55 protein-coding genes, 2 tRNA genes, 1 other RNA gene, 1 pseudogene and 1 other annotated feature (1 of these 60 running past the window's edge) are annotated in these 57,671 nt (G+C 50.4%); of the genes and pseudogenes, 28 read left to right on the top strand and 31 right to left on the bottom strand.

What is annotated here, in order from left to right:
- The 4 genes from pdeR to osmB all read left to right on the top strand — a co-directional run.
- Window positions 1-912: the end of a cyclic di-GMP phosphodiesterase gene (gene pdeR, locus M2374_RS12680; protein ID WP_181689048.1), read on the top strand. It extends 1,080 nt beyond the left edge of the window; 912 of the gene's 1,992 nt are visible here — the last part of the coding sequence; the start codon falls outside the window, past its left edge; the stop codon is at window positions 910-912.
- A gap of 183 nt (window positions 913-1,095) precedes the next feature.
- On the top strand, window positions 1,096-1,278 hold the full coding sequence (locus M2374_RS12675; RefSeq protein WP_117342884.1) for a hypothetical protein: 183 nt from the start codon (window positions 1,096-1,098) through the stop codon (window positions 1,276-1,278).
- 96 nt (window positions 1,279-1,374) lie between these two features.
- Window positions 1,375-2,127, top strand: a complete 753-nt coding sequence (locus M2374_RS12670) for a DNA-binding transcriptional regulator YciT (RefSeq protein WP_135911921.1) — start codon at window positions 1,375-1,377, stop codon at window positions 2,125-2,127.
- A 267-nt stretch (window positions 2,128-2,394) separates the two neighbouring features.
- On the top strand, window positions 2,395-2,613 hold the full coding sequence (gene osmB, locus M2374_RS12665) for an osmotically-inducible lipoprotein OsmB (RefSeq protein WP_096756834.1): 219 nt from the start codon (window positions 2,395-2,397) through the stop codon (window positions 2,611-2,613).
- A gap of 103 nt (window positions 2,614-2,716) precedes the next feature.
- On the opposite strand, the gene yciH is transcribed toward osmB, so the two are convergent.
- From yciH to pgpB, 5 genes are all read right to left on the bottom strand, one after another.
- Window positions 2,717-3,043, bottom strand: a complete 327-nt coding sequence (gene yciH / locus M2374_RS12660) for a stress response translation initiation inhibitor YciH (RefSeq protein WP_115258327.1) — start codon at window positions 3,041-3,043, stop codon at window positions 2,717-2,719.
- A complete protein-coding gene (pyrF, locus tag M2374_RS12655) occupies window positions 3,044-3,781 on the bottom strand; it encodes an orotidine-5'-phosphate decarboxylase (RefSeq protein ID WP_115258326.1) in 738 nt (245 codons plus the stop codon). It lies immediately after the preceding gene.
- A 186-nt stretch (window positions 3,782-3,967) separates the two neighbouring features.
- Entirely contained in the window at window positions 3,968-5,137 is a 1,170-nt protein-coding gene (lapB, locus tag M2374_RS12650; protein WP_181689047.1) for a lipopolysaccharide assembly protein LapB, read from the bottom strand.
- Window positions 5,138-5,143: 6 nt separating this feature from the next.
- Entirely contained in the window at window positions 5,144-5,452 is a 309-nt protein-coding gene (locus M2374_RS12645; RefSeq protein ID WP_096756830.1) for a LapA family protein, read from the bottom strand.
- Window positions 5,453-5,601: 149 nt separating this feature from the next.
- Window positions 5,602-6,366 (bottom strand): phosphatidylglycerophosphatase B, encoded by a 765-nt coding sequence (gene pgpB, locus M2374_RS12640; RefSeq protein WP_181689046.1) that lies wholly within the window; start codon window positions 6,364-6,366, stop codon window positions 5,602-5,604.
- Window positions 6,367-6,563: 197 nt separating this feature from the next.
- On the opposite strand from pgpB, the gene ribA reads away from it, so the two are divergent.
- Window positions 6,564-7,154, top strand: a complete 591-nt coding sequence (ribA, locus tag M2374_RS12635; RefSeq protein ID WP_096756827.1) for a GTP cyclohydrolase II — start codon at window positions 6,564-6,566, stop codon at window positions 7,152-7,154.
- 64 nt (window positions 7,155-7,218) lie between these two features.
- On the opposite strand, the gene acnA is transcribed toward ribA, so the two are convergent.
- The 5 genes from acnA to topA form a co-directional block, all read right to left on the bottom strand.
- Window positions 7,219-9,894 (bottom strand): aconitate hydratase AcnA, encoded by a 2,676-nt coding sequence (gene acnA, locus M2374_RS12630; protein WP_115258323.1) that lies wholly within the window; start codon window positions 9,892-9,894, stop codon window positions 7,219-7,221.
- 343 nt (window positions 9,895-10,237) lie between these two features.
- Window positions 10,238-10,408 carry a hypothetical protein gene (locus M2374_RS12625; RefSeq protein ID WP_170974142.1) on the bottom strand — a complete coding sequence of 57 codons (171 nt, stop codon included), beginning with the start codon at window positions 10,406-10,408 and terminating at the stop codon, window positions 10,238-10,240.
- Between the two features lie 2 nt (window positions 10,409-10,410).
- On the bottom strand, window positions 10,411-10,551 hold the full coding sequence (locus tag M2374_RS12620) for a YmiA family putative membrane protein (RefSeq protein ID WP_213083822.1): 141 nt from the start codon (window positions 10,549-10,551) through the stop codon (window positions 10,411-10,413).
- Between the two features lie 296 nt (window positions 10,552-10,847).
- Window positions 10,848-11,822 carry an HTH-type transcriptional regulator CysB gene (cysB, locus tag M2374_RS12615; protein ID WP_115258322.1) on the bottom strand — a complete coding sequence of 325 codons (975 nt, stop codon included), beginning with the start codon at window positions 11,820-11,822 and terminating at the stop codon, window positions 10,848-10,850.
- Between the two features lie 195 nt (window positions 11,823-12,017).
- Entirely contained in the window at window positions 12,018-14,615 is a 2,598-nt protein-coding gene (gene topA, locus M2374_RS12610; RefSeq protein ID WP_117342889.1) for a type I DNA topoisomerase, read from the bottom strand.
- 399 nt (window positions 14,616-15,014) lie between these two features.
- On the opposite strand from topA, the gene M2374_RS12605 reads away from it, so the two are divergent.
- Complete coding sequence (locus tag M2374_RS12605) at window positions 15,015-15,266, top strand: YciN family protein (protein WP_003020616.1); 252 nt, start codon at window positions 15,015-15,017, stop codon at window positions 15,264-15,266.
- Window positions 15,267-15,374: 108 nt separating this feature from the next.
- On the opposite strand, the gene sohB is transcribed toward M2374_RS12605, so the two are convergent.
- Entirely contained in the window at window positions 15,375-16,421 is a 1,047-nt protein-coding gene (sohB, locus tag M2374_RS12600; protein WP_181689044.1) for a protease SohB, read from the bottom strand.
- Between the two features lie 221 nt (window positions 16,422-16,642).
- Here sohB and M2374_RS12595 point away from each other — a divergent pair, with 221 nt between their 5' ends.
- Both M2374_RS12595 and cobO read left to right on the top strand, forming a co-directional pair.
- On the top strand, window positions 16,643-17,404 hold the full coding sequence (locus M2374_RS12595; protein WP_117342892.1) for a YciK family oxidoreductase: 762 nt from the start codon (window positions 16,643-16,645) through the stop codon (window positions 17,402-17,404).
- On the top strand, window positions 17,401-17,991 hold the full coding sequence (cobO, locus tag M2374_RS12590) for a cob(I)yrinic acid a,c-diamide adenosyltransferase (RefSeq protein ID WP_181689043.1): 591 nt from the start codon (window positions 17,401-17,403) through the stop codon (window positions 17,989-17,991). The genes M2374_RS12595 and cobO overlap by 4 nt, the downstream gene beginning before the upstream one ends.
- 83 nt (window positions 17,992-18,074) lie before the next feature.
- Here cobO and rluB read toward each other — a convergent pair whose 3' ends face one another.
- The 3 genes from rluB to rnm all read right to left on the bottom strand — a co-directional run bounded on the left by rluB (window position 18,075) and on the right by rnm (window position 20,546).
- Window positions 18,075-18,950, bottom strand: coding sequence for a 23S rRNA pseudouridine(2605) synthase RluB (gene rluB / locus M2374_RS12585; protein ID WP_096756818.1), 876 nt, complete (start codon window positions 18,948-18,950; stop codon window positions 18,075-18,077).
- Window positions 18,951-19,050: 100 nt separating this feature from the next.
- A complete protein-coding gene (locus tag M2374_RS12580; RefSeq protein WP_181689042.1) occupies window positions 19,051-19,671 on the bottom strand; it encodes an L-threonylcarbamoyladenylate synthase in 621 nt (206 codons plus the stop codon).
- A complete protein-coding gene (rnm, locus tag M2374_RS12575) occupies window positions 19,668-20,546 on the bottom strand; it encodes an RNase RNM (RefSeq protein WP_115258317.1) in 879 nt (292 codons plus the stop codon). Before rnm ends, M2374_RS12580 begins: the two co-directional genes overlap by 4 nt.
- 160 nt (window positions 20,547-20,706) lie before the next feature.
- Window positions 20,707-20,801, top strand: a sequence feature (Trp leader region).
- 23 nt (window positions 20,802-20,824) lie between these two features.
- On the opposite strand from rnm, the gene M2374_RS12570 reads away from it, so the two are divergent.
- From M2374_RS12570 to trpA, 5 genes are read left to right on the top strand one after another with little or no spacing between them, the layout of a single operon-like run.
- Window positions 20,825-22,387, top strand: coding sequence for an anthranilate synthase component 1 (locus M2374_RS12570; protein WP_181689041.1), 1,563 nt, complete (start codon window positions 20,825-20,827; stop codon window positions 22,385-22,387).
- Window positions 22,387-23,982, top strand: a complete 1,596-nt coding sequence (gene trpD, locus M2374_RS12565) for a bifunctional anthranilate synthase glutamate amidotransferase component TrpG/anthranilate phosphoribosyltransferase TrpD (protein WP_096756814.1) — start codon at window positions 22,387-22,389, stop codon at window positions 23,980-23,982. The genes M2374_RS12570 and trpD overlap by 1 nt, the downstream gene beginning before the upstream one ends.
- Window positions 23,983-25,344, top strand: a complete 1,362-nt coding sequence (trpCF, locus tag M2374_RS12560) for a bifunctional indole-3-glycerol-phosphate synthase TrpC/phosphoribosylanthranilate isomerase TrpF (RefSeq protein WP_223240225.1) — start codon at window positions 23,983-23,985, stop codon at window positions 25,342-25,344.
- A 10-nt stretch (window positions 25,345-25,354) separates the two neighbouring features.
- On the top strand, window positions 25,355-26,548 hold the full coding sequence (gene trpB, locus M2374_RS12555; RefSeq protein WP_096756813.1) for a tryptophan synthase subunit beta: 1,194 nt from the start codon (window positions 25,355-25,357) through the stop codon (window positions 26,546-26,548).
- Complete coding sequence (gene trpA / locus M2374_RS12550) at window positions 26,548-27,354, top strand: tryptophan synthase subunit alpha (protein WP_181689040.1); 807 nt, start codon at window positions 26,548-26,550, stop codon at window positions 27,352-27,354. The genes trpB and trpA overlap by 1 nt, the downstream gene beginning before the upstream one ends.
- A 33-nt stretch (window positions 27,355-27,387) precedes the next feature.
- On the opposite strand, the gene M2374_RS12545 is transcribed toward trpA, so the two are convergent.
- Both M2374_RS12545 and M2374_RS12540 read right to left on the bottom strand, forming a co-directional pair.
- Window positions 27,388-28,866, bottom strand: coding sequence for a GGDEF domain-containing protein (locus M2374_RS12545; protein ID WP_181491337.1), 1,479 nt, complete (start codon window positions 28,864-28,866; stop codon window positions 27,388-27,390).
- 101 nt (window positions 28,867-28,967) lie between these two features.
- Window positions 28,968-29,243 carry a hypothetical protein gene (locus M2374_RS12540; protein ID WP_153880441.1) on the bottom strand — a complete coding sequence of 92 codons (276 nt, stop codon included), beginning with the start codon at window positions 29,241-29,243 and terminating at the stop codon, window positions 28,968-28,970.
- 438 nt (window positions 29,244-29,681) lie between these two features.
- On the opposite strand from M2374_RS12540, the gene M2374_RS12535 reads away from it, so the two are divergent.
- Entirely contained in the window at window positions 29,682-31,883 is a 2,202-nt protein-coding gene (locus M2374_RS12535; protein WP_181689039.1) for an autotransporter outer membrane beta-barrel domain-containing protein, read from the top strand.
- Window positions 31,884-31,973: 90 nt separating this feature from the next.
- Here the strand turns inward: M2374_RS12535 and ompW are convergent, their stop codons facing one another.
- The gene (gene ompW, locus M2374_RS12530; protein ID WP_181689038.1) at window positions 31,974-32,612 is read right to left on the bottom strand and encodes an outer membrane protein OmpW; all 639 of its coding nucleotides are present in this window, start codon (window positions 32,610-32,612) and stop codon (window positions 31,974-31,976) included.
- A 280-nt stretch (window positions 32,613-32,892) separates the two neighbouring features.
- On the opposite strand from ompW, the pseudogene M2374_RS12525 reads away from it, so the two are divergent.
- From M2374_RS12525 to yciA, 4 genes and pseudogenes are all read left to right on the top strand, one after another.
- A pseudogene (locus M2374_RS12525) lies at window positions 32,893-32,979 on the top strand (YkgJ family cysteine cluster protein); the annotation flags it as partial.
- 28 nt (window positions 32,980-33,007) lie between these two features.
- Window positions 33,008-33,751, top strand: a complete 744-nt coding sequence (locus tag M2374_RS12520; protein WP_096756808.1) for a YciC family protein — start codon at window positions 33,008-33,010, stop codon at window positions 33,749-33,751.
- A gap of 55 nt (window positions 33,752-33,806) precedes the next feature.
- Complete coding sequence (locus M2374_RS12515; RefSeq protein WP_115258309.1) at window positions 33,807-34,346, top strand: septation protein A; 540 nt, start codon at window positions 33,807-33,809, stop codon at window positions 34,344-34,346.
- Between the two features lie 155 nt (window positions 34,347-34,501).
- On the top strand, window positions 34,502-34,903 hold the full coding sequence (gene yciA / locus M2374_RS12510; RefSeq protein WP_259155037.1) for an acyl-CoA thioester hydrolase YciA: 402 nt from the start codon (window positions 34,502-34,504) through the stop codon (window positions 34,901-34,903).
- Window positions 34,904-34,983: 80 nt separating this feature from the next.
- Here yciA and tonB read toward each other — a convergent pair whose 3' ends face one another.
- Window positions 34,984-35,709, bottom strand: a complete 726-nt coding sequence (tonB, locus tag M2374_RS12505) for a TonB system transport protein TonB (RefSeq protein ID WP_197970845.1) — start codon at window positions 35,707-35,709, stop codon at window positions 34,984-34,986.
- 215 nt (window positions 35,710-35,924) lie between these two features.
- Between tonB and M2374_RS12500 the strand changes: the two genes are divergently transcribed.
- Window positions 35,925-36,221, top strand: coding sequence for a YciI family protein (locus M2374_RS12500; protein WP_003020675.1), 297 nt, complete (start codon window positions 35,925-35,927; stop codon window positions 36,219-36,221).
- Between the two features lie 445 nt (window positions 36,222-36,666).
- Here the strand turns inward: M2374_RS12500 and M2374_RS12495 are convergent, their stop codons facing one another.
- Together M2374_RS12495 and M2374_RS12490 are read right to left on the bottom strand one after the other, a co-directional pair.
- Window positions 36,667-36,828: a hypothetical protein gene (locus M2374_RS12495; protein WP_164496617.1), complete on the bottom strand. Its 162-nt coding sequence runs from the start codon at window positions 36,826-36,828 to the stop codon at window positions 36,667-36,669.
- A gap of 205 nt (window positions 36,829-37,033) precedes the next feature.
- Window positions 37,034-37,207, bottom strand: coding sequence for a YciY family protein (locus M2374_RS12490; RefSeq protein ID WP_096756805.1), 174 nt, complete (start codon window positions 37,205-37,207; stop codon window positions 37,034-37,036).
- 142 nt (window positions 37,208-37,349) lie between these two features.
- Here M2374_RS12490 and cls point away from each other — a divergent pair, with 142 nt between their 5' ends.
- Together cls and M2374_RS12480 are read left to right on the top strand one after the other, a co-directional pair.
- Window positions 37,350-38,810, top strand: coding sequence for a cardiolipin synthase (gene cls, locus M2374_RS12485; protein ID WP_096756804.1), 1,461 nt, complete (start codon window positions 37,350-37,352; stop codon window positions 38,808-38,810).
- A gap of 34 nt (window positions 38,811-38,844) precedes the next feature.
- The gene (locus tag M2374_RS12480) at window positions 38,845-39,174 is read left to right on the top strand and encodes an HI1450 family dsDNA-mimic protein (RefSeq protein ID WP_096756803.1); all 330 of its coding nucleotides are present in this window, start codon (window positions 38,845-38,847) and stop codon (window positions 39,172-39,174) included.
- Between the two features lie 35 nt (window positions 39,175-39,209).
- Here M2374_RS12480 and M2374_RS12475 read toward each other — a convergent pair whose 3' ends face one another.
- The 7 genes from M2374_RS12475 to M2374_RS12445 form a co-directional block, all read right to left on the bottom strand.
- Window positions 39,210-40,046, bottom strand: coding sequence for an ion transporter (locus tag M2374_RS12475; protein ID WP_181689037.1), 837 nt, complete (start codon window positions 40,044-40,046; stop codon window positions 39,210-39,212).
- Between the two features lie 46 nt (window positions 40,047-40,092).
- Window positions 40,093-41,097, bottom strand: coding sequence for a murein tripeptide/oligopeptide ABC transporter ATP-binding protein OppF (oppF, locus tag M2374_RS12470; RefSeq protein ID WP_096756801.1), 1,005 nt, complete (start codon window positions 41,095-41,097; stop codon window positions 40,093-40,095).
- Entirely contained in the window at window positions 41,094-42,107 is a 1,014-nt protein-coding gene (oppD, locus tag M2374_RS12465) for a murein tripeptide/oligopeptide ABC transporter ATP-binding protein OppD (protein ID WP_096756800.1), read from the bottom strand. Before oppD ends, oppF begins: the two co-directional genes overlap by 4 nt.
- 11 nt (window positions 42,108-42,118) lie before the next feature.
- Entirely contained in the window at window positions 42,119-43,027 is a 909-nt protein-coding gene (oppC, locus tag M2374_RS12460) for an oligopeptide ABC transporter permease OppC (protein ID WP_096756799.1), read from the bottom strand.
- 18 nt (window positions 43,028-43,045) lie between these two features.
- Window positions 43,046-43,966, bottom strand: coding sequence for an oligopeptide ABC transporter permease OppB (gene oppB / locus M2374_RS12455; protein WP_096756798.1), 921 nt, complete (start codon window positions 43,964-43,966; stop codon window positions 43,046-43,048).
- A gap of 121 nt (window positions 43,967-44,087) precedes the next feature.
- A complete protein-coding gene (oppA, locus tag M2374_RS12450; RefSeq protein ID WP_115258306.1) occupies window positions 44,088-45,719 on the bottom strand; it encodes an oligopeptide ABC transporter substrate-binding protein OppA in 1,632 nt (543 codons plus the stop codon).
- Between the two features lie 773 nt (window positions 45,720-46,492).
- Window positions 46,493-47,140, bottom strand: a complete 648-nt coding sequence (locus M2374_RS12445; protein WP_137361811.1) for a YchE family NAAT transporter — start codon at window positions 47,138-47,140, stop codon at window positions 46,493-46,495.
- A 486-nt stretch (window positions 47,141-47,626) separates the two neighbouring features.
- On the opposite strand from M2374_RS12445, the gene adhE reads away from it, so the two are divergent.
- Entirely contained in the window at window positions 47,627-50,305 is a 2,679-nt protein-coding gene (gene adhE, locus M2374_RS12440; protein ID WP_096756796.1) for a bifunctional acetaldehyde-CoA/alcohol dehydrogenase, read from the top strand.
- Between the two features lie 243 nt (window positions 50,306-50,548).
- Here the strand turns inward: adhE and tdk are convergent, their stop codons facing one another.
- A complete protein-coding gene (gene tdk, locus M2374_RS12435) occupies window positions 50,549-51,166 on the bottom strand; it encodes a thymidine kinase (protein WP_115258305.1) in 618 nt (205 codons plus the stop codon).
- A 648-nt stretch (window positions 51,167-51,814) separates the two neighbouring features.
- Between tdk and hns the strand changes: the two genes are divergently transcribed.
- Window positions 51,815-52,228 carry a histone-like nucleoid-structuring protein H-NS gene (gene hns / locus M2374_RS12430; protein WP_096756794.1) on the top strand — a complete coding sequence of 138 codons (414 nt, stop codon included), beginning with the start codon at window positions 51,815-51,817 and terminating at the stop codon, window positions 52,226-52,228.
- A gap of 139 nt (window positions 52,229-52,367) precedes the next feature.
- Here hns and galU read toward each other — a convergent pair whose 3' ends face one another.
- The 3 genes from galU to rssA form a co-directional block, all read right to left on the bottom strand.
- The gene (galU, locus tag M2374_RS12425; RefSeq protein ID WP_096756793.1) at window positions 52,368-53,276 is read right to left on the bottom strand and encodes a UTP--glucose-1-phosphate uridylyltransferase GalU; all 909 of its coding nucleotides are present in this window, start codon (window positions 53,274-53,276) and stop codon (window positions 52,368-52,370) included.
- Window positions 53,277-53,479: 203 nt separating this feature from the next.
- Window positions 53,480-54,493, bottom strand: a complete 1,014-nt coding sequence (gene rssB / locus M2374_RS12420; protein ID WP_096756792.1) for a two-component system response regulator RssB — start codon at window positions 54,491-54,493, stop codon at window positions 53,480-53,482.
- Window positions 54,494-54,583: 90 nt separating this feature from the next.
- The gene (rssA, locus tag M2374_RS12415) at window positions 54,584-55,489 is read right to left on the bottom strand and encodes a patatin-like phospholipase RssA (RefSeq protein WP_115258304.1); all 906 of its coding nucleotides are present in this window, start codon (window positions 55,487-55,489) and stop codon (window positions 54,584-54,586) included.
- Window positions 55,490-55,600: 111 nt separating this feature from the next.
- Here rssA and M2374_RS12410 point away from each other — a divergent pair, with 111 nt between their 5' ends.
- The 5 genes from M2374_RS12410 (at window position 55,601) to M2374_RS12390 (ending at window position 57,594) form a co-directional block, all read left to right on the top strand.
- On the top strand, window positions 55,601-56,056 hold the full coding sequence (locus tag M2374_RS12410) for a YchJ family protein (RefSeq protein WP_115258303.1): 456 nt from the start codon (window positions 55,601-55,603) through the stop codon (window positions 56,054-56,056).
- A 54-nt stretch (window positions 56,057-56,110) separates the two neighbouring features.
- A complete protein-coding gene (gene purU, locus M2374_RS12405) occupies window positions 56,111-56,953 on the top strand; it encodes a formyltetrahydrofolate deformylase (protein WP_096756789.1) in 843 nt (280 codons plus the stop codon).
- Window positions 56,954-57,108: 155 nt separating this feature from the next.
- A tRNA-Tyr gene (locus M2374_RS12400) sits at window positions 57,109-57,193 on the top strand.
- A gap of 140 nt (window positions 57,194-57,333) precedes the next feature.
- Window positions 57,334-57,418 (top strand) — tRNA-Tyr (locus M2374_RS12395).
- 45 nt (window positions 57,419-57,463) lie between these two features.
- Window positions 57,464-57,594: non-coding RNA, RtT sRNA (locus M2374_RS12390), on the top strand.
- The last annotated feature ends 77 nt before the right edge of the window (window positions 57,595-57,671 follow it).

The raw sequence follows: 57,671 nt of genomic DNA, 5'->3' as shown, positions 1-57,671 counted from the left end.
TCCCTGGCACCCCAGCATGGTAATGACAGCGAAAACGTCATTCGCAACGCGGATACCGCCATGTATACCGCCAAAGAAGGCGGACGTGGGCAGTTTTGCGTGTTCTCCCCTGAAATGAATCAGCGGGTGTTCGAGTATCTGTGGCTGGATACCAACCTGCGTAAGGCGCTGGAAAACGATCAGTTGCTGATCCACTACCAGCCCAAAATAACCTGGCGGGGTGAAGTCCGCAGCCTGGAGGCGCTGGTCCGCTGGCAGTCGCCAGAGCGTGGGTTAATTCCGCCGCTGGAATTTATTTCTTACGCCGAAGAATCAGGGCTTATCGTCCCGCTGGGGCGCTGGGTGATTCTGGATGTTGTGCGCCAGGTGGCGAAGTGGCGCGATAAGGGAATCAATCTGCGCGTGGCGGTAAACGTTTCGGCACGTCAACTGGCGGATCAAACGCTGTTCACCGACTTGAAGCAGGTTCTGCACGATCTGAATTTTGAGTATTGCCCCATTGACGTCGAGTTAACGGAAAGCAGTTTAATTGAGAATGAACAGCTGGCACTGTCCGTTATTCAGCAGTTTAGTCAGCTTGGCGCCCAGATCCATTTGGATGATTTTGGCACAGGATACTCTTCACTTTCCCAGCTTGCCCGCTTCCCGCTCGATGCGATTAAACTGGACCAGACCTTCGTCAGGGATATCCACAAACAATCAATTTCACAGTCGCTGGTACGCGCCATTGTTGCGGTGGCGCAAGCGCTAAATCTACAGGTGATTGCTGAAGGCGTGGAAAGTGCGAAAGAGGATGCCTTTCTGACCAAGAATGGTGTCAATGAGCGTCAGGGATTTTTGTTCGCTAAGCCAATGCCAGCTGCCGCGTTTGAACGTTGGTATAAGCGACATCTGAATAAAAAAATGCGCTAACCATGCAGGAATACTCGTCGAGAAATAGCGAAGAATGTACATTCCGTGACTATCGTATCTGTCTGTAATCACGGAATATATAATATTCTCCGATCATGTCGGTTAATACTATTTTTCCCTTCTCTTTTGTGATGATTTTCTGCATCATGAAATTCTAAATTTTTTGACACCAGGATGATGACCATGTCTGATATCGACGCAAAACGACTGGCCGAACGCATTGATACCGTACTGGATATCCTTGTTGCAGGTGACTCTCATTCAGCCATCCACAATCTCGAAATCCTCAAGGCTGAACTGTTAAGCACGGTCAACGAAGAAACAGCGCCAGTGTCAAAAAAACACAAAGCCCCGTGGGAGATCTGACGGCTTTGTACTTGTTATGTGGTTGCTGATATCAGACTGCTGATAACGTAACCTCCGTTTAATGTCCGATACGATACCGCTATAAAAATTAATACTATGAATTCCCGACAACAATCTATTTTGCAGATGGTGACCGATAAAGGCCAGATGAGCGTATCTGAGCTTGCCAAAATCACCGGTGTCTCTGAAGTGACGATTCGACAGGATCTGAACACGCTGGAAAAACAGAGTTATTTACGCCGTGCGCATGGTTTCGCAGTGTCACTGAATAGCGACGATGTTGAAACGCGTATGATGACCAACTTCACCCTGAAACGTGAACTGGCTGAGTTTGCCGCCTCACTGGTCAATCCTGGTGAATCCGTATTTATTGAAAACGGTAGCAGTAATGCACTGCTGGCCAGAACGCTGGCGGAACAAAAAGACGTCACTATCATTACGGTCAGCAGCTATATCGCTCACCTGCTGAAAGAAACACCCTGCGAAGTAATCCTCCTCGGCGGGATCTATCAGAAAAAAAGCGAAAGCATGGTTGGACCATTAACGCGTCAGTTTATCCAGCAGGTTCACTTTAGTAAGGCTTTTATTGGAATCGATGGCTGGCAGCCTGAAACCGGCTTCACCGGCCGTGACATGATGCGTTCAGACGTGGTCAATGCAGTGCTGGAAAAAGGCGCAGAGGTGATTGTGCTCACCGACAGCTCGAAGTTTGACGCCATTCATCCGTACACACTCGGTCCGTTGGAGCGATTCAATCGTGTCGTCACTGATGCAAAACTCAGCGCCAGCGTGCAAATGCAACTAGAGCATTCAGGATTAATCGTTAACATCATCGATACCCGCGCATAATACATCACCAGATGATTTGCCTGTCGGCAAATCATCTTCTCTCTGAGACTTATCCGACCGTCCAATTAAGACTTTTTACCTGTTGTTAACAGGGTAATGTCGTAAAATTAATGTTAGCGATATAACAGGAACACACTCTCATCAACAGATGATTGATGGTCATGCCCTGCGCTAAACGGTTTCACGGAAATACCTTTAATGACCTTAATTTCACGCTATCATTAAAGAGACTGGATTCCGTGAATCAATCATTCAGGAGAAAGTATTATGTTAGTAACGAGCAAAAAAATGACCGCTGCCATTCTGGCGATTACTCTGGCTATGTCTTTGAGTGCCTGCTCTAACTGGTCTAAACAAGACCGCAACACCGCCATTGGTGCGGGTGCAGGTGCCATTGGTGGTGCAGTCCTGACGGACGGCAGTACGCTGGGTACGCTGGGTGGTGCTGCAGTAGGTGGTATTATCGGCCACCAGGTGGGTAAATAATCTACGGTTGACCGGCTCGATATAATAATACGTTTACTTTTTCGCGACCGTACTATTTACATTACTAATAATAAAGCCACGAATATTTTCGTGGCTTTTTTTATTAGCCGCCAGCCAGTTTAACTTTCAAGCCTTTGGCTTCCAGCAAGGATTTAATCAGGTCGCGTTTATCGCCTTGTATTTCAATGACGCCCTCTTTCACGGCCCCACCACAGCCACATTTTTTCTTTAACTCGGCTGCTAATTTGGTTAGCTCTAAGTCGTCCAGATCAATACCGGTAATCAGGCAAACGCCCTTTCCTTTTCGACCGCTGGTCTGGCGTTGAATTCGCACAATACCATCGCCTTTTGGACGTTCTGTCACCGCTTTAGGTTCGTCAATTCGTCCAGACTCAGTCGAGTAGACCAGACGAGAGTTAGCGTCGCTCATTTACGCTCCTCGTTTCAGTGAGGTGTTGATCGCCTTCAGCGTCTGGGCCGGATCCGCCGACTGCGTGACCGGACGACCAATCACCATATAATCCACACCCGCTGACAGTGCCTGCTGTGGCGTCATAATGCGGCGCTGATCGCCCGCTTCACTGCCTTCAGGACGAATACCAGGCGTTACCAGCTTAAACGCCTGACCAAACTCTTGTTTGAATCGTACCGCTTCCTGTGCAGAACAGACAACGCCGTCCAGCCCGCAGTTTTGCGTTAACCGTGCCAGTCTTTCTGCATGCTCCGCAGGTGACAACGTCACTCCCAGATCGGCAAGGTCGCTGGCTTCCATGCTGGTCAGCACCGTCACGGCAATTAACAACGGCGCATCGTTACCAAATGGTACCAAGGCTTCACGAGCCGCCGTCATCATCCGTGCCCCACCCGAGGCATGAACGTTAACCATCCACACGCCAAGGTCTGCCGCAGCCGCTACGGCATGTGCCGTGGTATTGGGGATGTCGTGGAATTTCAGGTCCAGAAATACGTCAAATCCACGCTGTTGCAGGTCGCGCACCAATTGAGGTCCAAAAAGCGTGAACATCTCTTTGCCCACTTTCAAACGGCAATCACGGGGATCAATTCTGTCGACAAATGCCAATGCTTTATCGCGATTATTGTAGTCCAGAGCGACAACGACAGGAGAATCAGTAACAGCACGGGGAGAAGATGAAGCAGTAAACGTCATAACCAGACCTTCCTGAAGATGGGCACCTTTCGGCACAAAATGGGTAAACGGCGTGCATTCTACCTGTGGTCATAGGAAATTAACAGATTCGATTACATCGCTGCCTGGCGATGTGGCACGGAGGCTAAATGTGCAGGATGTTATTAAACAATAAGGATGTTGTAACTAAAGTCGGTATTTTTTTAATTACAAACCGTCAAGACCGCGAATTGGCTTAATGGTTGACCATGAACGGCACGATGGGCAATGCCAGTACAGCGTGTAGGCGGTAAATCCGCATTTCTGGCAGCGGTAGCGCGGCTTACTGCGAACCTGTTCGCCGACCATATCCCGTAACACCATCAGACTCTCTTTAGCACGCCCTTCCTCGGCCTCATTGAGGTGATAGTCCATTAGTTTGTGGAAGACGCGCATCGTCGGATGACGCTGCAACTGACGGGTGATATAAACCTGCGCGGTATCGCTGCCCTCACGCGCTTCGAGGATATCCGCCAACATCAGCTCAGCGGCGGCACCGGTATTCTCCTCTACGGCGCGGCGTAAGAACTCCGCCCATTCATCGTTCTTACCAAGTTGCTGGTAGCAACTCTGTAGCATGTCCAGCGTTTCGCTGACCAGCTCTTTGTCCTGGGAAATTACGCGCTGCAGGCTTTCGACCGCCTTCGCATAGTCCCCTTTCATCATGTACACGCGTCCCATCATGATGGAAACCCGCGCACTGTTTTTGTCGGCGGCAGCCCCTTTTTTTAACAACGTCATGGCGCGGTCCATGTCGTCGCTGCCCAGTTGCTGAAGGGCCAGTTCGCAGTAGAAGTGTGCGATCTCAATTCGCTGCTTATCTTTACCGAGCTTCACCAGGCGTTCCGCAATGTCAATGGCTTTTTGCCACTCACTGGTTGCCTGATAGATCTGCAACAGCTGTTGCAACGCACCCACGCGGAAATCGGTTTCATCGGTAAGCTGATTGAACATGTCTTCAGCGCGGTCATACAGACCTGCGGCCATGTAATCGCGACCGAGTTGTTGAACCGCCAGCAAACGCTGTTCGTAGGTCAATGACGCGCTTTCCATCAACGTTTGATGGATGCGGATAGCGCGATCGACTTCACCGCGCGAGCGGAACAGGTTTCCGAGGGTGAGATGAGCCTCAACGGTGCCGGTATCCTCTTTCAACATATCGAGGAACAGATCCACCGCTTTATCTTGTTGGTTGCTCAGAAGGAAGTTAACCCCGGCGACATAGTCACGCGACAGGCGGTTAGCTTCGTCCTGTTTTGTTTGTTGCGCACTTCTGCGACCCATATACCACCCATAGGCAGCGGCTACAGGTAACAGCAGAAACAACAACTCCAGCATAAATAATTATTCCTTCACAACCGACGAATCGGCAGAAACCGCAACGTCGGTCGCAGGCGCAAGCTGGTTTTCCAGTCGTTTGATTTTACGTTCGGCACGCACAAGAGACACGCGAACCCTCAGCCAGAAAAGGCCGCAAATTAACCAACCAATCGCAAATCCTGCAGCAAACAACACGGCAAGCAGCGTAGAAATACGATATTCACCTTGGGCCAGCAGGTAGTTAAACGTTACCTGTTGATCGTTTTGCGCACCTAATGTCACCGAAATAACAAAAATCGCCAACACCAGTAAGAAAATGAGTAAATATTTCACATTACTTCCCGTTATGTGGTTTGAGCGAATAAATCGTGTACAACTTACCGCGTTGAGCCCTTTAAATTACCATTTTCACGACGAGTGCGAAATGGAAAAGCGCTTTAGTCTTTATGATTTAAGGGCAAAACGCGAAAAATCAATCACGGTCAGCTTTCTTGTTCACGCTGCGCGATTTCTTGTTGCTCCTGAACCGGCGGTGTTAATGGCCCACAGACCCGTTGTGCAAGCCATGTCGCCAACGTAACCAGCAGCCATGATATCAACGTCGCCACGACTAAATCTCGCGGCCAGTGCATGCCCAGTAACAAACGACTGCCCATTACACCCGTCGCCCAGACCAGCAAGAAAACAATCGTCAGCGTACGTCTACGCGGCCATAATAGCCCCACGGCCAGTAACGCCCAACTGGCGGCAAACATCGTATGACCAGAGGGAAATGCGAAACCCGTCTCTTTTTGCCAGTGTTTACGTAAAAAGGTCGGGATATCCTGCTGTCCTGATAATTGCTCTTTGACTAAGTGTCCGCGCTCTTTACGCTTTAAAGTGTAGAACTCATCAACAGGGACATGGTGCATTTTTTCCAGCCAAACCACAAAAGGTCGTGGCTCCTGCACCCTTTCTTTTACCCATGACTTGACCCCCTGGCCGATCAAAATTGCCGCGGCAAGGATGGCGAACAGCATCATCGCGGCTTTCAGACGAAATCTCAGACACCACAAAAACCACACACACAGGGACACATGAGTAATGATTCCCCAGGGTTGCGTCACCGTTTCCGTTATCCAGTATAAGGATTTTAACCACCAGACATTGTTCCCTGGCTGCCAACTCCAGCCAGACACCCACATGGACACTGGCATAATCAACAACAGAACAGCACCTACGGCGGTTCGCTTTGCGATAGAAAGCATTGCATCTCCTTTCGTCGATAAGTCTCACAATCATAACTGAAAAAATTGCGCGCCGGGAAAATTGACAATTTTGTGCCATTGCAAATACGAATGCGCTACCGCCATTAGGCGAACGCCGTCGCCTTATGGCAAAATAGCGCCATACAGAAGCCAATAGGCGACGGCACGGCGAGTGCCAGCGTAATCTGGAGAAATACATGCAGCTTAAACGTGTGGCAGAAGCCAAACTGCCGACCCCCTGGGGTGATTTCCTGATGGTGGGATTTGAAGAACTGGCAACCGGGCACGATCATGTCGCGCTGGTATTTGGCGATATTTCGGGTCAAACACCGGTCCTGGCACGCGTCCATTCCGAATGTCTGACTGGCGATGCGCTTTTCAGCCTGCGTTGCGATTGCGGTTTCCAACTGGAAGCCGCGCTCACGCACATTGCTGAAGAGGGACGCGGTATCCTGCTTTACCATCGTCAGGAAGGTCGCAACATCGGCCTGCTGAATAAGATCCGCGCCTATGCGTTGCAAGATCAAGGCTACGATACCGTTGAAGCCAACCACCAGTTAGGTTTTGCGGCCGATGAGCGCGACTTCACCCTGTGCGCAGATATGTTTAAGCTGCTGGGCGTAGATGCAGTACGACTGCTGACCAATAATCCGAAGAAAGTTGAGATTCTGACCGAAGCTGGGATCAATATTGTCGAACGCGTGCCGCTGATCGTGGGCCGGAACCCGAAAAATGCGCATTATCTGGATACCAAAGCCGCCAAAATGGGCCATTTATTGAGCGAATAATCGCCCGGTAATTGCACATGCACCTGCCCCATGAAAAGCCTGCTTACGCAGGCTTTTTCACTTTTTACTTCAGCATATTACGAATCACATAGTGCAAAATACCGTCGTTCTGGTAGTAGGTTAACTCCGTCGCAGTATCGATACGACAGCGGCACATAATCACCTCTTTGCTGCCATCTGCGCGCATCATATTCACCGCAATTGTGGCGCCCGGTTGAATTGTTTGTAAATCCGTAATATCAATCACTTCCTCACCGGTGAGTCCCAACGTTTTACGCGTCACCCCTTGCGGGAACTCCAGCGGCAGGATCCCCATACCAATCAGGTTGGAACGGTGAATTCGCTCAAACGATTCTGCGATGACCACGCGAATACCCAGCAAACGTGGGCCTTTCGCTGCCCAGTCGCGACTGGAGCCTGATCCGTATTCCTTACCGGCAATCACCGCCAGCGGCACGCTCTCCTGCTGATAACGCATGGCCGCATCGTAAATGGCCACCACTTCCGTCCCCGGTAAATGGCGAGTCATCCCGCCTTCAATTCCCGGCACCATTTCATTGCGGATACGAATGTTGGCAAAAGTACCGCGCATCATCACTTCATGATTTCCACGTCGTGAACCATAGGAGTTAAAATCCCGGCGCTCAACGCCGTGGCTCTGCAAATAGCGTCCTGCCGGGCTGTCCGCCTTAATACTGCCAGCGGGGGAAATATGATCTGTGGTCACCGAGTCACCCAGCATCGCCAATATACGCGCCCCATGAATATCGTTTACCGGAGCCGGCGTAGCCTGCATGCCCTCAAAGAACGGTGACAGGCGAATATAGGTCGAGTCAGACTGCCAGCCGTAGGTGTCGACACGATCAACATTGATCGATTTCCATTCCGGCGTGCCTTCAAACACTTCCGCATACTCTTTGTGGAACATCTCCGTGGATACCTGCTCGACGGCGCGGGCAATTTCCCGTGCAGAAGGCCAGATATCTTTCAGATATACGGGGTCACCTTTTTTATCGTGTCCGAGCGGATCTTTGGTCAGGTTAATGTTCATATTGCCCGCCAGCGCGTAAGCGACCACCAGCGGCGGAGAGGCCAGCCAGTTCGTTTTCACTAACGGATGAATGCGTCCTTCAAAGTTACGGTTACCGGAAAGTACCGCCCCCACCGTCAGGTCACCTTTTTTAATCGCCGTTTCAATAGGATCGGGTAACGGCCCAGAGTTACCAATACAGGTGGTACAACCATAGCCAACCAGATTGAACCCCAGTTCATCAAGGTACGGGGTCAGCCGGGCCTGCGCCAGATAGTCAGACACCACTTTTGATCCCGGTGCTAGCGAGGCTTTGACCCATGGTTGACGTTTCAGACCAAGAGTGACCGCTTTTTTCGCCAGTAAGCCCGCCGCCATCAGCACGCTCGGGTTTGAGGTGTTGGTACAGGAGGTAATAGCCGCAATCACCACCGCACCGTCTGGCAGCTGGTATTGATGACCGTTCAGAACATAGTCGACCGGCTGACTGTCTTTATGCGAACTGTTCAGCTCAAGCTCATTGCTTGCCGCAAATGCTTTCGGGACATCCCCCAGCGCGACGCGATCCTGCGGACGCTTCGGTCCGGCCAGGCTGGCTTCCACATCGGCCATGTCCAGTTCCAGTGAACTGGTAAAGATCGGCGCATCGCCCGTATTACGCCACATTCCCTGCGCTTTGGCGTAGGACTCAACCAGCTCAACTTGCTCTTCGCTGCGACCGCTCAGGCGCATGTATTCGAGCGTGACGCCATCAATGGGGAAGAAACCGCAGGTCGCACCATACTCCGGTGCCATATTGGCAATGGTGGCACGGTCTGCCAGCGGCAGCGTGTCGAGGCCATCACCATAGAATTCAACAAATTTACCGACCACACCGTGCTTACGCAGCATCTGGGTCACGGTCAGGACTAGATCGGTGGCGGTGATCCCCTCACGTAGTTTTCCATCCAGCTTGAAGCCAACGACATCCGGAATCAGCATTGAGACCGGTTGCCCCAGCATCGCGGCTTCTGCTTCAATTCCGCCCACGCCCCACCCCAGTACACCAAGGCCGTTAATCATCGTAGTGTGGGAGTCGGTACCAACCAGCGTGTCCGGGTAAGCCACCCACTCGCCATCCTGCAATTCACTCCACACCGCTTTTCCCAGGTATTCGAGGTTAACCTGGTGGCAGATCCCCGTCCCCGGCGGTACAACGCTGAAGCGGCTGAATGCCTGCTGCCCCCATTTCAGAAACACATAGCGCTCGTGGTTACGCTCCATTTCCAGGCGAACGTTCTCTTCGAACGCATCATCATCACCGAAGTGGTCTACCGTCACCGAGTGGTCAATCACCAGATCAACAGGTGAAAGCGGGTTCACTTTAGCCGTATCACCGCCGAGGCGTTTAACCGCTTCGCGCATGGCCGCCAGATCGACCACCGCCGGAACGCCGGTAAAATCCTGCATCAGTACACGGGCGGGTCGATAGGCAATCTCGCGATCGGCATGGGCATTGTCCAGCCATCGAGCCAGAGAATGAATATCTTCTTCAGTAACTGAATCACCGTCCTGCCAGCGCAGCAGGTTTTCCAGCAAGACTTTTAGCGATTTGGGTAGACGGGTGATATCACCCAATGATTTGGCAGCCAGCGGCAAACTGTAGTAGCGGTAGGTTTTATCTTTAACCTGCAATGTGTCCTTACTGGCTTCGCGTAGGGTCGACGACATAGCTCCTCCTTAAATGACAGGGTGGCATCCCCTGACTTTTCTCAGGGTTAGTATTAAAGATAACACAAACAAAATGTAACGCTTTGATAACAACTCAAATTGATAAAAGCGGAGAAGCATAAATGGCGATACAAGGGGATTACGGCGTGAAGGTGGAATTACGTCATTCACTCTTCAATACGGTGAACTAATTCTAATGAAGATATAGCCAAAATAATTAGAGCGGCATGAAGGCGGCAAGTGAGTGAATCGCCAGGAGCATAGATAACTATGTGACTGGGGTGAACGAACGTAAATAACGCACATGCTGCTTTAAGTATGACGGCTATAAAACGCGGGTTAATTATTGTTTCTGTTCTTCGTCTTCATCAAATAGATCAATAAAAGCCTGCTGTGCTGGGGAAAGTTGCCACGCGTCAGGAATATTCTTTCTACATTCAGTAGTCGCCTCCTGCGCTGGCTCATTGTCTTGCTGAGAAGGTGTAGACGTGGGTTGCTGCTGTTGCACGGACATGACTAACTCCACACATTCCAAACCACGAGCGCAACAACAATCCAGAACAGGACTGAACCGAGAAAGACCGTGAACCATGCTTTACGTTTCAGCGCGGGATCCCGGCGTGCTGGCTGGTTTCCAGAAGGCATCGCTAACCTCATACTATCGAAATCACTTATCATATTGGCACCAAACGATTGGTACAATTAATCATCAGATAAGAGAAATCCTAAAGAAAAAGGCGTGAAAAAGCCAGTTAATTTTCGAATCCTGAGCCGTGAATAAATCAATTGTTTGATCCGATTTAAATATTTGACAGGGTTTTGAGCAGATTTTCTAATTTAAAACTACTTTGGCGAACATTCCCCTTAAATAATATGCGGTTAATATAACTAATTCAGACTTGCCCGTCGGTAGCGTTTTTCATACTGAGATACCGACGAGCGCTGGCCCGTTATTATTTTTCCGGCAATTTAATATCTTTAAACATTGCTTCAATGTCATCGTTAGAACGTAACGCGACCGCCGTATCCACTACATCGCGCGTCAGATGCGGCGCAAAACGCTGAATAAAATCATACATGTAACTGCGCAGGAACGTACTACGACGAAAACCGATTTTGGTGGTGCTATGGCTAAAGACATCATGCGCATCAACCCGTACCAAATCCGGATCGGAAATCGGGTCGACCGCCATGCTGGCAATCACGCCCACGCCCAGTCCGAGTCGCACATAGGTTTTAATAACATCCGCGTCGGTCGCGGTAAAGACAATACGCGGCTCCAGCCCCGCGCGGTTAAACGCGGTGTCGAGTTCTGAACGTCCGGTAAAGCCAAAGGTGTAGGTCACCAGCGGGTATTGCGCCAGTTCTTCAATCGACACGGAGGATTTACCCGCCAGCGGATGGTCCGGCGTGACAACAATCGAACGATTCCAGTGGTAGCACGGCAGCATCACCAGATCGTCGTACAGGTGCAGCGCTTCGGTTGCAATGGCAAAATCTGCGTTGCCTTTCGACACGGCTTCCGCAATTTGGGTCGGCGAGCCCTGATGCATATGCAAAGAGACGCGAGGATAACGCTCAATAAAGCCTTTAATAACGTTAGGCAGCGCATAGCGCGCCTGGGTGTGAGTGGTCGCAATATACAGCGAGCCTTTGTCCGGCCAGGTATGTTCACCGGCCACCGACTTAATGGCATCTACCTTAGACAGAACTTCGCGCGCAATACGAATGACTTCCTGCCCTGCCGGGGTAACCTGCGTAAGGTGTTTACCGCTACGGGCAAAAATCTGGATACCCAGTTCGTCTTCCAGCATACGAACTTGCTTACTGATACCCGGTTGAGAGGTATAGAGCCCTTCGGCCGTTGAGGAGACATTAAGGTTGTGGTTAACCACCTCAACAATATAGCGAAGTTGCTGTAATTTCATGTTAGACCATCCAGATTAGCGGCATCAGACCATCGTTTATGAGCAGGCTGAATCGCGCTGCTAATACGATTTAATAATAAAAAGTTTGTTAACTATAACCACTATATCATTTTAATCAGAGCTGTATAGATACCGTCACCTATAAAAAAGGGCCGCTTACGCGACCCTTTAAGGCGATGTCAAACTGTCGGGCAGTTACTTCTTGCCTTCTACCCATTTACCGTCAACAAAGAATGCAGACCAGCCGGTCGCCTTACCGTCTTTCTCGGCAGACACATACTGCTGCTTGGTTTTACGGCTAAAACGCACCATCGCTTTGTTGCCATCCGGATCGGTCTGCGGCGCATCGGCAAGGTAGCGCAGTTTTTCCGGCAGACGATCGCGGAAGCGGTACAGCTCTTCCACTAACGGCGCACGCGTCTCACGCGATTTCGGGAAGGTATTCGCCGCCAGGAAGATACCTGCTGCACCATCACGTAACACGAAATACGCGTCCGATTTTTCACACGGCAATTCCGGCAGCGGAACCGGATCTTCCTTCGGTGGCGCAACTTCGCCATTACGCAGGATCTTACGGGTGTTTTTACACTCGTCGTTAGTACACGCCATGTATTTACCGAAACGCCCCATTTTCAGGTGCATTTCAGAACCACATTTCTCGCACTCGACGATCGGACCGTCGTAGCCCTTGATGCGGAACTCGCCTTCTTCGATTTCGTAACCGTCGCAGGTTGGGTTGTTACCACACACATGCAGCTTACGTTTTGGATCGATGAGGTAGCTGTCCATCGCCGTGCCGCACTTCTGGCAACGGCGCTTCGCGCGTAACGCGTTAGTTTCCGCGTCATCGCCTTCCAGCACGTTCAGCACTTCGTTTTCCGGCACCAGGTTAATGGTGGTTTTGCAGCGCTCTTTTGGTGGCAGCGCGTAACCGGAACAACCGAGGAATACACCGGTACTGGCGGTACGGATACCCATCTGACGACTACAGGTTGGACAGTCGATGCTGGTCAGAACCATCTGGTTTGGACGCATACCGCCCTCTTCAGGGTCTTTCTCAGCTTTATCGAGTTGCTGAGTAAAATCACTGAAGAAGTTGTCGAGCACGCCCTTCCATTCGGCTTCGTGCTTCGCCACCTGGTCGAGACTGTTTTCCATCTGCGCGGTGAAATCGTAGTTCATCAATTCGCGGAAGTTTTCTTCCAGGCGGTCGGTGACGATTTCACCCATTTTTTCTGCGTAGAAACGACGGTTCTCAACACGGACATAGCCGCGATCCTGAATCGTAGAGATGATCGACGCATAGGTAGATGGACGACCGATACCGCGCTTTTCAAGCTCTTTAACCAGTGACGCTTCGCTGAAGCGCGCAGGCGGTTTGGTAAAGTGCTGTGCGGGGGTCAGTTCAACCAATGTCAGCACATCGCCTTTATCCACCGCCGGTAAGATACGATCTTCATCGCCTTTACGCAGGGCTGGCATGACCTTAGTCCAGCCATCAAACCGCAGAATACGACCGCGCGCCTTCAGGCGGTAATCACCTGCGCCAACGGTCAGCGTGGTGGAGTCATATTTAGCTGGCGTCATCTGACAGGCGACAAACTGACGCCAGATCAGCTGATACAGTTTTTGCGCATCAGCTTCCATATCTTTCAGCGATTCAGCCAGTACGGCGACGTCTGAAGGACGGATGGCTTCGTGCGCTTCCTGCGAGTTTTCTTTACTGGCGTACTGGTTTGCGCTCTCCGGCAAATACTTTTTACCAAAGTTTTCGCCGATGTAATCGCGGACCATAGAAACCGCATCCTGGCTCAGGTTGGTTGAGTCAGTACGCATATAGGTGATGTAGCCCGCTTCATACAAGCGCTGTGCCATCATCATGGTTTTCTTCACGCCAAAGCCCAAACGGGTGCTGGCAGCCTGTTGCAACGTAGAGGTGATGAACGGCGCGCCAGGTTTGCTGCTGGTCGGCTTATCTTCACGCTCCAGCACGCTGTAACGTGCTTTTTCCAGCAGGCTTACCGCAGCAAGTGTCTGTTCGCGGTTAACCGGACGGAACGGCTTCTCGTTGTGGTGCGTGACTTCCAGTGGCAGCGCGTCACCGGAAGGCGTCGTGGTGCTGGCATCTATTTCCCAGAATTCTTCCGGAACGAATGCCTTGATCTCACGTTCACGCTCTACAACCAGGCGCACGGCGACCGACTGTACGCGACCGGCAGACAGGCCACGAGCAATCTTTTTCCACAGCAGCGGCGACACCATATAGCCCACAACGCGGTCCATAAAGCGGCGTGCCTGTTGCGCATTGACACGGTCGATGTTCAGTTCGCCCGGCTTTTCAAACGCCTGCTGAATGGCATTTTTGGTAATTTCATTAAACACCACGCGACTGTAGCGGGTGTCGTCGCCCCCGATCACTTCCCGCAGGTGCCATGCAATGGCTTCCCCTTCGCGGTCAAGGTCAGTTGCGAGATAGATGTGGTCGGCCTTTTCAGCCAATTGTTTCAGTTCAGAGACGACCTTCTCTTTACCGGGCAGCACTTCATAGCGCGCATCCCAGTTGTGCCACGGGTCAACCCCCATACGGTTGACGAGAGCGCCACGTTCATCCTTTTTGGGCTTTTTAGCCGTTTTGGTGGCGGTTGAGTCGGCGCTCTTTTTAGTTGCTGAGCCACTGGTCGGCAAATCACGGATATGACCGACGCTGGATTTCACCACGTAGTCATTACCCAGATATTTGTTGATCGTTTTGGCTTTTGCCGGGGACTCAACGATGACAAGAGCTTTACCCATATTCACCTTTACCTAATTTGATTCTTCCAGGAATGCGTCGCGCGTTGATTCACCTTCCACTGGCGACGAGACATCGATATGGTCTCTGCGTCGGCGGATATCAACCCTGGTACCGGTCACGGGTTCGTAATGTAACTCCCATCTAACTGAGTTAACAGGATTTTTTTCACGAATTCGCTAAAGCACGACGGAATATTGGTCGAATGTCAAGCAAATCTGTTGCCAGATTGACGAAAGCGTCACACTGTACCTGATAAAATGCGTTACGCAACTTTATTAGCATGCAAAAACAAATCTCGCCAGTAGGCACACTATCGTAAGACCCGCTCTTTTATCAGGGAATATTTGCCCATAAGGCGGGCTCGGCGTAGACTAATGTCCTTGTTTAAGGAGTAAATAATGCATAAAGACACTCAACCCATCGATCGCGAAACTCTGCTGATTGAAGCCAACAAAATCATTCGTGAGCATGAGGACACGCTGGCGGGGATTGTCGCCACCGGCGTCACACAGCGTAATGGCGTGCTGGTTTTCAGCGGAGATTACTTTTTAGATGAACAAGGGCTTCCTACGCCAAAAAGCACCGCAGTGTTTAATATGTTTAAACACCTGGCGCATGTCCTTTCTGAAAAGTATCACCTGATCGATTAATACAAGAAATGATTTGCCGGATGGCGGCTCCGCCTTATCCGGCCTACGATGCGACGATCCTGTAGGCCGGATAAGATGCTTTAGCATCGCCATCCGGCAATGACAATTTTACATCAACGGTTTTTGACCACGCTGCCACCAGCGCAGCAGCAAGCGATCCGCACTTTCCGCTGCACTACCGGTGAAACGGTCCATCAGTTTTTTGCGCTGCAGATAGCGTACGTTAAGCACTTCGCGACCCTCCATCAAACTCAGGATCACCTCATCGCTGGTATTGATCTCATCCACCAGCCCATTTTCCAGCGCCTGTTGACCGAACCAGTGTTCCCCAGTGGCAACCTGTTCAATGTCCAGAGTCGGACGCATACGGTGCACAAAATCTTTAAACAGGTGATGCGTTTCGTTCAGGTCTTCGCGGAATTTCTGACGACCCTCTTCCGTGTTCTCACCAAGCAGCGTCAACGTCCGTTTGTATTGCCCGGCAGTGTGCAACTCAATATCAATGTCTTTGCCTTTCAGGAAACGGTTAAAGTTAGGGATCTGCGCCACCACGCCAATTGAGCCCACAATAGCAAACGGTGCCGAAACAATTTTATCTGCCACGCAGGCCATCATGTATCCGCCGCTGGCGGCAACTTTATCGACCGTCACCGTTAATGGGATCTGCTTATCGCGCAGACGCTGCAATTGTGATGCCGCCAGCCCATAGCCATGCACCACACCACCGGGGCTTTCCAGGCGAATAACCACCTGATCTTGTGGTTTTACTACCGCCAGTACCGCCGTCACCTCTTCACGCAGCGCGCTGACTTCATGGGCATCCATACTGCCTTTAAAATCAAGCACCCAGACACGCGGTTTACCCGATGATGTATTCTCTCCCAATTTTGCTTTGGCTTTGGCCGCCTTCGCTTCCAGCTTGTGCTTTTTTTTCTGCGCTTTATGCCAGAGCTTTTGTTGGTGGCTGCCCATTAAAGACATCGCCAGATCTTCTTTCATCTCTTTATATTGTTCACTGAGATTAATGACCCGGAGTTCACCGCGCTGACGCTTGCGTTGTGTCGCATTGACGATCAGCATAACAATCACCGCAATCGCCACTACCACTGTGACGATTTTTGCCAAAAACAGCCCATATTCAGACAACAATTCCACGAATCCCACCTTGGTTAAACAACGCAACTTTCGCTCAGTGTACAACAGGTGTGTTAACCCGTCTTGCTTCATCCATCCGCATGGTAATCGGTAAAAAGCATGACAAAGTGTTCATTTTACGGTGTTATTACCTTTGGCTGATTGAAAAATAGCAGGGTTTAAGGCATAAAACCGACAAGTTATAGAAAACGGGATGGCCAGAGCGTCGCCGAGGAGTAACCGTGCATTACCAACCCAAACAAGATCTGTTACAGGATCGCATTATTCTGGTCACCGGAGCCAGCGATGGCATCGGTCGAGAAGCTGCGCTGACCTATGCCCGCTACGGTGCAACCGTGATTCTGCTCGGGCGCAATGAAGAAAAACTTCGTCAGGTCGCCCAGGCCGTTGCCGCAGAAAACGGCGCGCCCGCGCAGTGGTTTACGCTGGATCTGCTGACCTGTACTTCCGCTGAGTGTCATGAACTGGCGCAGCGAATCAACGCCCATTACCCGCGTCTGGATGGCGTGTTGCATAATGCCGGGTTACTGGGTGAAATCGGTCCGATGATCGAACAAACTCCGCAGGTCTGGCAGGAGGTCATGCAGGTAAACGTCAATGCCACCTTTATGCTGACCCAGGCGCTGCTCCCTTTGTTGCTTAAGTCTGATTCTGGATCGTTGGTCTTTACCTCATCCAGCGTTGGTCGTCAGGGACGCGCCAACTGGGGGGCCTATGCAACCTCGAAGTTTGCCACCGAAGGCATGATGCAGGTGCTGGCAGACGAGTATCAAAACCATCATTTACGCGTAAACTGTATTAATCCTGGCGGCACGCGTACCGGCATGCGTGCCAGCGCATTCCCGACAGAAGATCCACAAAAATTAAAAACACCCGCCGACATTATGCCGCTGTACCTGTGGCTGATGGGCGACGACAGCCGGCGTAAAACCGGTATGACCTTCGACGCCCAACCGGGCCGTAAACCAGGAATTGCCCAATGAGTGAAGAACGCTATCAGCAGCGCCAGCAGCGCGTAAAAGACCGTGTTGACGCACGCGTTGCCGCCGCAAAGGACGAGCGCGGTATCATCATCGTCTTTACCGGCAACGGTAAAGGGAAAACCACCGCCGCATTTGGTACCGCCACGCGCGCGGTCGGTCACGGTAAAAAAGTCGGCGTGGTGCAGTTCATTAAAGGCACGTGGCCCAACGGCGAACGAAACTTACTGGAACCCCACGGCGTGGAGTTTCAGGTCATGGCGACAGGATTTACCTGGGAGACGCAAAACCGAGATTCTGACACCGCTGCCTGTCTGGCCGTGTGGGAGCACGGTAAACGGATGCTGGCCGATCCTGAGCTGGATATGGTGATGCTGGATGAGTTGACGTACATGGTGGCGTATGACTATCTACCGCTGGAAGAGGTGCTCGACGCCTTAAGCGCGCGCCCTTCTCACCAGACGGTGATTATCACTGGTCGAGGATGCCATCGCGATATTCTGGAATTAGCTGATACGGTCAGCGAGTTGCGCCCGGTCAAGCACGCCTTTGAGGCGGGGGTGAAAGCCCAAATAGGGATCGATTATTGAGTGTAGGCCGGATAAGGCGTTTGCGCCGCATCCGGCTCCACGCTAACGCCTGATGGCGCTTTGCTTATCAGGCCTACTCATGATTAACCGTTGTTGTTACGACCGCCCGGACGACGGCTACCGCCGACCTGGGTGTGACGTTTAACTGCACGGCGGATCTGGTTCGCCTTCATGCGACGACGGTCTTTCTCAACAGCAACCTTCGAGCTGGTTTCCGGCTGCAGTTCCACCAGTTGACGCAGATAGTTTGTCTGGGCGAGATCAAGCTCCGTCCAGCCACCACGCGGCAGACCTTTCGGCAGCGGAATATCACCGTAACGTACGCGGATCAAACGGCTCACCTGCACGCCAACGGCTTCCCACAGGCGACGCACTTCGCGGTTACGCCCTTCGGTCAAGGTGACGTTATACCACTGGTTAATCCCTTCACCACCGCTGAACTTGATGGTTTTAAATGCGGCCGGACCATCTTCGAGTTGCACGCCACGGCTCAGGTCACGCAGTTTCGTTTCATCCACCTGGCCAAACACACGCACCGCGTATTCACGCTCAACTTCACGGCTCGGGTGCATCAGACGGTTCGCCAGTTCACCATCGGTGGTGAACAGCAGTAAACCACAGGTATTCACGTCCAGACGACCCACCGCAATCCAGCGCGCATCGCGCAGTTTTGGTAGACGGTCAAAGACGGTCGGACGACCTTCCGGGTCGTTACGGGTACACAATTCACCTTCCGGCTTGTAATACGCCAGAACGCGGCAGATTTGTTCCGCAGATTCTTTAACCGAAATCAGATGACCGTCGATACGGATTTTCAGACCCGGTGTTACGTCAACGCGATCGCCAAGCGTGGCAATTTTGCCGTCAACGCTCACGCGACCTGCTGCAATAATGGTTTCAATTTCACGGCGAGAACCGTGGCCAGCGCGCGCCAGCACTTTTTGTAACTTTTCGCTCATAGAGCTTCCTTTAGGTGTCGCCTTCACAGGCGTCGAACAGGAGAATCAACGGCGCCAGTTAGCACCATTTTAAGGCCGCGTAGTATACTGAGTTGCGCCCTTATAAGAAAGGTTTAACGTCGCCGACGCCTTCACGCAACACCACCGGCGAGTCATCGGTTAAATCGATAACCGTGGTGGGCTGTTGACCGAGATACCCGCCGTGGATAATCAAATCCACCTGCTTCTCCAGACGATCTTTAATCTCTTCCGGATCGGACTCGGTAAATTCGCTACCCGGCAGCATGAGCGATGTTGAGAGCATGGGCTCGCCCAACGCTTCCAGCAACACCAGCGCAATCGGATTGGACGGTACGCGCAGACCGATGGTTTTACGTTTTTCCTGCAGCAATCGGCGCGGCACTTCTTTCGTCCCTTTCAGGATGAAGGTGTAGTTGCCCGGCGTATTGTTTTTAATTAAACGAAAAGCAACGTTGTCCACGAACGAATACGTCGACAGTTCGGACAGGTCACGGCACATCAACGTGAAGTTGTGTCCATCAGGCAAATGACGGATACGGCAAATACGCTCCATCGCCCCTTTGTCTTCGATTTTGCAGCCCAACGCATAGCCGGAATCAGTGGGATAAACGATCACCCCACCTTTACGCACAATTTCAACGGCCTGATTGATCAGGCGTTGCTGTGGGTTATCAGGATGGATATAAAAAAACTGACTCATACTTTCCTCTCAGTGGTCTCGGGCTGTTCCCAAAGCTGCCAGACGCCTTCAACGCCTGCGGGCAACCAGAGCTTACGACCCAATTCAATCCACGGGCACGGCTGATGAAAATCAGATCCTTGTGATGCCCACAGCTGATGCTGACGCGCCAGCGTCGCCAGATGGGTACGCTCATTGGGAGACTGTTGACACTGTGCCACTTCCATCGCGTCACCGTGATGTTCGGCAAACCAGGCAACCAGTCTTTTCAGCCACTTAGCGCTAAGATCGTACCGACCAGGATGAGCCAGCACCGCCTTACCGCCAGAATGATGAATGACATCAATAGCTTGTTCTATTGTACACCACTGTGGCGGAACGTAACCGGTTTTCCCGCGGGCAAGGTATTTTTTAAACACGTCAGCCATGGTCGTGGCTTTGCCACTCTCAACCAGGAAACGCGCAAAATGGCCTCTCGTGACGGCCCCGCCGTCAGCCAGACGTAACGCGCCTTCCCACGCGCCCGGGATATGTGCTTTGTCCAGTCGCTCAGCAATTAGCTGCGCACGCAGCTGACGACGCGCGGTTTGTTCTGCCAGAAACGCACGCATCATGGGGTGGTCGATATCGATATTCAGGCCGACGATATGGATCTCGTGGTTTTCCCAGACCGTGGAAATTTCAACGCCCGCTATCAACTTCAAGGCTAAACCTGAACGTGAAATTTCTTCTCTTGCCGCCGGAATCGCTGCCGTGGTGTCATGATCGGTAATCGCCAATGTCCCGACTCGCATCTCTACCGCACGGTGTACCAATGCTTCAGGTGTCAATCGTCCATCGGACGCCGTTGTATGACTGTGCAGGTCGTAAATCACTGCGTAATTCGTGTCGCTCAAGGCGGCTCCCGTTTCAATAAATGTCGTATCACGCTCATCATAGCGTTTTAGACAAATTTACTGAAATCAGGTGTTGACTTTATTCCATTGAACTAGTTAACTAGTACGCAAGTTCACATGAAGAAAGAAGGTATCTGAGATGAAAGCAACATATGTCCTGCACGGTGGGTGGCGCACTTCCTGATTTCGGGCAGTGTCTTACGTCTGCAATATGCAACCAGATACCCGGCCCGCCAACTAAGCGGGCTTTTTTTTGAACAAAATTAATGAGAATAACGATGCAAACACAAAAACCGACACTCGAACTGCTGGCCTGTGACGCCGCCTACCGTAACAACCCGACCGAGCTGTTTCATCAGGTCTGCGGCGCGCGCCCGGCGACATTGTTACTGGAATCCGCCGATATCGACAGCAAGGACGACCTGAAGAGTCTGCTGTTGGTCGACAGCGCGCTGCGTATTACCGCCTTAGGTGACACCGTTACCATTCAGGCGTTGTCGGCGAATGGTGCCTCCCTGCTCCCGTTGCTGGATGCCGCCTTGCCAACTGGTGTTGAAAACCAACAACAGCCGAATGCCCGCCATTTGCGTTTTCCGGCCGTCAGCCCACTGCTGGATGAAGATGCCCGCTTATGTTCCCTGTCGGTCTTTGACACGTTCCGTTTAATGCAGGAACTGGTTAATGTGCCGGAGCAGGAGCGTGAAGCCATGTTCTTCGGCGGTCTGTTTTCCTACGATCTGGTCGCTGGATTCGAAGATTTACCCCAGCTTGAAGCCGGCAACCGCTGCCCTGATTACTGCTTCTACCTGGCCGAAACCCTGATGGTCATTGACCACCAGAAAAAAAGCACCCGTATTCAGGCCAGCGTGTTCACGCCCTGCGAGGAAGAAAAACAGCGTCTGGCCCACCGACTGGTGCAGTTGAGCCAGCAATTAACCGAACCCGCGCCGCCGCTGCCCGTTATTGAAGTGCCAGAAATGCGCTGTGAGTGTAATCAGAGCGATGAAGAGTTCGGTACCGTCGTGCGCGGTTTGCAAAAAGCCATTCGTGCCGGTGAGATTTTCCAGGTAGTGCCTTCCCGCCGTTTTTCACTGCCCTGCCCGTCACCACTTGCTGCCTATTATGTTCTGAAAAAGAGCAATCCCAGCCCGTACATGTTCTTTATGCAGGATAACGATTTCACGTTGTTCGGTGCCTCGCCGGAAAGTTCGCTGAAATACGATGCCACCAGCCGCCAGATTGAGATCTACCCTATTGCCGGGACTCGCCCACGCGGCCGTCGTGCTGACGGCTCGCTGGACCGCGATCTCGACAGCCGTATTGAGCTGGAAATGCGCACTGACCATAAAGAACTTTCCGAGCACCTGATGCTGGTGGACCTGGCGCGTAATGACCTGGCTCGTATCTGTACCCCGGGCAGTCGCTACGTGGCCGACCTGACCAAAGTTGACCGGTATTCCTTCGTGATGCACCTGGTTTCCCGCGTGGTCGGCGAACTGCGTCATGACCTTGACGTCCTGCATGCATACCGTGCCTGTATGAACATGGGCACGCTGAGCGGTGCGCCGAAAGTGCGCGCCATGCAGCTTATCGCCGAGGCTGAAGGTCGCCGCCGCGGTAGCTATGGCGGCGCGGTCGGTTACTTCACCGCCCACGGTGATCTGGACACGTGCATTGTGATTCGTTCTGCCCTGGTAGAAGACGGTATCGCCACCGTGCAGGCGGGTGCCGGGATTGTTCTGGACTCTGTACCGCAGTCTGAAGCCGATGAAACCCGTAATAAAGCGCGTGCGGTTCTGCGTGCTATCGCCACAGCACACCACGCACAGGAGATTTTCTAATGGCTGATATTCTGCTGCTCGATAACATTGACTCTTTTACCTATAACCTGGCAGATCAGCTGCGTACCAACGGCCACAACGTGGTGATTTATCGCAACCATATCCCGGCGCAGACCTTAATTGACCGCTTAGCGACCATGAAAAACCCGGTATTGATGCTTTCGCCAGGTCCGGGCGCGCCAAGCGAAGCCGGCTGCATGCCGGAGTTGTTGACTCGCCTGCGTGGCAAATTGCCGATTATCGGTATTTGCCTTGGGCATCAGGCGATTGTCGAAGCTTACGGCGGGTATGTAGGTCAGGCGGGAGAAATCCTGCACGGCAAAGCCTCCAGTATTGAACACGACGGTCAGGAAATGTTCGCCGGTCTGGCTAATCCCTTGCCTGTGGCGCGTTACCATTCACTGGTCGGCAGCAACGTCCCGGCGGGACTAACCATTAACGCCCACTTCAACGGCATGGTGATGGCGGTTCGCCACGACACCGACCGCGTGTGCGGATTCCAGTTCCATCCGGAATCAATTCTCACCACTCAGGGCGCGCGTCTGCTGGAGCAAACGCTGGCCTGGGCACAGCAGAAGCTTGAACAAACCAACACGCTGCAGCCTATTCTCGAAAAACTGTATCAGGCCCAGACGCTGTCTCAGCAGGAGAGCCACCAATTGTTCTCTGCAGTCGTGCGCGGTGAATTGAAGCCGGAGCAGCTGGCTGCCGCACTGGTCAGCATGAAAGTGCGCGGTGAGCATCCGAATGAAATTGCCGGGGCGGCGACGGCCCTGCTGGAGAACGCCGCGCCGTTCCCACGTCCGGACTATCTGTTTGCCGACATTGTCGGGACCGGCGGTGACGGCAGCAACAGCATCAACATTTCCACCGCCAGCGCGTTTGTCGCCGCGGCCTGTGGGTTAAAGGTAGCGAAGCACGGTAACCGTAGCGTCTCCAGTAAATCAGGTTCATCCGATCTGCTGGCGGCCTTTGGCATCAACCTGGATATGAATGCCGATAAGTCGCGCCTGGCGCTTGACGAACTGGGCGTATGTTTCCTGTTTGCACCGAAATATCACACCGGTTTTCGTCACGCCATGCCGGTTCGTCAGCAGCTCAAAACCCGCACGCTGTTTAACGTGCTCGGGCCGCTGATTAACCCTGCGCATCCGCCGCTGGCGCTGATCGGCGTCTACAGCCCGGAACTGGTACTGCCCATTGCCGAAACCCTGCGCGTGCTGGGATATCAGCGTGCAGCCGTGGTGCACAGCGGCGGAATGGATGAAGTTTCGCTGCATGCACCGACCATTGTGGCCGAATTGCATGACGGCGAAATCAAGAGTTATCAGCTGACGGCAGACGACTTTGGCCTGACGCCATATCACCAGGAACAGCTGGCGGGCGGCACGCCGGAAGAAAACCGTGACATTCTCAGTCGCTTGTTACAAGGTAAAGGTGAAGCCGCGCACGAAGCCGCCGTGGCAGCGAATGTCGCCATGTTAATGCGCCTGCACGGCGAAGAAGATTTAAAAGCCAACGCACAAATCGTGATTAATGTCCTGCGTAGCGGTGCGGCCTATGACCGGGTCACCGCCCTGGCAGCAAGAGGGTAAATGATGCAAACCGTTTTAGCGAAAATTGTCGCAGACAAGGCGATTTGGGTAGAAGCCCGCAAACAGCAACAACCGTTGGCCAGCTTTCAAAATGATGTTCAGCCAAGCTCGCGACATTTTTATGATGCGCTGCAAGGCGCGCGGACCGCGTTTATTCTGGAGTGCAAAAAAGCCTCTCCGTCAAAAGGCGTGATCCGTGATGACTTTGACCCGGCACATATTGCGGGTGTGTATAAACATTATGCCTCGGCGATTTCTGTGCTGACCGACGAGAAATATTTCCAGGGAAGCTTTGATTTCCTGCCCATCGTCAGCCGCATCGCACCGCAGCCGATTCTGTGTAAAGACTTTATTATCGATCCTTACCAGATTTACCTGGCCCGTCATTACCAGGCTGATGCTTGTTTACTGATGCTGTCCGTGCTGGATGACGAACAATATCGTCAGCTTGCCGCCGTGGCGCACAGCCTGAAAATGGGTGTGCTGACCGAGGTCAGCAACGAAGAAGAGCTGGAACGTGCCATTGCGCTTGGCGCAAAAGTCGTGGGCATTAACAACCGCGACCTGCGCGACCTGTCGATTGACCTCAATCGCACCCGCCAACTGGCACCGCGACTGGGCCACGGCGTGACCGTCATCAGCGAGTCCGGCATTAATACCTACGGCCAGGTGCGCGAACTCAGCCATTTCGCCAACGGTTTTCTGATTGGCTCCGCGCTGATGTCGCATCAGGACCTGCATGCAGCGGTACGTCGCGTGCTGCTCGGCGAGAATAAAGTCTGCGGACTGACGCGCGCACAGGATGCCCATACGGCGTATGAATCCGGCGCAATTTATGGCGGACTGATTTTTGTTCCTTCTTCACCACGTGCCGTCAATATTGAGCAGGCTCGTGAGGTCATGACAGGTGCGCCGCTACAGTACGTTGGCGTGTTTCGCGACAGCAATATTGATGACGTGTGCTCCACCGTCGGGCATTTATCACTGACAGCCGTGCAACTGCACGGGAACGAAGATCAGACTTATATCGATACGCTGCGTGCGGCATTACCGCAACAGGTGCAAATCTGGAAGGCGCTGAGCGTGGGCGAGTCACTGCCAGTCCGCAGCTATCAGCATGTTGATAGATACGTTTTCGACAACGGCCAGGGCGGCAGCGGACAGCGCTTTGACTGGTCGCTGTTGGGTGGGCAATCACTGGATAACGTTTTACTGGCTGGCGGACTCGGTGCAGATAACTGCGTCGACGCGGCTAAAACCGGCTGTGCCGGTCTCGATTTCAATTCTGGCGTAGAGTCGCAGCCGGGCATCAAAGATGCGCGTCTGCTGGCCTCGGTCTTTCAAACACTGCGCGCATATTAAGGAAAAGGACATGACAACATTACTCAACCCCTATTTTGGTGAATTTGGCGGCATGTATGTGCCACAGATTCTGATGCCTGCCCTGCGCCAGCTGGAAGAAGCCTTCGTCAGCGCGCAGAAAGATCCTGAGTTTCAGGCGCAGTTTACCGACCTGCTGAAAAACTATGCAGGCCGCCCTACCGCGCTGACCAAATGCCAGAACATCACCGCGGGTACTCGCACTACCCTGTATCTGAAGCGTGAAGACTTACTGCACGGCGGTGCGCACAAGACTAACCAGGTGTTGGGTCAGGCGCTGCTGGCAAAACGTATGGGTAAAACCGAGATCATCGCTGAAACAGGTGCCGGTCAACACGGCGTAGCTTCCGCGCTCGCCTGTGCCTTGCTTGGCCTGAAGTGTCGCATCTATATGGGTGCGAAAGACATCGAACGTCAGTCTCCCAACGTGTTCCGTATGCGGCTGATGGGCGCCGAGGTGATCCCGGTACACAGCGGCTCCGCCACGCTGAAAGATGCCTGTAATGAAGCGCTGCGCGACTGGTCTGGCAGCTACGATACTGCGCACTATATGCTTGGTACGGCGGCTGGCCCACATCCTTTCCCAACTATTGTGCGTGAGTTCCAGCGCATGATCGGCGAAGAAACCAAAGTGCAGATCCTCGAAAAAGAAGGTCGTCTGCCGGATGCCGTTATCGCCTGCGTGGGTGGTGGGTCGAATGCTATCGGTATGTTTGCTGATTTTATTAATGACACCAGCGTCGGGTTGATTGGCGTTGAGCCGGGCGGTCACGGGATTGAGTCCGGTGAACACGGCGCGCCGTTGAAGCATGGTCGCGTCGGGATTTACTTCGGCATGAAATCACCGATGATGCAAACCGAAGAGGGGCAAATCGAAGAGTCCTATTCGATTTCAGCGGGTCTGGATTTCCCGTCCGTCGGGCCACAGCATGCTTACCTGAACAGTATTGGCCGTGCCGATTACGTATCGATTACCGATGACGAAGCGCTGGAAGCCTTTAAAACCCTATGCCTGCATGAAGGGATCATTCCGGCCCTGGAGTCATCACATGCCCTGGCGCACGCGTTGAAAATGATGCGTGAGGATCCGGACAAAGAGCAACTGCTGGTGGTTAACCTCTCCGGTCGCGGCGACAAAGACATCTTCACCGTACACGATATTCTGAAAGCACGAGGGGAAATCTGATGGAACGTTATGAAAACCTGTTTGCACAGCTGAAGGACCGCAAAGAAGGTGCATTTGTCCCCTTCGTCACTCTCGGCGACCCTTCTGTTGAGCAGTCGCTGAAGATTATTGATACGCTGATCGACGCCGGAGCTGATGCGCTCGAACTCGGGATCCCCTTCTCCGACCCGCTGGCTGACGGCCCGACCATTCAGGATGCGACCTTACGTGCTTTTGCCGCAGGCGTCACGCCGTCGCAATGCTTCGAAATGCTGGCGCGGATCCGTCAAAAACATCCCAATATTCCTGTTGGCCTGCTGATGTACGCCAATCTGGTATTCAGTAAAGGCATTGACGAATTTTACGCCCAGTGTGAAAAAGTCGGCGTGGATTCAGTGTTAGTCGCCGATGTGCCGGTTGAGGAGTCTGCGCCATTCCGGACAGCGGCACTGCGCCACAACGTGGCACCGATTTTCATCTGCCCGCCGAACGCTGATGACGACCTGCTGCGCCAGATTGCGTCCCATGGTCGCGGTTATACCTATCTGTTGTCTCGTGCTGGCGTGACTGGCGCCGAAAAGCGTGCTGCGCTACCGCTGCATCATCTGGTCGAGAAGCTGAAACAATACAATGCACCGCCGTCGTTGCAAGGCTTCGGTATCTCAGCGCCTGAGCAGGTCGCGGGGGCGATTGAAGCAGGTGCTGCCGGGGCGATTTCAGGCTCGGCGATTGTGAAAATTATTGAGAAAAATGTCGCCGCACCGGAACAGATGCTGACAGAGCTAAGGGCCTTTGTCAGCGCGATGAAAGCCGCCACGCATCAGTAATAAGCCACAACCGCCAGCGTAAATCTGGCGGTTTTATCCTTCTTTCGCCTGCTTCATTTTGTACATGGCGTTATCTGCGTTCTGAATAGCCACATCCAGTTCACCGTTCACTTCCGCAATTCCCCATGACACCGACAGCGGCACCGTGTGCCCCTCTACCACAAATACGTGATTATTGACCTGACCGCTAATACGCTCAGCGATGGCGATAGCGTCACTCGCCTGAGAGCGAAACAGCAAGATCATAAACTCATCCCCGCCGGTACGAATCACCAGATCGTGACTGGTTCGGGTATTAGACAGCATTCTGTTGGCAATGGTTTGCAGTGCGCGATCCCCGGCCGCGTGGCCCCAGGTGTCGTTGACGGCCTTAAACTTATTACAGTCCAGAAGTACCACCGAACAATGGGATAAATCCCGGCGTTTAATAATGTCGAGGATCCTGCGGTTAAAACAACCGGTCAGCGAATCGATATACACCTTTAGATCGCTTTCATTCAGCCACGATTTCAACGAAAAGCTAATGATAATAAAGAAGAACGGCGCCAAAAGAATCACAATTCCGGCATGCGCATCGTGTACCATAAAACGACCTAACGAGATCGAATAGTGCAGCGCATACTTTTCTGACAACATCCTGACATGGGCGTTGTTCAGAGTTGTGCATTTCCCGGCTAAACAGAGACTCTCGTTGTTGAGTAAATTCACCAATGCCACATTAAGACCCGGCGGAAGCTGGTTTTCAAACGCGTTTGCCAACTCATCTTGCAATTCCGGTTTCGAATGGTCATAAACCAGGTACGCCACGATATGATCGGAGATATCATCGCCTGACAGATCGTAAATATAGCTAACGACACTGTACGCCTTATCACCGGTGATTTTATCGGTGTAAAAATTGGTCGAACTAAGGGCTTTGTTTTTGACGTTTTTTTGCAGTAGTCGGGTATAAAAATCGACCGGTGGGTAGAAAAAATTGGAAATATCGAGCGCCATCTCGGAGTCAGCGAAAGAAAAATTGTGAGAGTCGGCAGGAGTAAACCAGTAAAAATAATCTGCGTCTTTGGCGATAATATAACGATGCGCGTCGAAAGTGCCCGGATTGAGCTCATTCACCATTCCGCGGATAAACTCTGCGGCGGTAAACATACACAGGGCCTGCTGGCTGGGCTGCTTAGCGATAATGGCTCCAGATGCCGAATGTATCCGCTTTCGATCGGCGTTGATTCCCCACTCCCCCTCCCCCTCCTCGCGCGGAACAAAGCGCGACTTGCTGCCACATCGTCCACCATTAATGGTGTGGTGATAACGCTCACCGATGGCGTCCGCGATCAGTTCATTGTCGTTAAAGATGTCCATGAGACGCGTTTGGAGACGGTTGATACCTTCACTTGCGGTGGCCGTACGCTGCTCGTAAATGATGAACAGGAACAGTGATGTAAATATCAGTGTAATGAGGCCAGAGACCAGCAACGCTTGCCTGTTTCTGAGCTTATCCTGCACAATCTTCACGCGTCCACCCTGATAGTTACCCGCATTGCCAAATCAGTTACTTGAGCGCTAAGTTACAGATTTACCGATAAAAAGCATATCTTTATTAACAAATTCGCAAACTAATCATCACCATCAAGCAGATAGCCCGCCCGGCGAATGGCCTCACGGCAGTCGCTGACGCCGGCGGCATAACCCGCTTCAATTTCGCAAACCGGGCTGGCACTGCAATAAGGTAATTTGATCGGTACGGCCAGAGCGTGTTCAAGGCTCTCCACCCGAGTCATATACCCCAGCAGTGCGCGCGCAGCATACAGGGCGAATTCTGCTATGTCATCGTTGGGTGATGATTCCAGAAGTGAAATTTTTTGTTGCAGCTGTTGGCGGGACAATTCCATCGTCAATGCCCTCAAAGCAGGTTTGCTTAAAGAGTAGCATTTGATCGAAGGGTGAAAAGGCGGGAGGGGAAAAACAGGGCCAAAAAGACGGGACAACGCTCGCCCCGTCTTTTCACATGTGAATCTCAGCGTTAGAAGCGATAACTTACACAGAATATAGATACCTAATAATTTCACAGCAACAACATCAGAAAACACTTACATGAACACCAGAAAAATTCGAGTTGCCCTGAAAGTTACGCATTTTTACAATATATAAAACAATGGCCTTAGATTAGTTTTTCCTGCTGGAATTACTAATCTTAATAATTGTAGCGTCATTGTTTTTTCAAGTTTAATAAACTGTATCTATTTATCGTTCGTTGAGCGGCAATCTACTATTTATGTTTGCGGCAACCTTAACTGATAATTATTTATTTTTTATTGCGAGTGTTATGTATGTTTAAAAAGAAAGTGATCAGCACATTAATCCTGTCAGTTTTGCCGGGTGCAGGTTTCTCTGCAGATTTTACTGAAAAAGTAAATCAAGGCACTGAAGTAAAAAATGAAGTGATTAATGATAGACAAGATGTCTATGGGAAAATATTGGATAGCACTATCACCACTGGAGGTCATCAGTATATTCACACTGGCGGAAGTGCTTCTAACATTGTACTTAACGGCGGAAAAAGCACGGTAACTGGTGCTTTGATTGATAATTTCAAGATATTATCAGGAATTCAAAAACTTGAATCTGACGCTATTTCTGAGAATGCGTACATTGCAATGTCCGGAATTCAACACGTCAATAATAATGCAACGGCAGTCAGCACTACCGTAGAAAGCAAGGGCAGGCAATTTATTAATGCCGGCGGAAAATCAGAAAATACAACAGTTAACAGTGACGGTGCACAATACGTATATAAAAATGGCATGTCTAACAAGACCATTATAAATGGAGGCGCTGTATTTGTACGTGGTGGCACAGCTACTAATTCCACTATAAATAGTGGAAAACAAGTGGTAACAGAGGGAGGTACTACATCTGGAGATACCATTAATAAGGGTGGTTATCAAAACATTGGTGTTAATGGTAGTGCCTCTAACGTCACTGTGAATACAGGAGGCCGTCAGGATATTAATACTGGCGGTTATGCAAAAGATACTACTGTTATAGGAGGGCAGTACGACATAGATCCAAACGCTACTGGTGAAAATGTAAGTTTCGACGGTGGTGTAGGCTTCATCCATGAAGCTGGTGTTTTAGCTGGATACGCGACGCTAAAAAACGGCGCTGAAATTTATATGGCCGAAGGTTCTGATGCTGACATTTCACTATCAGGTCAGAGTAATCTCTATGTTATCAATAGCATAAAGAATAGAAACATGAATCTAAATGATTCCTCTGTTCATTTTCGTTCTTCTTTTGATAATGACTTATCAACTGATTTAAAGGAATTTAAAACTCTTAGCGTTGATAAATTAGATTCCAGCAACTCTTCATTTTTTATGAAAGTTGAAGGTATGAGTGGTGATTTCCTTGATGTGTCTGAATTTTCCGGAACCAACAATACAGTTAATATTAAAGGTAGTGGTAAAGAAAGCAGCGATGGATATCACTTGATTCATGCTGGTAATAGTACAAATGATGCTTTTAAATTAAATGGTGATAAAGTTGAACTGGGTTCATATGTATATACTTTAGAAAAAAATAATGATGATTGGTATTTGAAACAGCATAGTGATCAACTTTCATCTTCAGCAAAAGCTGCATTGTCAATGGCATCCTATGCTTCTTCAATCTTCACAAATGAGTTTCATACTATATCAGACAGATTGAATAATAGCCTGACCGATATTGAAGGAAATCATGTATGGGGAAGATTCATTAGTTCAGATTATCGCGTTGATAATGGTGTGAACGACCCATATAAACTCAAACAAAATGGTTTTGAGTACGGCATAGGGAAAACTCTCCCGACAGAAACTGGCGATATAAGTTTTGGTGTGTCTGCGGGTATCACCCAAAACAAAATTAAAGAAAAATCAGGGACGCATTCTGATGTTGACAGCTATTCAATTGGTTTATATGCGTCATATATCCATAAAAACGGGCTTTACATTGATGGGTTAATTAAAGGTAACCGATTTGACACTAATTCCAAAGTCATCGTTGACTCCGTCGATGTTGCAACCACTGAATTTAAGCAAACAGGTTTTGGTTCTGCTTTGGAAGTAGGTAAGTACACATGGTTTGATAAAACGTTTTTTGTTCCCTACACTCGAGCAGAATACTTTATTGCCAAGAGTGAAGTCGTTTCACTAAGCAATGGCATGAAGGTTGATCTGGGCAATGACAGATCTTTCAAAGGAGAAATTGGTGCTAAATTAGGAACCAACTTAAATGTTGGCCAGAGCGCTAAAATCACGCCATATTTCAAAATTTCAATTGAAAATGAATTGATTGATGATAACTCAGTAAATATCAATAAAAGTGTGAAGATTAGAAATGACAATTCAGGTACTGTCGGTAATTATAGCTTAGGCCTTGATGCAAAAATCGGGAAGAATGCCTCTCTATTTTCTGAAGTCGGCTACTCCAAAGGTTCAAACATCGAGGCGCCACTCAATATTAAAGCAGGTGTCCGCGTTCTCTTTTAATACTTGAGCAACCCTATTCTGTACGTCTGGATTGTCCTGGATGTACAGAATGGAAAACGGGTCATGTGATGACCCGTTTTCCAGAAGAGCTTAGAAGCGATAACCCGCAGAGAACATAAACACCCACGGATCGAGGCGTACGTTATCGTGCTGCTGTGCGCCAGCCAGTTTGTAGCTCGCGGTGGTGTCGATATCCATGTACCAGACTGACATGTTAATCAACCAGTCACGGTTGATCAGGTAGTCCATCCCCACCTGTCCCGCCGCACCCCAGGAGTCTTTCAGGCTCAGGTCAGATAATCCGGTTTCTTTGCCGTTATCGTTAAATCCTTCGTCGAAGAACGTGGTGTAGTTAACGCCGACGCCAACGTAAGGACGCAACTTGCTGCTGGAGTCGCCAAAGTACCACTGCGCCATTAGCGTTGGCGGTAAATGATGAACGGTCGCGATATCCCCGGTGGTTGAGGTGCCGATTTTATGACGAAACGGCGTTGCGGCCAGTAATTCGACACCAATATTGTCGGTCGCCATATAGGTGAATGTCAGCCCCAGTTGCGTGTTATTGCTGACGTCAAAACCGCCCAAACTTCCCAGCGTACCGCCCGCACCTTCCGTCGGTCTTACGGTTGCAGAACCTGCGCGAATAAAGAACTCTCCCGCTTCATGCGCAAATGCGCTCCCGGAAAGTAGAGTTGTTAATACCAATGCTGCCACTGTTAATTTTTTCATGTCCGCTCCATCGTTATGGTTATAAAAGCGGAACGAATATACCTACAATGGAGTAATAAATGATCTAACACAGATCACATTGACGCCTGTAATTTAACATTTATTGATCCAGATTAAGTTAGAACTTGCATTCAAAATCCTGGTTAACTTAATTCAGATCAATTTTGATATATTTCCACCCTGTGAGCATTTTTCCCTTCAATGGTATACGGACGTAATGAGCCATGGTGTACAGAGAACAAACAGCGTTGTTGCATAATGCTGAAGTCATAGCCAAAAATTACCGCCGCTTTACAAAGATATGCTTTTCCATACACCTCGCGATGCTGCCACTGTTGAGTTATCCAGGGTACAATTGCCCGCAAATGAACACCTGCAAAACTCAAGGAGAGTGCATGTCAATCACGGCGAAGTCCGTTTACCGTGACACGGGAAACTTTTTCCGTAATCAATTCATTACCATCTTGCTGGTATCGCTGTTGTGCGCGTTTATCACGGTGGTGTTCGGGCATGCTTTTTCCCCCAGCGACGCGCAGATTGCGCAACTCAGTGAAGGGGATCAGATAACCAACAGCGTGGGACTGTTCGACCTGGTGCAGAACATGACACCGGAACAGCAGCAAATCCTGCTACGTGCGTCAGCGGCATCGACATTTTCTGGACTTATCGGCAATGCCATCCTCGCGGGTGGTATTATTCTGATGATCCAGTTAATTTCAGCAGGCCATCGAGTCAGCGCGCTGCGGGCCATTGGCGCCAGTGCACCGGTATTGCCTAAGCTGTTTATTCTGATTTTTCTGACTACCCTGCTGGTGCAAATCGGGATTATGCTGGTCGTTGTACCCGGTATTGTGCTGGCCATTCTGCTGTCGCTTGCGCCAGTGATGATGGTTCAGGATAAGATGGGTGTCTTTGCAGCCATGCGCAACAGTATGCGTCTGGCGTGGTCTAACATGCGACTGGTTGCGCCCGCTGTGATCGGTTGGCTGCTGGCAAAAACGTCACTGTTGCTGCTCGCCCCCACTTTTGCTGTATTAACGCCGAATGTTGGCGCAGTAGTAGCGAATACGCTGAGCAATATGATTTCTGCCGTTTTGCTGATCTATTTGTTCCGCCTGTATATGCTGATTCGCCAATAAACCCTGAACGCATCCCGGCCTCTTGGTCGATGCTTTTTGATTACGGAATCGAAGAATGAAGCAGTTTCTTGATTTTTTACCGCTGGTGGTCTTTTTCGCTTTTTATAAGCTTTATGACATCTATGCGGCGACCTCGGCACTGATTGTCGCGACGGCCATTGTGTTGATTTACAGCTGGGTTCGCTATCGCAAGGTCGAGAAGATGGCGTTGATCACCTTTATTCTGGTGGCTGTTTTTGGCGGCCTGACCGTTTTCTTCCACAACGATGAATTCATTAAGTGGAAGGTAACGGTGATATATGGGCTGTTTGCAGGTGCCTTACTGGTCAGCCAGTGGGTGATGAAAAAACCGCTGATTCAGCGCATGTTAGGTAAAGAACTGACGCTGCCACAGCCGGTATGGTCGAAACTGAACCTGGCCTGGGCCGTCTTTTTCATCCTGTGCGGTCTGGCGAATATCTACATCGCGTTTTGGCTGCCGCAAAATATCTGGGTAAATTTCAAAGTGTTTGGCTTAACCGCCCTGACGTTGGTCTTCACGCTGCTGAGCGGGGTGTATATTTACCGACATCTGCCGCAGGAAGATAAGTCATAATGTGCATTCGCCAGATCTGCGGATCTGGCGAATTTTTAACCCACTATACCTTTCTCTCACTTTAACACCGCGTTGCACACCGCATCCCCTCTGTTCTCAGCCCACAAATTCTAGTAGCATCGCGCCTGTAATCTTTCTCTACAGTCGGTTCTACAATGACAACAACGAATAACACCCCTCAAGGTGAGCTGGTTTTACGTACACTGGCCATGCCAGCCGATACCAATGCTAACGGCGATATTTTTGGCGGTTGGCTGATGTCGCAAATGGATATCGGTGGCGCTATTCAGGCCAAGGAAATCGCGCACGGTCGTGTGGTCACGGTGCGAGTGGAAGGAATGAGTTTTTTACGCCCGGTTACCGTCGGTGATGTGGTCTGTTGCTATGCGCGCTGTGTGAAGCGCGGTACCACATCCATCAGCATTAATATTGAAGTCTGGGTTAAGAAAGTGGCATCTGAGCCAATTGGGCAACGCTACAAAGCCACCGAAGCGTTGTTTATCTACGTGGCCGTGGATAAAGATGGGAAACCCCGTCCGATCCCCGCCTCTGCCTGATACGACACGTTAACGTCGAAATCAGACAAGCCTTATGCTAATTGCCGGATGATGGCGTAGCGCCTCATCCGGCCAACTTCTTACTCGATCTGCGCAGTACCGTTCAGACGGAAAACAATATTCACCACCAGTCCGGAGCCGGGTTTGCCCGCCTCGTAGCGCCATTTGCGCATGGCATTCTTCACTTCACGCTCAAACATATTGGCAGGCTGTGCGGAAAGCACCTCCACGTTCTCAACCCGGCCATCTGACGTCACGTCAAATTTCACTTTTACACGACCTTCAATACGCAGCGCCTGCGCACGTGCCGGATACTGTGGCTGATTACGACTCAGCGCACGCGGGCCAGCAGGCGCACTGACGGTCGGCTTGCTGGTGGCCGGGGCGGTACTGGTGGTCGGGCGCGCAGGCGCGGTGTTTTCAACTGGCGCAGCCGGGCGTGATTCAACCGGTTTAACGTCACGCTTCGGCTGTTCTTGCACCTTTTTCACCGGTTTTGGCTTCGGTTTTGGCTTCGGTTTCGGTTTTTCGATAACGACCGGTGCCTCCTTTGGCGGCTCAGGAATCGGTTCGGGTTCCGGTTCTGGCTCGACGACGGGCTCCGGAGGCGGCTGAACAACCTGCGGCGGTTCGAGGTCAGCTGGCGCGACCATCGTGATAGAAATCGGCTGCGCGGGCGCAGGCAGTTCAATAACCTGATGTACCGAGGTATACAGCAGTCCTGCCACTACAGCACCATGAACGCCGACAGAAAGTAACGTCGGCCAGGGAAAGCGACGAGGTAAATCAAGGGTCATTGAAGTCATAATCGTTTCAGTTAAAAAACCAGGCCCTGATTTTAAATGCAAATAGCAATCATATTCAATAAGCCCATGGCGGTAAGCGGCATTTAAAACGCGATTTTATGATAATAACCCACTTCTAAAGTAGGGGCTTAACAAATCCGTTATCTTTCCGTTGCAGTTGTTAGGCCTTTCCAATAACGTAATTAACGACTTTTACCGATCAAGGAGCTCTTCCCGTGCTGTACGTTATTTATGCTCAAGATATCGCTGATTCTCTCGAAAAACGCCTTTCCGTGCGCCCGGCACATCTGGCACGTCTGCAACTTCTCCATGACGAAGGTCGCCTGTTGACCGCAGGTCCTATGCCCGCCGTGGATAGCAACGACCCGGGTGCGGCCGGATTTACCGGATCAACCGTCATTGCCGAATTTGAATCACTCGAAGCAGCACAAGCATGGGCTGAAGCTGACCCGTATGTAGCGGCAGGCGTTTATGCGCAAGTTTCAGTAAAACCGTATAAGAAAGTATTTTAAGCAACAACGTCAGACTAACATTAATAAGCAGAGTGATTATCTACCCGCTTATAATATTCACAAGGGTGCATCTGAATAGATAATATTCAATGCACCTGTATTATTGCTATTTCAATACTCACCATGGCATATAACACTTAGTGGTTAGAAAACTAAAGCATCTGGCAAAATGTTATGCAGGGAATCTTTTTATAAATAATGACAGTCTTTTCGATAGACGTATAATAAGGTAGAGGAATGCTGTCGACTTCCTATTAAATTGCTATTTATCATTATCAATTTATTATGTATTTCACTTCTGAAAAGCGATACATCAAGCTCAATAAAATTTCAACTCACTAACTTATCACTTTTAAAACAACAAGATACATCACCGCATCCATCTGAGAAACCCAATACCACTTCTGCATTACGCCATCAGAAGTGGCATTAACTCACTGATTCTTTAATATCCAGCAGCTTTATTGGCCGCATTGATTCGCTTAGTCCTGGCGTCTTTTTGATTTTTATCTGTTGCCTGCATGATGCCACCGGCAGCATCAATCCAGTCGCTTGCCGTGCAACCAGACAACGTCACACTCAGCATGAGCGCCATTAAATACTTCATCTAAACTCCGTTTTTCAAAAACCGTACAAAAATATTGGTGAAAATTTATATAAATAGTTATTACCGGCACATTGTTACAAACATATCCGACACGAGCAATCAATAAATAAGGGGCTGATTGAATAACGCAGAATATTAAGCGGGAGGATAAAAGATGGCGGGTTGTGCTGTGGTCATTGGGCACCGCCAGCGATGCCCATTTTGATCAGACGCTGTGGATTGCAAACAACAACGAGTTACGTTGATGGTTGAGAATGCACTTTCTGATGGTATGGATGCGCATATTGCGGCGCGATTGTCCTTCAAGCCAACGCGCTTTACGGCGACTGGCCTGACGCTGCATCCGCCAGCGCCCCACTTCCGTTCTACTACGCTTCATGTTAACCACTCTTACCGTCACAGAGCGGACATTATACCGCCTGACCGAATGCAGACCAGCAGTTTTCCCGTGTTTTTATTTGCCAGATGAATCCTGATGCGTAAACTCTTAACAATACGCTTTCAAAAGGATTTTTAAATTTATGACAACCTTCTACACCGTGGTGAGTTGGCTGGTCATTCTGGGATACTGGGTACTCATCGCTGGCGTAACATTACGCATTCTGATGAAGCGACGCGCAGTGCCCTCTGCAATGGCCTGGCTTTTGATCATCTATATTCTGCCATTGGTCGGGATCATTGCTTATCTGTCTTTCGGTGAACTTCATTTGGGCAAACGTCGCGCCGAGCGCGCCAGAGCGATGTGGCCTTCAACGGCCAAGTGGCTCAACGACCTAAAAGCCTGTAACCATATTTTTGCTCAGGAGAACAGCAGCGTCGCCTCGTCTCTATTTAAGCTGTGCGAACGTCGCCAGGGTATCGGCGGCGTTAAAGGAAACCAGCTTCAATTGCTCACCAGTTCCGATGACGTGATGCAGGCGTTGATCCGCGACATTCAACTGGCGCGGCATAACATTGAGATGGTGTTTTATATCTGGCAACCCGGCGGCATGGCCGATCAGGTCGCAGAATCATTAATGGCCGCGGCACGACGCGGTATTCACTGTCGCTTGATGCTGGACTCCGCAGGCAGCGTGGCATTCTTCCGCAGCCCGTGGGCCGCGATGATGCGTAATGCAGGTATTGAGGTCGTTGAGGCACTGAAGGTTAACTTGATGCGTGTCTTCTTACGCCGCATGGACCTGCGCCAACACCGTAAGATGATAATGATCGACAATTATATTGCTTACACCGGCAGTATGAACATGGTTGACCCGCGTTTCTTTAAGCAGGATGCCGGCGTCGGGCAATGGGTTGATCTGATGGCAAGAATGGAAGGTCCGGTCGCCACCGCGATGGGGATTGTCTATTCCTGTGACTGGGAGATTGAGACCGGTAAGCGCATTTTACCGCCGCCACCGGATGCCAATATCATGCCATTTGAGCAGGCAAGTGGGCACACCATTCATACCATAGCCTCCGGCCCGGGTTTTCCTGAGGATTTGATCCATCAGGCGTTACTGACCGCGGCATACTCTGCGCGTGAATATTTAATCATGACCACGCCCTACTTCGTCCCCAGCGACGATCTGCTGCATGCCATCTGTACGGCGGCGCAGCGTGGGGTGGATGTGAGCATTATTCTTCCCCGCAAAAATGATTCTATGCTGGTTGGCTGGGCAAGTCGGGCCTTTTTCACCGAGCTGCTGGCGGCTGGCGTGAAAATTTACCAGTTTGAAGGGGGTCTGTTGCACACCAAGAGCGTGCTGGTCGATGGTGAGCTGAGTCTGGTGGGTACCGTAAACCTGGATATGCGCAGCTTGTGGCTGAATTTTGAGATCACGCTGGTGATTGACGATGCCGGATTTGGTGCCGATCTCGCGGCAGTACAGGACGATTACATCTCCCGTTCGCGCCTGCTTGATGCGCGTTTGTGGCTAAAAAGGCCACTCTGGCAACGGATCACCGAGCGACTGTTTTACTTCTTTAGTCCGTTGCTGTAAAACGAGCCCAAGAGACGGTAAACAGGTAGTCATTATGGATATGGATTTGAACAATCGCCTGACTGAAGACGAAACGCTTGAGCAGGCTTATGACATTTTTCTCGAACTGGCGACAGACAATCTCGACCCCGCTGACGTTCTTCTGTTCAATTTACAGTTTGAAGAACGCGGCGGCGCAGAGTTATTTGACCCGGCAGAAGACTGGCAGGAGCACGTCGATTTTGACCTGAATCCTGACTTTTTTGCCGAAGTGGTGATTGGTCTGGCCGACTCAGAAGATGGCGAGATTAACGATATTTTCGCACGCGTTTTGTTATGCCGTGAAAAAGATCACAAGCTCTGCCATATTCTCTGGCGCGAATGAGTCAAAAGAAAAGCTGCCCAGGCAGCTTTTTTTATTTAATTCGGAAGCTTAGTTCCACAGCGGTTACAAAATTGCGCGCTGTGCTCGTGCTGATGCTGCTGACACTGAGGGCATTGACGCTGATTCTGCCGATGCTGAAACGCGCTGCTCATGTGCGTGGTAATCAAGCCCGTGGGTATTGCAATTACTGAATAACCGATCAGGATAAGCACTGACGCCACCATACGCCCTAACGGCGTGTGCGGCGCGATATCCCCATACCCAACCGTCGTTACCGTCACAATGGCCCAGTACACCGACGCATTCAGCGTATCAAATCCATACCTCGGCCCTTCAATGAGATACATCAGCGCGCCGAAAATAATCATTAAAATGGCGATAAACGAATAGAACAGAATCAACTGGTGACGTGCGCTTTTTATGGCGCCCCAAAACACCATCAACGAAGGCATAAAGCGCAACAACTTGAGGATCCGCAGTACACGAATCGCCCGCATCGCTCGCCAGGCAAACACATAGTTCAAACTCATTTCTGGCCATAACCACATCACATACAGCGGCAAAATGGTGGCCAAATCGATAATACCCCAAAAACTAAACACATATTTTGCCGGATTGGCCCAACAGCATAATCGCAGCAAGTATTCGGCGGTGAAGACCAGAGTAATAAAGATCTCCAGCCAGACAAAAGAACGCCATTCATCATACGTTAAATGATATTGCGTCCCGACGCCCGACTCGACGAAGATGACAATGACGCTAAGCAACGCAAACAGCGCGCACAGACCTTCAAAACGACGACCTGAGCGCGTGTTTAAATCGAATAATTTACGATAGACAGCGCGGCGGACAGAGGACACAAAGCCAGACACATTCACCTCACCTATAAGAAGGGCTGACCTTTGTCAGCCCTCACGATTATAGCGGGTCTACTTTCAGGCAGGAAACAGCGTGGCGGAAACTTCCTTCCAGAACCGGTCGCGTTTTTGCACATTCCGGTCCGGCAATCGGACAACGGGTACGGAACACACAACCAGACGGCGGATTGATCGGTGACGGTAATTCGCCTTCCAACAGTTGGATGGTTTTGTTCCTCTCCTGATCGGGATCGGGGATCGGCACCGCCGACATCAGCGCTTTAGTATAAGGATGCAGCGGGTTATGGTACACCTCGTCGTAAGTGCCCAGTTCCACCGCATGCCCCAGGTACATTACCAGCACGCGATCGGAAATATGTTTAACCACCGCCAGGTCATGGGCAATAAAGATTAACGATAATCCCATTTCACGCTGCAGTTGTTGCAACAGGTTCACTACCTGCGCCTGAATCGACACGTCCAGCGCCGAAACCGGCTCATCGCAAATAATCAACTTCGGCTCGAGGATCAGCGCGCGAGCAATCCCGATACGCTGACACTGCCCGCCTGAAAATTCGTGCGGATAGCGGTTGATCAAGTTTGGCAACAGCCCGACTTTCATCATCATTGCCTTCACGCGATCGCGCACTTCCTGCCCTGGCAGGCTGGGATGATAAGTGCGCAGCGGTTCTGCGATAATTTCACCGATGGTCATACGCGGGTTTAATGAGGCCAGCGGATCCTGGAAAATCATCTGAATATCGCTGCGCACCGCGCGCCACTCATCGGGTTTCATACCCAGCAAATCTTTACCCAGCCAGGCCACTTTGCCGTCGGTGGCTTTCACCAGACCAATAATGGCGCGGGCAAAGGTAGACTTACCGCAGCCTGACTCGCCCACCACCCCTAACGTTTCACCTTCATACAGTCGCAGGGTCACGCCATCAACGGCTTTCAGTGTTTGTGAGGGTTGCCAGAACCACTGCTTGCCGTCTTTGATATCGAAATGGACTTTAAGATCGGCTATCTCAAGCAAGACTTTTCGTTGTTCAGTTGCCGTTGTCATACCAGTTCCTCCACCGGTTTAAAGCAGGCGCGCAGGCGGCCTGGGCTAAACTCTTCCAGCGGCGGAGCGCTGCTACAAATTTCCATCGCATGCGGACAACGAGGCTGGAACGGGCATCCTTTTGGCAAACGCAGCAGGTTTGGCGGGTTACCCGGGATGGTCAGCATCTCTTCCCCTTCAGCATCCAGACGCGGTACCGCGTTAAGCAAACCAATAGAATACGGATGAACGGGTTTATAAAAGACATCGCGCGCGCTGCCATATTCCATGGTGCGCCCGGCATACATCACCAGAACCTTGTCGCATATCCCGGCAACCACACCGAGGTCGTGGGTGATCATAATAATCGCGGTATTGAATTCGCTCTTAAGTTCATTCAGGAGCGTCATAATTTGCGCCTGAACCGTAACATCGAGCGCGGTTGTCGGCTCATCGGCGATCAGTAACTTTGGCCGACACTGTAACGCCATGGCGATCATCACACGCTGGCGCATCCCGCCTGAAAATTCATGTGGATACATCTTCATACGCTTGCGCGCTTCCGGCATTTTGACCGCATCCAGCATTCTGACGGATTCTTCAAACGCTTCGGCTTTACTCATACCTTTATGCAGCATCAGCACTTCCATTAACTGCTCTCCGACCCGCATATACGGGTTCAGGGAGGTCATGGGGTCCTGAAAGATCATTGAAATTTGTTCGGCGCGCAGTTTGTTCAGCTCGCGTTCCGGTAAATTAAGAATTTCACGTCCGTTGAACGTCGCAGAACCGCCGATGCGACCATTGGCCGCCAGCAGCCCCATCAGGGCAAACGCCGTTTGCGATTTCCCCGATCCAGATTCACCGACAATACCCAGCGTTTCACCGGCACGCAGCGAAAAGTTCAGATCGTTTACCGCGGTTACATCCCCATCAGGGGTGGCAAACGTCACGCGCAGATCTTTCACGTCCAGCAGTGCGTTAGCCTGTTGTTGCGCGAGCGGCGCGGTTGAGGTTTCAATTACGCTCATGGCTGCACTCCTTAACGGTCTTTCGGGTCGAGGGCATCACGCAGGCCATCGCCAATAAAGTTGAAACAGAACAACGTCACCACCAGGAAACCTGCCGGAAACAGCAGCAGCCACGGTGAGACTTCCATTGAGTTAGCACCATCACTTAACAACGCCCCCCAACTGCTTAACGGCTCCTGGGTCCCTAAGCCAAGGAAGCTCAGGAAGGATTCGAACAGGATCATGCTCGGTACCAGTAGCGATGCGTACACAACTACCACGCCCAGAACGTTCGGGACAATATGGCGGATAACAATGCGCACGGTCGAAACCCCACCCACCTGCGCAGCCTCAATAAACTCTTTGCGCTTCAGGCTCAGCGTCTGGCCACGCACGATACGTGCCATATCCAGCCAGGAGACCATACCGATCGCCACAAAGATCAGCAGGATGTTTTGCCCAAAAAAGGTCACCAGCAGAATGACGAAGAACATGAACGGGAAGGAGTTGAGGATTTCCAGCAGGCGCATCATCACGGAGTCAATTTTGCCGCCCAGATATCCTGACAACGATCCGTACAACGTGCCGACAATCACCGCCACCAGCGCCGCGGCAATCCCGACCATCAGCGAAATACGTCCACCAATCGCCACGCGTACCAGCAGGTCACGCCCCGAAGAATCAGTACCGAAGTAGTGGCCGGACTCACTGTCCGGCGCGCTGGACATCATTCCCCAGTCGGTGTCGAAGTAGGTAAATTGCGATAGCATCGGCGCAAGGGTCACAAACAGCGCGATAATCACCAGCACAACCAGACTGGCTACCGCCGCGCGGTTATGCATAAAGCGTCGACGCGCATCCTGCCACAAACTGCGGCCTTCGACTTCCAGCTTTTCACTGAAATTCTCCAGCGTCTCGCTGTTTTTCTTACTTAACATCATAGATAGCGAGCTCCAGTATCAGTAACGGATTTTCGGATCGATAACGGCATACAGCACATCAACAATCGCATTAAATACAATTGTCAGTGCACCGACCAGAATGGTCAGGCTCAATACCAGCGAGTAGTCGCGGTTCAGCGCGCCGTTAACGAACAGTTGACCAATACCCGGCAAGCCGTAGATAGTTTCAATCACCATCGAACCGGTAATAATGCCAACGAACGCCGGGCCCATATAAGACAACACCGGCAGCAAAGCGGGCTTTAACGCGTGACGGAAAATAATCCGCCGCATTGGCAGACCTTTCGCCCGTGCGGTACGAATAAAGTTGGAGTGCAGCACTTCAATCATCGACCCACGGGTGATACGGGCGATACTGGCGATATAGGCCAGCGACAACGCCACCATCGGCAAGATCATAAATTTCAGCGCCCCGCCGTTCCAGCCACCACCGGGCAACCATTTCAGCGTTATTGCAAATATCATCACTAACAAGGGGGCCACCACAAAGCTTGGGATAACCACCCCGGTCATCGCCACCCCCATCACCGTATAATCCCAGCGCGTATTTTGCTTCAACGCAGCAATGACGCCAGCACTGACGCCAACGAGTACCGCCAGGATAAAGGCAGCTGCACCCAGCTTCGCCGAAACCGGGAAGCTCGAGGCAACCAGATCGTTAACTGTATAGTCTTTATATTTAAAGGAAGGTCCAAAATCGCCATGCGCCAGTTGCTTCAGGTAGCTGAAGTACTGCGTGGTGATAGGGTCATTAAGATGATATTTCGCTTCAATATTCGCCAGTACTTCTGGCGGTAACGCACGTTCACCGGTAAAAGGACTCCCCGGCGCAAGGCGCATCATAAAGAATGAGATCGTAATAAGAATAAATAGCGTCGGAATCGCTTCCAGACAGCGACGTAATATGAATTTTAACATTGCCCGTACCTTCTGGCGTGTGCCTTTATACCTCTTTAAGCCAGTTATGGGGCCAGAGAGGTATTTATAGTTCGAAGAAAAAGACACTGTGGGGCAACGATGGTCGCCCCACGTCTTGCCATTAATGTTTGATAATATACAAGTCTTTAACGTGGATATTATCCATCGGGTCTTTACCGGAGTATCCGCCTACCCATGGTTTCACCAAACGCGCATTGACGTAGTAATACACCGGTACAATCGCAGAGTCTTTATCCAACTGCTGCTCAGCTTTCGAATACAGCTCGCTGCGCTGCGCTTCGTCAGTCACTTTCAGCGTATCGGCAATCAACTTATCAAATGCCGCGCTCTTATAGTGAACAGTGTTGTTGGAGCTGTCTGACAGCACCATGTTAAGGAAAGAGGTCGGTTCGTTGTAATCCGCACACCAGCCCGCACGAGAAACATCATAGTTACCCTGATGACGGGTATCGAGGAAGGTCTTCCACTCCTGGTTTTCCAGCTTAACGTTGGCACCCAGATTTTTCTTCCAGATAGAGGCGGCTGCAATAGCCAGCTTCTTGTGTAGATCGGAGGTGTTATACAACAGGTCGAAGGTCAGCGGTTTTTCTGCGGTAAAGCCAGCTTCAGCCAACAGTTTTTTCGCTTCTTCGTTACGTTTTTCCTGTGACCACTTGAACCACTCTGGCTCAACCAGTTTTGCGCCATCGGTATACGGCGGCGTGAAGCTGTACGCTGGCAGGTCGCCCTGGTTCTTCACTTTGTTGACGATAATGTCACGATCCAGTGCCATCTTCAGGGCGGTACGTACACGCACATCGTTGAACGGTGGCTTCTGGTTATTAATTTCGTAATAGTAGGTACACAGATACGGGTCAACGTGAACTTCGTTCGGGATCTCTTTTTTCAGTTTCTGGAATAACTCAATCGGCATGTTGTTGTAGGTCATGTCGATTTCACCACTGCGGTAGCGGTTAACATCAGTCACTTCAGAAGAAATTGGCAGATAAGTTACCTGGTTAATCACCGTTTTGGCGTTATCCCAGTAGTTAGTATTACGCTCAAGAACAATGCGCTCGTTGACGACCCAATCTTTTAATTTATAGGAGCCGTTAGAAACGATGTTCGCGGGCTGGGTCCATTTATCACCAAATTTTTCCACCACGGCTTTAGGCACCGGGGAAACTGATGAGTGAACAAGCAGTTTGTAGAAATACGGAACAGGTTCACTGAGGGTAACTTCAAAAGTATGGTCATCAATGGCTTTTACACCGAGATCGGTGACCGGTTTTTTACCGGCGATAATGTCGTCAATATTAACGATGTGCCCATACTGTAAATAGCTGGAGTATGGTGAAGCGGTATTTGGATTCGCCAAACGTTGCCAGCTATACACAAAATCTTGCGCGGTCACGGGCGAGCCATCGGACCATTTCGCGTCTTTACGCAGATGGAACGTCCAGACTTTAAAATCTTTATTTTCCCATTTTTCCGCCACGCCCGGTGATGGCTTGCCATCAACGTCGCTGATTAATAAACCTTCAAACAGGTCACGGTTAATGTTGGATTCTGGCACACCTTCGATCTTGTGCGGATCGAGAGACTGAACTTCCGAACCATTATTGCGTACCAGCGTTTGCTTCTCAGCAAGTTGAACACCGGCAGGTACTTCTGCCGCCGTGGCAACATTTCCTGCGATAAGCGCAGATAGAATCCCCGCCGCTACTAAACTTTTCTTAGTGATGTTAGTCATTGTGTTTGTACTCCCTCATTATTATGGCTGGTTTTTTAACCAGACTGTTAATCCTGTACGGATCCCTGTACGGCACCGGAGATTTTCTGCCGTCAGGTGATTTATTGTTTTACTGCTTGCTATCACCGACTTTATTTATTCTGGCGGTTCGAGCGACCGCCTTGCGTCGATTTTCTACGTGTCTCCCCTGTCGGAAACACGCGGTTACTCTATTGAGAGAAACTAACTGAAAACAGTTCTCATCAACGTAAAATCTTCTGTAAAATACCTGGTCGGAAAGTATCAAATGCCTTTCTTAACCGCCAATACATTTTACAGATTTGTTAACCAATTCGCTTTTATCGAAAAAAAAATCGCACATCAATGGTCCTCAAAAAGAGAGGCTATAATCGTAACATCATGATAGATAACGAATTAAATCCATTGAGCGGTTGATTACCCTGTCCGGTATCAATATGCCGATATAATTTACATAAAATTAACAATTGGTCATTAATTAGCACATTACTCTAAAAAAGACACTGAAATAACTAATAACATTTCGATAATCCTTCAGCAAGCCCCAGAGTATAATGTTAGAAAAATAACAGTAAGCCCCCTATTCAGGGACGTAGCCATAAAAATTATTATCTTTTAAATCAATACGTAACGGATGGATTGGCAATCAGCATGTTTTACAATTTCAATGCTAATTTTCAACTTTAGTGAGACGTTTTACTGATAATGAAAAGAACGGAGCTGAGGGCCAGCTCCGTTTACTGAAAACAGTCCCGTCAGGCCAGTAAGCCCGGGAAAATAGATTTGATGCCGGTGACGATGAATTCAATCCCCAACGCCATGAGCAGTAAGCCCATAATACGCGTAATAACGTTAATACCCGTTTGCCCCAACAGGCGTACCAGCCAAGGAGCCATACGAAACAGTCCCCAACAGCATAAGGCAAACAGTGCAATCGCCACAAAGAACCCGAACAGGTTTAATGCGCTGTGATAGCGAGTCCCCCAGACGATGGTTGAACTTATCGCCCCCGGCCCCGCCATCAACGGCAATGCCAACGGAACAACACCAACATTCTCGCGTATGGCAGTCTCTGACTTTTCCTGTTTGTTTTGTTTATCTTCCCCGAGTTTCCCACTGATCATCGACATTGCAATGGTTACCACCAGAATCCCGCCGGCAATTCTGAACGAATCAATCGAGATACCGAAGAGTTGCAGGATCGCATCACCAAGAAACAACGAGGTCCACAAAATAATCGCCACCGACAGGTTTGCCGTCAGATTGGTTTTGTTACGCGCCGCTGCGGTTTGGTAGCTGGTCATACTGATAAAGACCGGGATGATCCCGACGGGGTTGACCAACGCAAATAACCCAATGAAAAACTTAAAGTAAAGAGGAAAATCAAATAGCGTTTGGATCACGGTTAGCTCCGAAGCGTTAGCCGGATAAAATGAGTCATAAAAAATGTTAAAAACCGCGCTGAAGATACGCTTTTTGGCAGCATTCTTCACCTTCTATCTGCGTTAATCTCTGTAAACGTGCTACCAATACTCGGTGTTATTAATATGTATGAAATATGCTAATGTTAATCTCATTCATTCCATCAATTCGTTAACACTTGCCGATAAACACTAAAAGAGCCTGCTGAAAGGTGTCAGCTTCGCGTAAATTTGATCCAGATCACGCAATTACTACTCAGAAGTGAGTAATCTTGCTTACGCCACCTGGAGGAAACGCGTTAGAGTTGAATACGCTAGCGTATAAGCTCTTTTAGTAAATCAATGTAAGGCGGGCGTTAATTAACCGTTTGATTTTCAAAACGTTACACAAATTTTCGTCGATCTGTCTATACTCTCGTAGCGAGCAGATGATTTACTAAAAAAGTTTAACATTATCAGGAGAGCATCATGGCTGTTACTAATGTCGCTGAACTTAACGCACTTGTAGAGCGCGTAAAAAAAGCCCAGCGTGAATATGCCAGTTTCACTCAAGAACAGGTTGACAAAATCTTCCGTGCCGCCGCTCTGGCTGCCGCAGACGCTCGAATTCCTCTCGCGAAAATGGCCGTTGCCGAATCAGGCATGGGTATTGTCGAAGATAAAGTGATTAAAAACCACTTCGCGTCTGAATACATCTATAACGCTTACAAAGATGAAAAAACCTGTGGTGTCCTGGCCGAAGACCATACTTTTGGGACCATCACTATCGCTGAACCGATTGGTATCATCTGCGGTATCGTTCCAACCACTAACCCAACGTCTACTGCAATCTTCAAATCGCTGATCAGCCTGAAGACGCGTAACGCTATCATCTTCTCTCCACATCCGCGTGCTAAAGATGCAACCAACAAAGCGGCAGACATCGTTCTGCAGGCTGCTATCGCTGCTGGCGCACCAAAAGACCTGATTGGCTGGATCGATCAACCTTCTGTTGAACTGTCTAATGCTCTGATGCACCACCCGGACATTAACCTGATCCTTGCGACCGGTGGCCCTGGTATGGTTAAAGCAGCATACAGCTCTGGTAAACCGGCAATCGGTGTTGGCGCAGGTAACACCCCTGTTGTTATCGACGAAACAGCAGATATCAAACGTGCCGTTGCTTCCGTGCTGATGTCTAAAACCTTCGACAACGGTGTAATCTGTGCGTCTGAACAGTCCGTTGTGGTAGTAGATTCCGTATACGACGCCGTTCGCGAACGTTTTGCCAGCCACGGTGCCTATATGCTGCAGGGCAAAGAGCTGAAGGCTGTTCAGGACATCATCCTGAAAAATGGCGCGCTGAACGCGGCTATCGTGGGTCAACCGGCATACAAAATCGCTGAGCTGGCTGGTTTCTCCGTGCCGACTAACACCAAGATTCTGATTGGTGAAGTTAAAGTTGTCGACGAAAGCGAACCGTTTGCTCACGAAAAACTGTCTCCGACGCTGGCAATGTACCGTGCGAAAGACTTCGAAGATGCAGTTGTTAAAGCTGAAAAACTGGTTGCTATGGGCGGTATCGGTCATACCTCTTGCCTGTACACTGACCAGGACAACCAGCCAGAACGCGTTGCTCACTTCGGTCAGATGATGAAAACTGCACGTATCTTGATCAACACCCCGGCGTCTCAGGGTGGTATCGGCGACCTGTACAACTTTAAGCTTGCACCATCCCTGACTCTGGGTTGTGGTTCCTGGGGTGGTAACTCCATCTCTGAAAACGTTGGTCCTAAGCACCTGATCAACAAGAAAACCGTTGCTAAGCGAGCTGAAAACATGTTGTGGCACAAACTTCCGAAATCTATCTACTTCCGCCGTGGTTCACTGCCAATCGCGTTGGATGAAGTGATTACCGATGGTCACAAACGTGCGCTGATCGTGACCGACCGCTTCCTGTTCAACAACGGCTACGCTGACCAGATCACGTCTGTTCTGAAAGCTGCGGGCGTTGAAACCGAAGTGTTCTTTGAAGTTGAAGCTGACCCGACGCTGAGCGTTGTGCGCAAAGGTGCTGAACTAGCCAACTCCTTCAAACCAGACGTTATCATCGCGCTGGGTGGCGGTTCCCCGATGGACGCAGCGAAAATCATGTGGGTCATGTACGAACATCCGGAAACCCACTTCGAAGAACTGGCGCTGCGCTTTATGGACATCCGTAAACGTATCTACAAGTTCCCGAAAATGGGCGTGAAAGCGAAAATGATCGCCGTCACCACCACTTCCGGTACTGGTTCTGAAGTCACCCCGTTTGCGGTTGTAACCGACGACGCTACTGGTCAGAAATATCCACTGGCAGACTACGCGCTGACCCCGGATATGGCGATTGTCGATGCTAACCTGGTGATGGATATGCCGAAGTCACTGTGTGCGTTCGGTGGTCTGGATGCCGTCACTCACGCCCTGGAAGCTTACGTTTCCGTACTGGCTTCTGAGTTCTCTGACGGTCAGGCTCTGCAAGCGCTGAAACTGCTGAAAGAAAACCTGCCTGCGTCCTACCACGAAGGTTCTAAGAACCCGGTAGCTCGCGAGCGTGTACACAGTGCAGCGACCATCGCCGGTATCGCGTTTGCTAACGCCTTCCTCGGTGTATGTCACTCCATGGCGCACAAGCTGGGTTCACAGTTCCACATTCCTCACGGTCTGGCGAACGCCCTGCTGATCAGCAACGTTATTCGTTATAACGCGAACGACAACCCGACTAAACAGACTGCTTTCAGCCAGTACGACCGTCCGCAGGCCCGTCGTCGCTACGCTGAAATCGCAGACCATCTGGGTCTGAGCGCACCGGGCGACCGTACCGCAGCGAAAATCCAGAAACTGCTGGCATGGTTGGATGAGATCAAAGCTGAACTGGGTATTCCTAAGTCTATCCGTGAAGCTGGCGTTCAGGAAGCTGACTTCCTGGCACATGTTGACAAACTGTCTGAAGATGCGTTTGACGACCAGTGCACCGGCGCTAACCCGCGTTACCCGCTGATTTCTGAACTGAAACAGATCCTGCTGGATACCTTCTACGGTCGCGAATACAACGAAGGTGAAACTGCCGCTAAAACTGAAGCAGCAGCCGCGCCTAAAGCAGAGAAAAAAGCGAAGAAATCCGCTTAATTCATAAATCTAAGCTGTAGTATCACGTCGAACGGTCCCTTTAGGGGACCGTTTTTTTTCGCCTGATTTATTCTCACCTTCACAGCGCAAAAACTCATGCAGACCATCGCGGTGAATGGACATGCCCGTAGGAGATTGGAGGAGGATGCGCGTAAAGGGTCTACAGAGGTGATTGTAGGGTAGTACTTCTGACTTATGGCCAGTGGTCTACCCTGCGCGTTACAGCGCCCAGGCGAGCGTAGATTAATCGTGGCTGTGCCTTTCCTGAATGGCCGTCAGAGAGCCCTCAGATTGCGCCTCTTTATAGTGCTTGCGGCATACCGACACATAGCGTTCATTGCCACCAATAACCACCTGTTCTCCCTCGTTATAAGGTCGTCCAGCTTGATCAAGACGTAGTACCATACTCGCCTTCCGCCCGCAGAAACAAATAGTCTTTAATTCGACCAATTTATCTGACCAGGCAAGCAGGTATTCGCTACCGCCAAATAATTCACCACGAAAATCGGTGCGTAACCCGTAACACAAAACCGGAATATCCAGCTGATCGACAACCTCGGATAATTCATAAACCTGCTGGCGTGTCAAAAACTGTGACTCGTCAACCAGTACACAATGTATTCTCTGCTGCGCATTCTCCGCGCGAATTTCTTCGAACAATGATGAATTTTGGTTAAACAGTTTTGCAGGTGACGACAGACCTATACGTGAACTTACTTTCCCTGTTCCAAACCGATCGTCGATTTCCGCTGTATATACAACGGCACGCATGCCACGTTCCTGGTAATTGTATGAAGATTGCAGCAAAGCGGTCGACTTCCCCGCATTCATTGCAGAATAGTAAAAATATAGCTGTGCCATTGACCGTCAGCCCTCACCTGAGTAAATAAATATGGGCGCGATTGTATCATAATTCACAAACATGTCTGCGCACCGTTGTCGCCCACATACGTATAAAAAATCGCGTCAGCATCACTCATCAGCCTCCTAAATATGACGAACTACGGTAAGGTTCAGGAAACAGACTTAAGTTATGGATCGCACAGTGATGCACACCACCAATGCTCGAATAATCTGACTTATGACGGTATATACACATTCTTTCACAAATAGTGCCCTTGAAATTCATCAACGGTGCTTATCATCACAGTTCAATAAAGAAACCTTGCTTTCAATGTTATTGAATCCCCCTACGAACACCCTGTAATAGTGAATTCCCGTAAGCAAAACTAATACAAAAGGTTGAAATTACTGCAAACAGATACAATTACCGTGCTGTAAAATGTGACCTGAATCTTGAATTTTCCTGCATGACTGAAGAGTAGCCCCCACACCAATAAGCCTTTTTTATGCCCTTTCCCAGACGAAATTTAACGACAATGAATTAATGCAGATACTAAATAAAGCGCAATTTTGAATTCCTTACATTCCTGGCTATTGCACATCTGAATTTATCGCTCTATTATTAGCTCAACAAACCCCACCCAATATAAGTTTGAGATTACTACAATGAGCGAAGCACTTAAAATTCTGAACAACATCCGTACTCTTCGTGCGCAGGCAAGAGAATGCACTCTGGAAACGCTTGAAGAAATGCTGGAAAAATTAGAAGTTGTCGTTAGCGAGCGTCGCGAAGAAGAAAGCGCTGCCGCTGCTGAAGTTGAAGAGCGCACTCGTAAACTGCAACAATATCGTGAAATGCTGATTGCTGACGGTATTGACCCGAACGAACTGCTGAATAGCATGGCTGCGGTTAAAACCGGTGCTAAAGCCAAGCGCGCAGCACGCCCAGCTAAATATAGCTATGTTGACGAAAACGGTGAAACGAAAACCTGGACCGGCCAGGGTCGTACACCGGCAGTAATCAAAAAAGCGATGGAAGAACAAGGTAAACAGCTGGACGATTTCCTGATCAAGGATTAATCCACAATTAGTTTGCTTAAAATCCCGCCGACGGCGGGATTTTTTTTTACCTGTACTTCGCATAACACCTACCCAATAGGGGTATAAAAAAACGACGCTGGATAAACAGCGCCGTTGCATGCGGATTAATAACGTGATGTTACTTCTTAATACCCATCTCGTCTTCAAGCCAGGCTTTAAATTCAGCGCCAAGGGTATTATGACGAATACCATATTCGACGAACGCTTGCATATAACCCAGCTTATTACCACAGTCATGGCTTTTGCCCTTCATGTGATAGGCTTCAACCGTTTCTTTTTCAATCAGCATATCGATAGCATCGGTCAACTGAATTTCGTCACCTGCGCCCGGAGGCGTTTTTGCCAGCAGAGGCCAGATATCTGCACTCAGGACATAACGCCCTACAACCGCAAGATTAGATGGCGCGACATCGGCTTTCGGTTTTTCCACAACACCGACCATCGGTACGCTTTCGCCCGGCGCTAATTCCACACCTTTACAGTCCACCACGCCGTAAGCCGTCACATCTTCTACTGGCTCCACCATAATTTGGCTGCTGCCTGTTTCATCAAAGCGACTAATCATTTCGGCGAGGTTATCGCGGGATAAATCAGATTCGTATTCGTCGAGAATAACATCCGGCAGGATGACCGCTACGGGTTCATCACCAACAACCGGGTGCGCACACAATACAGCGTGACCCAGACCTTTTGCCAGACCCTGACGAACCTGCATAATCGTCACGTGCGGTGGGCAAATAGATTGCACTTCTTCCAGCAACTGGCGCTTAACACGTTTTTCCAGCATAGCTTCAAGTTCAAAGCTGGTATCGAAGTGGTTTTCAATCGAATTTTTAGACGAGTGAGTCACAAGGACAATTTCAGTGATACCCGCGGCAATACATTCGTTGACGACGTATTGAATTAATGGCTTATCAACCAGCGGTAACATTTCTTTAGGAATTGCCTTGGTCGCCGGTAACATCCTGGTTCCTAATCCCGCTACCGGGATAACGGCTTTTTTGACTTTCGAATTAAGGGCAGCCATTTAAAACTCTCCTGGACTGTTCATGTATTGAACGTGTTCATCAATCTGTATCGCATCCGAGTATATCAGTACCGCGACAAGCTTCAGGTCTGAAAAGGACGCGCGTCGGTATAATTAAGATAAATACGAATAAATCTGGCGCTGATAGTAGCACTGCAAAAGACAGGGTGGTGAGCCAATTTGAATCCCTGCCTCTCGATTGTTCATTCTGCGGACAACATCAGTCGCAGACGCCCCCCGGCACCCCAAATTTGGCACTGCCAGGACTCACAGCGTTGGCTTAGTTGGTTGAGGTACGTATTCCCCAACGTTCCCAGCGGAACACCATTACTGATTTGCACGTTGTGGCTACCAGTATTTAAGGTCGCATTCAGACCCGCAGAGACCAGGACCAAATTTTTTAAACCGCTATGGTAGTAACCCACCAGCAACGGAAATTGCCCCGGTAGATTGGCCTGTCGAAGCAGATGATTAACCTGTTTCAGGAGCGTACCGAGCTCCGGCAACCGTTGATTCTGATGTGCCAGTTGCTCTTGTAGCAGCCCATTAAACAGTGCCCGTAACAACAGTGCCGCCAGCACGCCATTATCCCCTGCCCGCGTCACATCCAGGCAATAGAAGGCAAGATCGTGTTCCGACAACGGCGCAATATCAAGGACCAGGCCGGGTTGATCGGCGGCAACCAGTTGACGGTAGTTGATGCGACACTGTGAAATCACCTGTTGAACCGGTGGCTGTAGCTCTTGTAACAGTTTTGCTGCTGCCGCGGGGTCGCCGACCATCGCATCCCAGTCACGAAATAACCGCTCTTCTTCTTCAACGCGCGAGTTAAACATGTTGGGGTAAAGGCACGCAAAAACCGTTTCCCGTAGTCGGTTAAGGTCTTTCACCGGCTTAAGCAACACATCATCCACGCCGAGGCGAAGTGCTTTGGCAATATCAGACATATTTTCTGTCGCGGAGATAACTAGGATTGGCGTCCGATCGCCACGGTTACGCAGGTATTCAACCAGTTTGAGACCGTTCATTCTCGGCATCGCCAGGTCGCAGATCATCAGATCGGGTGTAAAGCGCCCCAATAATTCCAGCGCATCAAGCCCATCGCCCGCTACAGCCGTTGTCGCTCCCAAAGAGGAAAACCATGAGTCCAGAAGTGAGCGAAATACAGGCTCATCTTCAACAATAAGAATCTGTTTTCCGACCAATGGCTGCGTCATATTCTCCCCCCTGACTGGCTTTAATCAATAGTGGCATGCTATTGCTACTCACGCCTGTCAGAATTGACTTAAGTGTTGATAAAAAATGCGTTAGATGTTGGTCTTCACCAGTGGCAGCAACTCATCCATTTTTTTCTCTACCGCAAGCTGCCCGGCAGCAATAGCTGCTCCAGCACGGTGGAAGTCCAGCGTGGATATTTGCGGACAAAACGGTTGAATTAGAATATCTGGCGGGTCGCCGGCCATGCGGTTACGTTTAAGCCGGTTTTCCAGCACCTGAATAGAGGTGGTCATGATCTCCATCGCCGTGGGCGCAGTGACCGTTCGTCTGGCGGTGATATTACTCAACCGCTCTTTCAGACGCGCATGCCATGAAAGCTCGTCATCACTCGAGTCGGTATCATTGCTGACGTTAAAGGAGAGCAGATCTTGTTGCATGAGGTGCGCATCATGTTGCAGGTCAACCGCAATGACGATATCGGCGCCTAGCGCACGCGTCAGCGAAACCGGCACAGGGTTAACCACCGCGCCATCAACCAGCCAATAACCATTATGTGCAACCGGGGACATCAGACCAGGAATACTGCAAGAGGCCCGCACGGCAAGGTGCAAATCACCTTCGGTAAACCACAGTTCGCGACCCGTACTCAGATTCGTCGCGACGGTAGCAAACCGGCGCTGGCAGTGTTCAATTGACTCGACAGGCATGACGTTGCGGTATTGATTAAACACGCGTTCACCGCGCAGCAATCCGCCTCTGCGCCAGGAGAGATCCATCAGGCGTAAAACATCCCAATAGCTGAACGAGCAGACCCATTGCTCGAGGGCGGGTAATTTATTACACGCATAGGCGGCGCCAACCAACGAACCGATTGAGCACCCTGCAACGATATCAACATCAATGCCCATATGTTTAAGGGCCTTAATCACACCAATATGCGACCAGCCTCGTGCCGCGCCGGAACCTAGCGCCAGCCCAATTTTTATTTTTCTCATTGTACCTACTGACTTCCCCTGGCTTGCAGACGTAGCAACATCACTACGGCTCAGTTAACATAGTGCTACCGTGGCGTTTTTACGCCGTTTTTTTATTCCAGGGAGTATTTTGTGTCTCAGCTTTGTCCCTGTGGTAGCGCTGTCGAGTATAGCCTATGTTGCTACCGTTATGTGTCTGGCGCGCAAGTAGCACCAACGCCGTCACACCTCATGCGTTCTCGTTACTGTGCTTTTGTGATGAAAGACGCAGATTACCTGATTAAGACCTGGCACCCCGACTGTCATGCTGCTGCATTTCGCGATGAGATTAGCGCAGGATTTGCCCATACCGAATGGCTTGGACTTACCCTTTTTGAACAGGCAACGTCGGACACAGAAAATACCGGCTATGTCAGCTTTGTGGCGCGGTTTTCCGAACAGGGGAAAACGGGCGCCATTATTGAGCGCTCTCGTTTTTTAAAAGAAAACGGCCAGTGGTATTATATTGATGGTACGCGCCCGCAAATTGGCCGTAACGATCCCTGCCCTTGCGGGTCAGGTAAAAAATTTAAAAAGTGCTGCGGCTAACCCACGCCCGACAGCATCTATTACGCAAACATTTTCAACAGGAATACCCCGGCAATGCATTCACAACAACGTAAAGTTCTGCGCACTATCTGCCCCGACCAAAAAGGTTTGATCGCACGCATCACCAATATTTGTTACAAGCATGAACTGAACATCGTGCAAAACAACGAGTTTGTTGACCACCGTACCGGTCGCTTTTTTATGCGTACAGAACTGGAAGGCATTTTTAATGACGTCACGCTGCTGACCGATCTCGACAGCGCACTGCCTGAAGGATCCATTCGCGAACTTACGCCAGCAGGCCGTCGCCGCATCGTTATCTTAGTCACCAAGGAAGCGCATTGTCTGGGCGACCTGTTAATGAAAGCCAATTACGGTGGACTCGATGTTGAAATTGCGGCGGTAATCGGCAACCACGACACGCTGCGTTCGTTGGTTGAACGTTTTGATATTCCTTTTGAGCTAGTCAGCCATGAAGGATTAACCCGCGAAGAACACGATCAAAACATGGCCGATGCCATCGACGCCCATCAGCCTGATTATGTGGTGTTGGCGAAATATATGCGTGTCTTGACGCCAGAATTTGTTTCACGCTTCCCGAATAAGATTATTAATATTCACCACTCGTTCCTGCCTGCCTTTATTGGTGCACGTCCGTACCACCAGGCTTATGAGCGCGGCGTCAAAATCATTGGTGCAACGGCTCACTATGTGAATGATAACCTCGATGAAGGTCCAATCATCATGCAGGACGTGATTCACGTGGATCACACCTATACCGCAGAAGATATGATGCGCGCAGGCCGCGACGTAGAAAAGAATGTGTTAAGCCGTGCGCTGTATCAGGTTCTGGCCCAGCGAGTCTTTGTTTACGGTAACCGAACGATTATTCTGTAATCACCAATAATATGAATTGATTAGCTTTACTGCGTTACGGATGAAAAACACGCAAACGATCTACGTTAAGCAAAGGAATGCTTTACAGCGGCGCGTCATTTGATATGATGCGCCCCGCTTCCCAAGGAAGCAGGCCAGTAAAAGCATTACCCCGTGGTGGGGTTCCCGAGCGGCCAAAGGGAGCAGACTGTAAATCTGCCGTCATCGACTTCGAAGGTTCGAATCCTTCCCCCACCACCATTATTCACTACAGCGATGTAGTTAACTCGATGAGCAATGCAGAAGTTTGCACTTATCGGGGAAGGGTGAGAAGCGAAGCGACGAATAATCCTTCCCCCACCACCATCCTCATAGCATTACCTACAATTTGAATTACCCCTGGTGGGGTTCCCGAGCGGCCAAAGGGAGCAGACTGTAAATCTGCCGTCATCGACTTCGAAGGTTCGAATCCTTCCCCCACCACCATCAATCCCCTGTAATACCTCAGCTAAATCAAAGCACAATGCCCTATATTCTGCCCATGCGGGAAGGATGAGAATCTTCGATTAAGGTTCGATTCGAGCATAGCGAGAAAGCGTTGCCGCAGGCAACGACCCGAAGGGCGAAGCGCGCAGCGCTGAGTCATCCTTCCCCCACCACCATCAATCCCCTGTAATACCTCAGCTAAATCAAAGCACAATGCCCTATATTCTGCCCATGCGGGAAGGATGAGAATCTT

Source organism: Citrobacter sp. JUb117 (assembly GCF_024809055.1).
GTDB classification, from domain to species: Bacteria; Pseudomonadota; Gammaproteobacteria; order Enterobacterales; family Enterobacteriaceae; genus Citrobacter; species Citrobacter gillenii.
The sequence above is the reverse complement of the archived record's forward strand: the minus strand, read 5'-3'. Positions and strand labels throughout refer to the sequence as shown.

What these genes read in the sequence shown, in the direction of transcription:
- M2374_RS12675 (WP_117342884.1), top strand. Translation starts at nt 1,096, where the DNA reads ATGTCTGATATCGACGCAAAACGACTGGCCGAACGCATTGATACCGTA.
- M2374_RS12670 (WP_135911921.1), top strand. Translation starts at nt 1,375, where the DNA reads ATGAATTCCCGACAACAATCTATTTTGCAGATGGTGACCGATAAAGGC.
- osmB (WP_096756834.1), top strand. Translation starts at nt 2,395, where the DNA reads ATGTTAGTAACGAGCAAAAAAATGACCGCTGCCATTCTGGCGATTACT.
- yciH (WP_115258327.1), bottom strand. Translation starts at nt 3,043, where the DNA reads ATGAGCGACGCTAACTCTCGTCTGGTCTACTCGACTGAGTCTGGACGA.
- pyrF (WP_115258326.1), bottom strand. Translation starts at nt 3,781, where the DNA reads ATGACGTTTACTGCTTCATCTTCTCCCCGTGCTGTTACTGATTCTCCT.
- lapB (WP_181689047.1), bottom strand. Translation starts at nt 5,137, where the DNA reads ATGCTGGAGTTGTTGTTTCTGCTGTTACCTGTAGCCGCTGCCTATGGG.
- pgpB (WP_181689046.1), bottom strand. Translation starts at nt 6,366, where the DNA reads ATGCTTTCTATCGCAAAGCGAACCGCCGTAGGTGCTGTTCTGTTGTTG.
- ribA (WP_096756827.1), top strand. Translation starts at nt 6,564, where the DNA reads ATGCAGCTTAAACGTGTGGCAGAAGCCAAACTGCCGACCCCCTGGGGT.
- acnA (WP_115258323.1), bottom strand. Translation starts at nt 9,894, where the DNA reads ATGTCGTCGACCCTACGCGAAGCCAGTAAGGACACATTGCAGGTTAAA.
- M2374_RS12625 (WP_170974142.1), bottom strand. Translation starts at nt 10,408, where the DNA reads ATGTCCGTGCAACAGCAGCAACCCACGTCTACACCTTCTCAGCAAGAC.
- M2374_RS12620 (WP_213083822.1), bottom strand. Translation starts at nt 10,551, where the DNA reads ATGAGGTTAGCGATGCCTTCTGGAAACCAGCCAGCACGCCGGGATCCC.
- cysB (WP_115258322.1), bottom strand. Translation starts at nt 11,822, where the DNA reads ATGAAATTACAGCAACTTCGCTATATTGTTGAGGTGGTTAACCACAAC.
- topA (WP_117342889.1), bottom strand. Translation starts at nt 14,615, where the DNA reads ATGGGTAAAGCTCTTGTCATCGTTGAGTCCCCGGCAAAAGCCAAAACG.
- M2374_RS12605 (WP_003020616.1), top strand. Translation starts at nt 15,015, where the DNA reads ATGCATAAAGACACTCAACCCATCGATCGCGAAACTCTGCTGATTGAA.
- cobO (WP_181689043.1), top strand. Translation starts at nt 17,401, where the DNA reads ATGAGTGAAGAACGCTATCAGCAGCGCCAGCAGCGCGTAAAAGACCGT.
- rluB (WP_096756818.1), bottom strand. Translation starts at nt 18,950, where the DNA reads ATGAGCGAAAAGTTACAAAAAGTGCTGGCGCGCGCTGGCCACGGTTCT.
- M2374_RS12580 (WP_181689042.1), bottom strand. Translation starts at nt 19,671, where the DNA reads ATGAGTCAGTTTTTTTATATCCATCCTGATAACCCACAGCAACGCCTG.
- M2374_RS12570 (WP_181689041.1), top strand. Translation starts at nt 20,825, where the DNA reads ATGCAAACACAAAAACCGACACTCGAACTGCTGGCCTGTGACGCCGCC.
- trpD (WP_096756814.1), top strand. Translation starts at nt 22,387, where the DNA reads ATGGCTGATATTCTGCTGCTCGATAACATTGACTCTTTTACCTATAAC.
- trpCF (WP_223240225.1), top strand. Translation starts at nt 23,983, where the DNA reads ATGATGCAAACCGTTTTAGCGAAAATTGTCGCAGACAAGGCGATTTGG.
- trpB (WP_096756813.1), top strand. Translation starts at nt 25,355, where the DNA reads ATGACAACATTACTCAACCCCTATTTTGGTGAATTTGGCGGCATGTAT.
- trpA (WP_181689040.1), top strand. Translation starts at nt 26,548, where the DNA reads ATGGAACGTTATGAAAACCTGTTTGCACAGCTGAAGGACCGCAAAGAA.
- M2374_RS12540 (WP_153880441.1), bottom strand. Translation starts at nt 29,243, where the DNA reads ATGGAATTGTCCCGCCAACAGCTGCAACAAAAAATTTCACTTCTGGAA.
- M2374_RS12535 (WP_181689039.1), top strand. Translation starts at nt 29,682, where the DNA reads ATGTTTAAAAAGAAAGTGATCAGCACATTAATCCTGTCAGTTTTGCCG.
- ompW (WP_181689038.1), bottom strand. Translation starts at nt 32,612, where the DNA reads ATGAAAAAATTAACAGTGGCAGCATTGGTATTAACAACTCTACTTTCC.
- M2374_RS12520 (WP_096756808.1), top strand. Translation starts at nt 33,008, where the DNA reads ATGTCAATCACGGCGAAGTCCGTTTACCGTGACACGGGAAACTTTTTC.
- M2374_RS12515 (WP_115258309.1), top strand. Translation starts at nt 33,807, where the DNA reads ATGAAGCAGTTTCTTGATTTTTTACCGCTGGTGGTCTTTTTCGCTTTT.
- yciA (WP_259155037.1), top strand. Translation starts at nt 34,502, where the DNA reads ATGACAACAACGAATAACACCCCTCAAGGTGAGCTGGTTTTACGTACA.
- tonB (WP_197970845.1), bottom strand. Translation starts at nt 35,709, where the DNA reads ATGACTTCAATGACCCTTGATTTACCTCGTCGCTTTCCCTGGCCGACG.
- M2374_RS12495 (WP_164496617.1), bottom strand. Translation starts at nt 36,828, where the DNA reads ATGAAGTATTTAATGGCGCTCATGCTGAGTGTGACGTTGTCTGGTTGC.
- M2374_RS12490 (WP_096756805.1), bottom strand. Translation starts at nt 37,207, where the DNA reads ATGAAGCGTAGTAGAACGGAAGTGGGGCGCTGGCGGATGCAGCGTCAG.
- cls (WP_096756804.1), top strand. Translation starts at nt 37,350, where the DNA reads ATGACAACCTTCTACACCGTGGTGAGTTGGCTGGTCATTCTGGGATAC.
- M2374_RS12480 (WP_096756803.1), top strand. Translation starts at nt 38,845, where the DNA reads ATGGATATGGATTTGAACAATCGCCTGACTGAAGACGAAACGCTTGAG.
- oppF (WP_096756801.1), bottom strand. Translation starts at nt 41,097, where the DNA reads ATGACAACGGCAACTGAACAACGAAAAGTCTTGCTTGAGATAGCCGAT.
- oppD (WP_096756800.1), bottom strand. Translation starts at nt 42,107, where the DNA reads ATGAGCGTAATTGAAACCTCAACCGCGCCGCTCGCGCAACAACAGGCT.
- oppC (WP_096756799.1), bottom strand. Translation starts at nt 43,027, where the DNA reads ATGATGTTAAGTAAGAAAAACAGCGAGACGCTGGAGAATTTCAGTGAA.
- oppB (WP_096756798.1), bottom strand. Translation starts at nt 43,966, where the DNA reads ATGTTAAAATTCATATTACGTCGCTGTCTGGAAGCGATTCCGACGCTA.
- oppA (WP_115258306.1), bottom strand. Translation starts at nt 45,719, where the DNA reads ATGACTAACATCACTAAGAAAAGTTTAGTAGCGGCGGGGATTCTATCT.
- adhE (WP_096756796.1), top strand. Translation starts at nt 47,627, where the DNA reads ATGGCTGTTACTAATGTCGCTGAACTTAACGCACTTGTAGAGCGCGTA.
- tdk (WP_115258305.1), bottom strand. Translation starts at nt 51,166, where the DNA reads ATGGCACAGCTATATTTTTACTATTCTGCAATGAATGCGGGGAAGTCG.
- hns (WP_096756794.1), top strand. Translation starts at nt 51,815, where the DNA reads ATGAGCGAAGCACTTAAAATTCTGAACAACATCCGTACTCTTCGTGCG.
- galU (WP_096756793.1), bottom strand. Translation starts at nt 53,276, where the DNA reads ATGGCTGCCCTTAATTCGAAAGTCAAAAAAGCCGTTATCCCGGTAGCG.
- rssB (WP_096756792.1), bottom strand. Translation starts at nt 54,493, where the DNA reads ATGACGCAGCCATTGGTCGGAAAACAGATTCTTATTGTTGAAGATGAG.
- rssA (WP_115258304.1), bottom strand. Translation starts at nt 55,489, where the DNA reads ATGAGAAAAATAAAAATTGGGCTGGCGCTAGGTTCCGGCGCGGCACGA.
- purU (WP_096756789.1), top strand. Translation starts at nt 56,111, where the DNA reads ATGCATTCACAACAACGTAAAGTTCTGCGCACTATCTGCCCCGACCAA.